This is a genomic window from Cytobacillus citreus (assembly GCF_018343665.1).
Classification (GTDB): Bacteria; Bacillota; Bacilli; order Bacillales; family Cytobacillaceae; genus Cytobacillus; species Cytobacillus citreus.
This window is the reverse complement of sequence record NZ_JAGYPM010000008.1, coordinates 57,672-115,342: the sequence shown is the minus strand read 5'-3', so window position 1 is coordinate 115,342 and position 57,671 is coordinate 57,672. Positions and strand designations below refer to the sequence as shown.

Annotated in this window: 47 protein-coding genes, 1 pseudogene and 1 other annotated feature (2 of these 49 cut by a window edge); of the genes and pseudogenes, 33 read left to right on the top strand and 15 right to left on the bottom strand. The window is 38.5% G+C overall.

Features of this window, described 5'->3' with window-relative positions; all coding sequences use genetic code 11:
• Positions 1-324: the 3' end of a MocR-like pyridoxine biosynthesis transcription factor PdxR gene (gene pdxR, locus KHA94_RS23715; RefSeq protein ID WP_213104559.1), read on the top strand. 1,101 nt of this gene lie to the left of the window's left edge; only the last 324 of its 1,425 coding nucleotides appear in the window; the start codon falls outside the window, past its left edge; the stop codon is at positions 322-324.
• 288 nt (positions 325-612) lie between these two features.
• Here the strand turns inward: pdxR and fdhA are convergent, their stop codons facing one another.
• Positions 613-1,827: a formaldehyde dehydrogenase, glutathione-independent gene (gene fdhA, locus KHA94_RS23710; protein WP_213104558.1), complete on the bottom strand. Its 1,215-nt coding sequence runs from the start codon at positions 1,825-1,827 to the stop codon at positions 613-615.
• Positions 1,828-2,197: 370 nt separating this feature from the next.
• Between fdhA and KHA94_RS23705 the strand changes: the two genes are divergently transcribed.
• A complete protein-coding gene (locus KHA94_RS23705) occupies positions 2,198-3,967 on the top strand; it encodes a sigma-54-dependent Fis family transcriptional regulator (protein WP_213104557.1) in 1,770 nt (589 codons plus the stop codon).
• 1,219 nt (positions 3,968-5,186) lie between these two features.
• Here KHA94_RS23705 and KHA94_RS23700 read toward each other — a convergent pair.
• From KHA94_RS23700 to cyoE, 4 genes are all read right to left on the bottom strand, one after another.
• A complete protein-coding gene (locus KHA94_RS23700; RefSeq protein ID WP_213104556.1) occupies positions 5,187-7,703 on the bottom strand; it encodes an ABC transporter permease subunit in 2,517 nt (838 codons plus the stop codon).
• On the bottom strand, positions 7,700-8,578 hold the full coding sequence (locus KHA94_RS23695; protein ID WP_213104555.1) for an ABC transporter ATP-binding protein: 879 nt from the start codon (positions 8,576-8,578) through the stop codon (positions 7,700-7,702). Before KHA94_RS23695 ends, KHA94_RS23700 begins: the two co-directional genes overlap by 4 nt.
• A 260-nt stretch (positions 8,579-8,838) precedes the next feature.
• On the bottom strand, positions 8,839-9,063 hold the full coding sequence (locus KHA94_RS23690; protein WP_213104554.1) for a hypothetical protein: 225 nt from the start codon (positions 9,061-9,063) through the stop codon (positions 8,839-8,841).
• A gap of 814 nt (positions 9,064-9,877) precedes the next feature.
• A complete protein-coding gene (cyoE, locus tag KHA94_RS23685) occupies positions 9,878-10,795 on the bottom strand; it encodes a heme o synthase (RefSeq protein WP_213104553.1) in 918 nt (305 codons plus the stop codon).
• A 391-nt stretch (positions 10,796-11,186) separates the two neighbouring features.
• On the opposite strand from cyoE, the gene KHA94_RS26580 reads away from it, so the two are divergent.
• The gene (locus KHA94_RS26580) at positions 11,187-12,038 is read left to right on the top strand and encodes a vanadium-dependent haloperoxidase (RefSeq protein ID WP_213104552.1); all 852 of its coding nucleotides are present in this window, start codon (positions 11,187-11,189) and stop codon (positions 12,036-12,038) included.
• Between the two features lie 133 nt (positions 12,039-12,171).
• Here KHA94_RS26580 and KHA94_RS23675 read toward each other — a convergent pair whose 3' ends face one another.
• A complete protein-coding gene (locus KHA94_RS23675; protein ID WP_213104551.1) occupies positions 12,172-13,341 on the bottom strand; it encodes an MDR family MFS transporter in 1,170 nt (389 codons plus the stop codon).
• Positions 13,342-13,503: 162 nt separating this feature from the next.
• Here KHA94_RS23675 and KHA94_RS23670 point away from each other — a divergent pair, with 162 nt between their 5' ends.
• The 21 genes and pseudogenes from KHA94_RS23670 (at position 13,504) to KHA94_RS23570 (ending at position 35,230) form a co-directional block, all read left to right on the top strand.
• Positions 13,504-14,379, top strand: coding sequence for a LysR family transcriptional regulator (locus KHA94_RS23670; RefSeq protein ID WP_213104550.1), 876 nt, complete (start codon positions 13,504-13,506; stop codon positions 14,377-14,379).
• Positions 14,380-14,476: 97 nt separating this feature from the next.
• On the top strand, positions 14,477-15,289 hold the full coding sequence (locus tag KHA94_RS23665) for a TrmB family transcriptional regulator (protein WP_213104549.1): 813 nt from the start codon (positions 14,477-14,479) through the stop codon (positions 15,287-15,289).
• 61 nt (positions 15,290-15,350) lie between these two features.
• Positions 15,351-16,235 carry a DMT family transporter gene (locus tag KHA94_RS23660; RefSeq protein WP_213104548.1) on the top strand — a complete coding sequence of 295 codons (885 nt, stop codon included), beginning with the start codon at positions 15,351-15,353 and terminating at the stop codon, positions 16,233-16,235.
• A gap of 68 nt (positions 16,236-16,303) precedes the next feature.
• A complete protein-coding gene (locus KHA94_RS23655; RefSeq protein WP_213104547.1) occupies positions 16,304-17,125 on the top strand; it encodes a GNAT family N-acetyltransferase in 822 nt (273 codons plus the stop codon).
• A 189-nt stretch (positions 17,126-17,314) separates the two neighbouring features.
• Positions 17,315-18,208, top strand: coding sequence for a pentapeptide repeat-containing protein (locus KHA94_RS23650; RefSeq protein ID WP_213104546.1), 894 nt, complete (start codon positions 17,315-17,317; stop codon positions 18,206-18,208).
• 225 nt (positions 18,209-18,433) lie between these two features.
• Positions 18,434-18,775 (top strand): zinc ribbon domain-containing protein YjdM, encoded by a 342-nt coding sequence (locus KHA94_RS23645; protein WP_213104545.1) that lies wholly within the window; start codon positions 18,434-18,436, stop codon positions 18,773-18,775.
• 561 nt (positions 18,776-19,336) lie between these two features.
• A pseudogene (locus KHA94_RS23640) lies at positions 19,337-19,888 on the top strand (DUF1646 family protein); the annotation flags it as partial.
• A 382-nt stretch (positions 19,889-20,270) separates the two neighbouring features.
• On the top strand, positions 20,271-20,600 hold the full coding sequence (locus tag KHA94_RS23635) for a DUF3870 domain-containing protein (protein WP_213104544.1): 330 nt from the start codon (positions 20,271-20,273) through the stop codon (positions 20,598-20,600).
• 187 nt (positions 20,601-20,787) lie between these two features.
• A complete protein-coding gene (locus KHA94_RS23630) occupies positions 20,788-21,444 on the top strand; it encodes a CoA transferase subunit A (protein ID WP_213104543.1) in 657 nt (218 codons plus the stop codon).
• Position 21,445: 1 nt separating this feature from the next.
• The gene (locus tag KHA94_RS23625; protein WP_213104542.1) at positions 21,446-22,108 is read left to right on the top strand and encodes a 3-oxoacid CoA-transferase subunit B; all 663 of its coding nucleotides are present in this window, start codon (positions 21,446-21,448) and stop codon (positions 22,106-22,108) included.
• The gene (locus KHA94_RS23620; RefSeq protein WP_213104541.1) at positions 22,108-23,298 is read left to right on the top strand and encodes a thiolase family protein; all 1,191 of its coding nucleotides are present in this window, start codon (positions 22,108-22,110) and stop codon (positions 23,296-23,298) included. Before KHA94_RS23625 ends, KHA94_RS23620 begins: the two co-directional genes overlap by 1 nt.
• On the top strand, positions 23,286-24,671 hold the full coding sequence (locus KHA94_RS23615; RefSeq protein ID WP_213104540.1) for an aspartate aminotransferase family protein: 1,386 nt from the start codon (positions 23,286-23,288) through the stop codon (positions 24,669-24,671). Before KHA94_RS23620 ends, KHA94_RS23615 begins: the two co-directional genes overlap by 13 nt.
• Positions 24,655-25,950: an aspartate aminotransferase family protein gene (locus KHA94_RS23610; protein WP_213104539.1), complete on the top strand. Its 1,296-nt coding sequence runs from the start codon at positions 24,655-24,657 to the stop codon at positions 25,948-25,950. The genes KHA94_RS23615 and KHA94_RS23610 overlap by 17 nt, the downstream gene beginning before the upstream one ends.
• 41 nt (positions 25,951-25,991) lie before the next feature.
• Positions 25,992-27,452 (top strand): aldehyde dehydrogenase family protein, encoded by a 1,461-nt coding sequence (locus KHA94_RS23605; RefSeq protein ID WP_213104538.1) that lies wholly within the window; start codon positions 25,992-25,994, stop codon positions 27,450-27,452.
• A gap of 147 nt (positions 27,453-27,599) precedes the next feature.
• Positions 27,600-29,120 carry a M81 family metallopeptidase gene (locus KHA94_RS23600; protein ID WP_213104537.1) on the top strand — a complete coding sequence of 507 codons (1,521 nt, stop codon included), beginning with the start codon at positions 27,600-27,602 and terminating at the stop codon, positions 29,118-29,120.
• The gene (locus tag KHA94_RS23595) at positions 29,108-29,587 is read left to right on the top strand and encodes a GNAT family N-acetyltransferase (protein WP_213104536.1); all 480 of its coding nucleotides are present in this window, start codon (positions 29,108-29,110) and stop codon (positions 29,585-29,587) included. Before KHA94_RS23600 ends, KHA94_RS23595 begins: the two co-directional genes overlap by 13 nt.
• Positions 29,588-29,660: 73 nt before the next feature.
• Entirely contained in the window at positions 29,661-31,067 is a 1,407-nt protein-coding gene (gene kamA / locus KHA94_RS23590; protein WP_213104535.1) for a lysine 2,3-aminomutase, read from the top strand.
• Positions 31,068-31,069: 2 nt separating this feature from the next.
• On the top strand, positions 31,070-31,348 hold the full coding sequence (locus KHA94_RS23585; protein WP_249365725.1) for a YokU family protein: 279 nt from the start codon (positions 31,070-31,072) through the stop codon (positions 31,346-31,348).
• Positions 31,349-31,721: 373 nt separating this feature from the next.
• Positions 31,722-33,224 (top strand): amino acid permease, encoded by a 1,503-nt coding sequence (locus KHA94_RS23580; protein ID WP_213104533.1) that lies wholly within the window; start codon positions 31,722-31,724, stop codon positions 33,222-33,224.
• A 343-nt stretch (positions 33,225-33,567) separates the two neighbouring features.
• Complete coding sequence (locus KHA94_RS23575) at positions 33,568-33,735, top strand: hypothetical protein (RefSeq protein WP_213104532.1); 168 nt, start codon at positions 33,568-33,570, stop codon at positions 33,733-33,735.
• Positions 33,736-34,069: 334 nt separating this feature from the next.
• Positions 34,070-35,230 (top strand): ABC transporter substrate-binding protein, encoded by a 1,161-nt coding sequence (locus KHA94_RS23570; protein WP_249365716.1) that lies wholly within the window; start codon positions 34,070-34,072, stop codon positions 35,228-35,230.
• A 35-nt stretch (positions 35,231-35,265) separates the two neighbouring features.
• On the opposite strand, the gene KHA94_RS23565 is transcribed toward KHA94_RS23570, so the two are convergent.
• From KHA94_RS23565 to KHA94_RS23550, 4 genes are read right to left on the bottom strand one after another with little or no spacing between them, the layout of a single operon-like run.
• Entirely contained in the window at positions 35,266-36,096 is an 831-nt protein-coding gene (locus KHA94_RS23565; protein ID WP_213104531.1) for an energy-coupling factor transporter transmembrane component T family protein, read from the bottom strand.
• Complete coding sequence (locus tag KHA94_RS23560) at positions 36,087-37,799, bottom strand: ABC transporter ATP-binding protein (RefSeq protein ID WP_213104530.1); 1,713 nt, start codon at positions 37,797-37,799, stop codon at positions 36,087-36,089. The genes KHA94_RS23565 and KHA94_RS23560 overlap by 10 nt, the downstream gene beginning before the upstream one ends.
• A gap of 31 nt (positions 37,800-37,830) precedes the next feature.
• Positions 37,831-38,388 carry an ECF-type riboflavin transporter substrate-binding protein gene (locus tag KHA94_RS23555; protein ID WP_213104529.1) on the bottom strand — a complete coding sequence of 186 codons (558 nt, stop codon included), beginning with the start codon at positions 38,386-38,388 and terminating at the stop codon, positions 37,831-37,833.
• 23 nt (positions 38,389-38,411) lie between these two features.
• Complete coding sequence (locus KHA94_RS23550) at positions 38,412-39,263, bottom strand: SAM hydrolase/SAM-dependent halogenase family protein (RefSeq protein ID WP_213104528.1); 852 nt, start codon at positions 39,261-39,263, stop codon at positions 38,412-38,414.
• Positions 39,264-39,382: 119 nt separating this feature from the next.
• Positions 39,383-39,670: a binding site (T-box leader), on the bottom strand.
• A gap of 201 nt (positions 39,671-39,871) precedes the next feature.
• Here KHA94_RS23550 and KHA94_RS23545 point away from each other — a divergent pair.
• The 9 genes from KHA94_RS23545 to KHA94_RS23505 all read left to right on the top strand — a co-directional run bounded on the left by KHA94_RS23545 (position 39,872) and on the right by KHA94_RS23505 (position 52,133).
• The gene (locus KHA94_RS23545; protein ID WP_213104527.1) at positions 39,872-41,569 is read left to right on the top strand and encodes a glycoside hydrolase family 13 protein; all 1,698 of its coding nucleotides are present in this window, start codon (positions 39,872-39,874) and stop codon (positions 41,567-41,569) included.
• The gene (locus tag KHA94_RS23540; protein WP_213104526.1) at positions 41,566-42,468 is read left to right on the top strand and encodes an ROK family protein; all 903 of its coding nucleotides are present in this window, start codon (positions 41,566-41,568) and stop codon (positions 42,466-42,468) included. Before KHA94_RS23545 ends, KHA94_RS23540 begins: the two co-directional genes overlap by 4 nt.
• 291 nt (positions 42,469-42,759) lie before the next feature.
• Positions 42,760-44,061, top strand: coding sequence for an ABC transporter substrate-binding protein (locus KHA94_RS23535; RefSeq protein WP_213104525.1), 1,302 nt, complete (start codon positions 42,760-42,762; stop codon positions 44,059-44,061).
• Between the two features lie 534 nt (positions 44,062-44,595).
• Complete coding sequence (locus KHA94_RS23530) at positions 44,596-45,456, top strand: carbohydrate ABC transporter permease (protein WP_213104524.1); 861 nt, start codon at positions 44,596-44,598, stop codon at positions 45,454-45,456.
• Complete coding sequence (locus tag KHA94_RS23525; RefSeq protein WP_213104523.1) at positions 45,456-46,271, top strand: carbohydrate ABC transporter permease; 816 nt, start codon at positions 45,456-45,458, stop codon at positions 46,269-46,271. Before KHA94_RS23530 ends, KHA94_RS23525 begins: the two co-directional genes overlap by 1 nt.
• Before the next feature lie 232 nt (positions 46,272-46,503).
• Complete coding sequence (locus KHA94_RS23520; RefSeq protein WP_213104522.1) at positions 46,504-47,538, top strand: LacI family DNA-binding transcriptional regulator; 1,035 nt, start codon at positions 46,504-46,506, stop codon at positions 47,536-47,538.
• A 287-nt stretch (positions 47,539-47,825) separates the two neighbouring features.
• Positions 47,826-49,487: a glycoside hydrolase family 13 protein gene (locus KHA94_RS23515; protein WP_213104521.1), complete on the top strand. Its 1,662-nt coding sequence runs from the start codon at positions 47,826-47,828 to the stop codon at positions 49,485-49,487.
• Between the two features lie 614 nt (positions 49,488-50,101).
• Positions 50,102-50,776 (top strand): YdeI/OmpD-associated family protein, encoded by a 675-nt coding sequence (locus KHA94_RS23510; RefSeq protein WP_249365715.1) that lies wholly within the window; start codon positions 50,102-50,104, stop codon positions 50,774-50,776.
• A 271-nt stretch (positions 50,777-51,047) separates the two neighbouring features.
• A complete protein-coding gene (locus tag KHA94_RS23505) occupies positions 51,048-52,133 on the top strand; it encodes a metallophosphoesterase (protein ID WP_213104519.1) in 1,086 nt (361 codons plus the stop codon).
• A gap of 325 nt (positions 52,134-52,458) precedes the next feature.
• Here the strand turns inward: KHA94_RS23505 and KHA94_RS23500 are convergent, their stop codons facing one another.
• From KHA94_RS23500 to KHA94_RS23480, 5 genes are all read right to left on the bottom strand, one after another.
• Positions 52,459-54,099 carry a M20/M25/M40 family metallo-hydrolase gene (locus KHA94_RS23500; protein ID WP_213104518.1) on the bottom strand — a complete coding sequence of 547 codons (1,641 nt, stop codon included), beginning with the start codon at positions 54,097-54,099 and terminating at the stop codon, positions 52,459-52,461.
• A gap of 60 nt (positions 54,100-54,159) precedes the next feature.
• Positions 54,160-55,365, bottom strand: coding sequence for an aminotransferase class I/II-fold pyridoxal phosphate-dependent enzyme (locus KHA94_RS23495; protein ID WP_213104517.1), 1,206 nt, complete (start codon positions 55,363-55,365; stop codon positions 54,160-54,162).
• 122 nt (positions 55,366-55,487) lie between these two features.
• A complete protein-coding gene (locus KHA94_RS23490; RefSeq protein ID WP_213104516.1) occupies positions 55,488-56,771 on the bottom strand; it encodes a TRAP transporter large permease in 1,284 nt (427 codons plus the stop codon).
• Positions 56,768-57,262, bottom strand: coding sequence for a TRAP transporter small permease (locus tag KHA94_RS23485; protein WP_213104515.1), 495 nt, complete (start codon positions 57,260-57,262; stop codon positions 56,768-56,770). Before KHA94_RS23485 ends, KHA94_RS23490 begins: the two co-directional genes overlap by 4 nt.
• 65 nt (positions 57,263-57,327) lie before the next feature.
• On the bottom strand, positions 57,328-57,671 hold the 3' end of the coding sequence (locus KHA94_RS23480; RefSeq protein ID WP_213104514.1) for a TRAP transporter substrate-binding protein. 673 nt of this gene lie beyond the right edge of the window; 344 of the gene's 1,017 nt are visible here — the last part of the coding sequence; its start codon lies off the right edge, out of view; it ends in the stop codon at positions 57,328-57,330.

The following is a 57,671-nucleotide window of genomic DNA, read 5'->3' as shown; positions in this document are numbered from 1 at the left end:
TTACAAGCCATCGAAACCTATTTACCAAAGGAATTCGAAATCATCGGGGAAAATTCAGGTCTGCATATTGTACTGAAATTGCCTCACTATTTAACAGAACAACGTGCCATCCAAACAGCAATCGATATAGGGATACGAATTTATCCTGCTTCTGTATCATTTATAGAGGAGCCAAATACTCACATGGTGATACTTGGTTATGGAGGACTAACAATTGATGAAATAAGGGAAGGGATTTTTAAGTTAGCAGAAACATGGCTGTACAACTGTCCTCTTGTCCCACATATCAGAACAAATGATAAAAGTGCTAGTCCCCGCCTCTAAAATTCATTAACGGGCAGGGACTAACAACTTTATCGCAGATTAACGGGCTGTAAGACCCCCACTTCAAGAAGTTTCACTTTATAGTATTATGCTTCTATTTAACTACTTCATTATGAGCTGATTTACTTGATAACTGCAACTGCCTTGAACTTGCAATAAAATTATAAGTAACCGCGGCTGCCATCGCTCCAATTAGGGGTCCAATAACATAGATAGGGAATTGTATCCAGTTTAACCTTCAGCAACACATCGTTTGAACAGGCCAGGGCTCTCCATCACCTGCCACCATTATTTCACAAGTCCGTGAGGATCGATAACATACTTTCTTGCAACACCTTTGTCAAATTGTTCATAGCCCATTGGCGCTTCGTCTAAGGAAATAACTGTGGCATTTACTGCCTTTGCAATTTGTGCTTTTCCACTTAAAATAGCCTTCATCAAGTCACGGTGGTATTGCATAACTGGTGTTTGTCCTGTTACAAATGTATGCGCCTTCGCCCATCCTAAGCCGAGCCGAACTCTCAATGTACCAATTTTGGCATCTTCATCAATTCCACCTGGATCACCCGTTACATAAAGACCAGGAATACCAAGACGTCCACCAGCCCGTGTAACTTGCATAATGGAGTTTAATACAGTTGCTGGCGCTTCTATAGCATTAGCTCCATGGGCAGATGCTTCAAAACCTACACAGTCAACGGCACAATCCACTTCAGGAATACCTAAAATTTGGTCAATTTGCTCACCCAAATCAAAGTGTTCACGAAGATTTACCGTTTCACAGCCAAAGCTTCTAGCTTGAGCAAGTCTCTCACCATTTAAGTCCCCTACAATAACTACAGCGGCACCTAATAATTGGGCCGAATGTGCAGCAGCTAGCCCAACAGGACCTGCACCTGCAATATAAACAGTAGATCCTGGTTTAACACCTGCGCTCACTGCCCCATGATAGCCTGTTGGAAAAATATCTGAGAGCATCGTTAAATCTTTAATTTTTTCCATCGCTTGATCTTTATCAGGGAATTTCAATAATTGGAAATCAGCATAAGGCACCATAACATATTCAGACTGACCTCCAACCCATCCACCCATATCTACATATCCATAGGCTGAACCAGGACGATCAGGATTTACATTTTCACATATATGAGTGTTGCGCTCTTTACAGCTCCGGCATCGCCCGCAAGCGATATTAAACGGAACAGAAACAAGATCACCTTTTTTGATGAATTCTACATCGCGTCCGACTTCGATCACTTCTCCTGTTATTTCATGCCCAAGTACAAGTCCTGTTGGAGCGGTTGTTCTACCCCTAACCATATGTTGGTCGCTTCCACAAATATTTGTCGTAACAACCTTTAGGATAACACCATGATCACATTTTCGCCCAACGTTGAGTGGATTTACTCCAGGTCCATCTCTTAAAACTAAATCTGGATAACCAATGTCCATTACCTCAACTTTACCAGGGCCCATATACGCTACTGCTCTGTTTCCTGCCATCTTTTCTAATCCTCCCTTTTAAATAAAAATTGATGATTCAATCTAATATTTTGCAATTATCGTGCCAATCATAAAATCCTTTAAAATCTTCATTTATTAAATTGAAAAAAAGAAATTTGTTCAAAACATGAACAGAATATGTCCTATTTTGATACACAATAAAAAGTATTTTGAATATTTTGTTAAAATTAGAGTAATAGTATAATAAATAGTAAGTGTCTTTTTGTATGAATAATAAGTTGTCAGTCTGCATACGCAAAGCTTGTTTTTACAAAGAATTTAACTAACGTAGTAAAAGTAGGTTGACCGTCAACTACATACAAGCTTGAGAGCAAAAGTTCATGATATTAAAAAGGGGGAAAAGATTTAGATGTCATCCGTGAATTTTTTAAATCAAAGGAAGATAATTGATCTTTCTTGGAAGCGATGTCATAGTTTTGGACTTTCACCCACAGATTCCATTAATGATTACTTATTAATGGAAAAAGACTTACAAGAAGTAATAAAAAAGAATGAGAATTTGATTAAACATAGCACATACATTTTAGAAAGGCTTTACCCTACTTTTCAATCAAGTGGACTTGTAACAGTTATTGTTGACAAAAATGGCACGATCCTTCATAAAATAGGAAAGTTAGACATTGAAGAGTCATTTGACTATATGTCCGTTGGTTCTAATTGGTCCGAAGAAATAAAAGGAACAAATGCAATTGGGCTAGTTATTCATGAAAAAAAACCTATCATAACCCACGCTGAACACCATTTCTTTGTTACAAATCACTTTCTTACATGTGCAGCAAGTCCCATATATTCGCCAACTGGAGAGTTCATCGGGGCTGTTAATATCAGTGCGAGAAAAGAGCTATATCACCCATTTACGATATCCTTAGCGAGTATAATTGCTGAAGCAGTACAGAATCGACTGCTCTTGGAGCATAAAAACCACGAAAAGCTATTGACATTAAAAGAAATAGATCATACAACAAACTTATTCTCTTATCCACTTCTTACACTTGATGAAGATAAAAAGATCATTCGTGCAAACCAAACAGCACGTCAACTTTTAGGTGATGATTGTATTGGAAAAGAGTTTCACGCTAAACAAGGCTATTTGGTAGAAATATTATCCGATCAAACAAATAAAATATTTCGTTCTATTGTTTCTCTACACGAAACTAACCAAAAATTTTCTCAAGACATAAAACTTTACACAACACATGATATCATCGGATCATGTGAATCGATTGTTCGGGTAAAGAAAGTTGTTAATAAAGCTTCCTTCTCTGAATATCCTATAATCATTTATGGAGAAAGCGGTACTGGCAAGGAACTAATAGCACAATCTCTACATACGGCTGGGCCACGTAAAATGAAACCATTTATTGCGTTAAATTGTAGTGCAATACCTGAAAGTTTGATTGAAAGTGAACTATTCGGTTACGAACGAGGTGCTTTTACTGGTGCTAATCGGGAAGGGGCTCTTGGAAAATTTGAAACAGCTGATGGAGGAACCATATTCCTCGATGAAATTGGTGATATGTCATTGAAGGCGCAAGCAGTTTTACTCCGCGTTTTACAAGAAAAAAAAGTGACCAGAATTGGCGGAAGTAAAGTCAGATTCATCGATACAAGAGTGATAGCTGCAACAAACAAAAATTTGCGTGAAGAGGTACAAGCAGGAAGATTTAGAGAGGATTTATACTACCGATTGAAAGGGATTTTTATTACATTGCCGCCTCTTCGTAATAGAACCGACATTATAGAGCTTGCAGAACACTTAATAACAAAGCTGGATACGCCATCTAAAACCTTATCTGAAGAAGCTAAGCAGAAACTAATCTCCTATCTTTGGCCTGGAAACATACGGGAACTCAAAAGTGTCCTCATGCAAGCCTCCTTTTTGGCAGAAGGTAATGAAATAAAGGGTGAGGATTTACATTTTGAAGACGAGTATGAACTGCAATCGAATAGGAAAGATTCTGAAGAGAAAATACCCCTTTCACTTAACAACACAGAAAAAGCTGCAATTTTAAAGGCATTACAATCAGTAGAATGGAACATGAGTAAAGCTGCGAATATTTTACAAATTAGTAGAAATACGTTATATCTAAAAATAAAAAAATATAATTTGAAGAAATAGCAATCTTCATTTAAGGAATTTTTAATAGGATAATCAAGATTGAAACAATCAACCCCATGATTCTGGTCGGAAATCCTTTTCTATACTATTTTTGAATGATAACAAACAGTTTCCATCAAACGTTTGATTAATTTAACTTAGGGGCAGGATGCTTGTCGTTCTGGCGTTTTTTAGCTAAAAGGAAAGTTTAAGTTTATTAACGTACTAAAGTAAAGTGTGTGTTCAATTAAATATCTGCTAATAAGATCGCATAAGAAAAACTAAGGCATTCGCCAAAAAGGACTTGGCGAACGCCGAGTTTTTCTAACATTTTATGGTGCGGTTCGCTGATAAATAGACTAATTTGGCTGATAAAAGGTCAAATTTGGTTGATAAATCTAAGAAACCGGCTGACAAACTACATCAACAAGTGCCTATTTGATGTTTTAATTATTTGTTAACAAAGCAATTATAACCAAAATAATAATAAAAAGTGCACCTGCTATTATATGTTTATTTCATTTAATAAATTGACTAAATTCATTTCTTTCAGTTGTTTCTTCCTCAAATTTATCTACTTTTCTTTTTTGAACAACAAGGGTAGTAAAATAAACGACATTAACCTAGGGAGGTCTGACTGCTACTGTATAATTAAAAGGATGAAATGTATTTATTTAATCAAACGGTTGAATGTTTATGGACAAATGTGCGTTATGTTGTAGAAAAAAGTGCATTTTGAATATAAGAATACAATCAATAAAGCCTGTCTAAAAATTTTATTAAAAGTCAAGAAAAGAATTAAGATACTCTAAAAATAAATGATTTTATATAATGTCGTACATTATATACATAAAATTAAAGGATAGGTTAGTAGTTAATAGATAATTACTATTTTTCCTATCCTTTTTGTACTACAAATGGCCTTATTTACTACAACAACATTCACTTGTAGTTTTTAAAAAAAGATTGATAATTTAAAATTAAGTTTGATTAAAAATCCTGTGTTGATATACAGGATTTTTTTCTTGTTCCACAATCGAGCCAGATAATTGAATAAGGTTTCGGCCATCAATTATTTCATATTTAAACTAACTAGGATAAAATTTATTGGATATAATAACCCCCCCTAAGGAAAACAGATTTTTATATTAAATCTGTCTACCTAAGGGGAAGTATAGCACTTTGGAAAGCTTCTTTTTTCTCCTTTGTGACATGCAAAAAAACACTAGTGTGGTTACATCTATAACTTACTATTAGTTCTAATTGTGTAAATATTACCAATCAACCAAATGAAAATAGTTGAGATTATTAGCATGTTAATCCCTGCTGTAACAGTGATACTTGAATTATTTAGGGTAACTGCTATTTCTCCATTTATTATTTTTTCCACATTTAAGAAAGTGAAAGGGGAAAGATGTGCATATCGTGAAAAGAGCGCGGTACCTGTAAAATAACCACTGAAAGAAAGGATGAATACCAATGTAAAGACACTTAGCTGGTTCATGAATAAAGCACAAACATGAGACAGGGTTAAGAGAAAGACTAAAATTAGACAATACAGAAGAACAGCTTGCAAAATATATTCTCCAATAGGGATAAAATGAAATCCCATACCTTGAGAATAAAATCCCTCATAATGACTAGCATCTGCAATCGAAGTGGTATCATAAACCAGAATGGGATACATCCAATCACCGAAACGATCAAAGAGAATTCCCAATACAATGGTGAAGGCAAAAAATCCTATACTACTTGTTAAAGATATGCCAATGGCTGTTAGCCATTTAGCATGATAAATAGAATTTAATGAGTGTGGCTGTGTCAATAAAAACCGAATCGTAGCATTTTTGCCTCTTTCTGCTGCAAGCCCTCCTCCTACTAAGATGAATAGGAGGATCATAAGAATGAAAACGTAGTATTGATTAAAAAGTGAATACAGAATGTAAAGCCCATTACTTTCTACTTTTTTATTTCTATTTATCCACTCTTCCCAGAACTCTTTTTCTTGATCATTCCAGTAAGAAAAAGGTGTGATAATAAACTCCCCTGTAAATATGGGTTGAATGTTATGTTTAATTAACCAGTTTTTCTCTTCAATACTAGCATCTAACATCATTTGACCAGTTTCCTTTTTTATAGAAAAACGAGCTAATCCAGTTTCAAATTCTTCATTAAACAATCTATTCACAAAAAGTTGGTATTGATGGAACGGAATCCAATTACTGCTTTGGTAAGCATTGTAGGCTAATTTTGCTAATTGCACCTCTTCTTCAAGTATGCTGATAGCCTTTGTTGCTTCAGTAATCTGCCAGTCAATAACCCTGTTATCACGTATTTTATCATTTTCCTTCATTTGCTCAAATGCTGTTACTTGTTCTTTAAGAAGTATCAACAACTCATGCTCAGTTTCTAGGTTATTCAGTTTATTTAAATAATTCTCCTTTAATTCTTTTGATTCCTGGAATGTACTAATAAAGTGAAAACTAATCAGTAGAAGTATTACGATGGTTACCTGCATGAATAAACCTTTACGATAGATTTTTAGCCATTCAAAAATCATTAGTTTTTGGATGGTTGATTGTCTTTGGCTAATGTTTCCTCTTGCGAAAGGTTTGATGATTGTTTTTCCTTGCAAAATTCCAATGTTTTTTTCAGGTATGTAAATAGATAAGAGTATGATGATGGCGGACCAGATTACACTGAAAAACGCTGCATACATTATTTCGTTTATCGTCATTTCTTGTGTCAAGGGGAGGGAGTAAATGGTATTCAACGGATTCCAAATTTTTTGCATGGTAGTGTAAGTAAGTGTAATTAAATAACTAATTAATAAAGTGAGTGTAGTGAATAGTAACGTACTAAATGAATCTTTCATCCAATTGCTAAACAAAATTATCAGGCTAAAGATAAATAAGCTACTCCCCAAAAATAATACAGATTTTCTAAAAAAAAGGTCTAATGCGGATATAATCACAAAATGATCTCCAAATGTAACGATTTGCGGGTAGTCGAAATTCATCCCATAATCACTAAATAGAAGAGGGATGCACAGGCCAACAAGAAACACTGTTAACATGAAAAGTACAACGATCAAGGTTAAAAGCAAGAACTTTGACACGTACATCTTCCACTTGGTTATCGGTTGTGTTTTTAATAACAGCCATGTGTTTTGGACTTTTTCTTCAGAAACAATGGTACCGAAAAATAGTAATAAAATCAAAAGTCCCCATATAGAAAAAAACCAGTCGGCTACCTGGTTCACTACTAAACCAGAAGAGATTGGAAATAATTCATCATCATATGAAAGTTGATGTTCAACCATCCATTTATTCTTTTGGATGGCTATATCTCTTTCCATGCCTAAAATCTTAGAAAATTGTCCTCCATAATTCTCATATGTTTGAATCCCTTCCCAGAATTCCATTTCATAAATAGGTGTGTAAGCCCATTTTTCATTATTTATGGCTACTTTCCACAGAGTTAGTGCAGTTCCGATATCATTGATCGCTTCTAATTGTAGTGTTTGCGCATCATCCAAAATTCCCTCCCTAGAAAGTGTCTGCAGGTTGTTTCTTGTATCCCCTATTTCTGAAAAGAAGGGTGTAATTCTATCTGATGCTCTGTCTGACCGTAAAGATTTCTTTTGATCATTTTGGATAAATACTCCGGAACCGATCAATAGAACAATGAATATCAACCAAAGAATTTTTCGTTGTTTGATGGCCTTTTTGAACTCAAATTGAAATAATGCCATCATGATTGGACTTCCTTTGCAAAGATTTTTTTGTACCTATTTTCCGTACCCAACCTTATTTTCTCGATATCTAGTATAACCACTTGTTCATTTCCTAGTTTTTGAGCGATATCCTGTAATGAAAATAGATGATCTAGTTTTATTTTTCCATCCATTAAATCAAAGGCGATATCATTCCTTTTTAATATGTCTTTTGCCCTTTCTAGCTTATCAACACTGAATAAATAAAAATAATATTCATATTGTTTGATATCTTCTTCAATGATATGTCCGTCCTTTAGGAATACGACGTGAGATGTAATATGATCTATTTCCGAAAGATTATGGGATGAAACAATTATCGCCTTTTCTTCATTATATAACTCAAGCAGTAGTTTTCTAATTTTGATCGCGCTTGTAGGATCAAGTCCGTTTAATGGTTCATCTAAAATGAGCAATTTGGGATCGTTAACAATCGCCATAGCAATTAATAAATGCTGTTTCATACCCAAAGAATAGTGACCGACCTTTTTATGTAAATATCCTGTTATACCCATTCTTTCCGCCGTGCTTACAATATCCTTTTTTGAAAGACCTTGAATATTGGCAATAAATTGGAGATGATCGTATCCTGTCAGGTAATGGTATAGGACCGAATTATCCTGCATATAAGAAACCTCTTTAAATATACTTGTGTCTTTATTAGATTTATTTAAAATGGTAATTTCGCCTTGATCAGGGATTACCAAATTATTAATGATATTTAATAATGTAGATTTGCCGGATCCATTTGGCCCCACCAAAGCTAAAATTTTAGGAATGTCAATGTCCAATGAAATATTTTTCAACACTGTAGACTTTCCAAATGACTTATAAATTCCTTTTAATGATAGAATCATTCTTAACCTCCTAAAATGATAATTTACATATTCTATGGTAATTAGCAGCCAGTTAGGAAAAAAAAGAAGTTATACCAGTATATACTTGGAAGTGAGGCTTGCAAGTTTTATAGGTATAACTTAATTTTTTTATTTTAATTTAACTGTCAACATATTAATATTGACTGGGCACATCCGAAGGCAAGAATGGTGTTGGATATGGAAGTGGGTCTCTATAAAGGGTTCCTCTATATAAACCATAATCTCCCATAGTAACATACTTACTTACTTACATATCCTCGATATACCTCTCCGTATGCTGAGGTCGAATAAAAGTAATGTTTTTCTTGTCCATAATAGTATAATCCCTCAACAAAAATAGTATCTGGAGCTACTTCTTGTAGGGTTAGATTCTCGGATGCAGAAGCTTGTGCAGTAATACACCAAAACACTCCTGTTACTGATAGTGTAAAAACAAAGATAATATTAAAAATTTTCCTTTTCATAAAACCCCTCTTCAAAATATTGAATTCTGCTAATATATTACATTAATACCATTTTATTAACAAGTGTATTTATTGAATAGTTTTAAAAATATGAATATTTATTTTGTAATTAATGAATTCATCCTAATGATTTTGTATTTAACAAGATAATAATCTTATATAGGTTAAAAACTCTATAATCATCTAATTGTAAAGACAGGATTTTAAAATATCAGTTTGTGAGACAGAACTGATATTTGCATTTAGGGATAAATATTTTGATTGAATTTCAAAAAGTGAATCTTGGTTGTTCAAGAAACGGGCGCGATCGTATTGTTGAACAACATAGCTAGATAATGAATCAATCAAACTTTTTTATAAAAATCAAACTTAAATCTACTGAAGAAGAATCCATCCATTTTGATCAATCTTTTTTAAAATGGATTCTTTTTATTTACCGTAAAAATAGGATTGTAAGGGGTTTTTGATCAAACTTTATTTTAAATCAACATCCCTTAAACAATTCAAAATGATTTGCCACCCACTTTGAATTGTTTTCTGCAATGTATTGTTCTGCAAGTATCAACCATTGTAGTTGCAATATTTTCACTTCATGTTGTAGTAGTAAAAAAAGTACACCACTATATATAAGTGATGTACTAATTTTTATATTATGTGTGACATTAAAGACAAGTTATTATTATCATAATAAATTCATACATTCACTTGTCTTTAATTTTACATAATAGACAGGCTTTATTAAGGATTTGAAATAAAATTTGATCAAAAAAATCAAATACACATGCATTAAGCTGTTAAAAAATCATCAACATTCTTACAATTCAAAAATAATCCCCACTAGAGAGTAGATAATGACAGTAGAAAAAAGGATCGTCATATGAAGGAGGGAAAAAACGAACATTGATTTTGCCCATTTTTCTGAATCCATCTTTTTATAGCCAAACACACTTAAAATAAGCCAGGAAATGCTCAAAAGAAGTGCTACGATCATAAGGCCAAGGCTTAAAGACCCTAAAAGGAAGCTTATCGCAATTAGAATGATTAAATAAATATTAGTCTGTATATATGTCCTTCTAACACCTTTAACTACTGGAAGCATAGGTACCTTCGCAGCTTTATATTCAGCGTGCTTGCGAATCGCTATAGCATAGAAATGAGGCATCTGCCAAATAACAGTAATGATAAATAGGCCAAGAATAGCAGGATGTGTGATGTCTGGATATATAGCAGCCCAACCTATGAGAGGCGGCATTGCTCCAGAAATACTTCCAATCTCCGTGTTATAAATGGTTCTTCTTTTACTCCACATCGTATACGGGACAACATAAAAAAACAATCCTAGAAACCCTAGAAATGCTGCTAGAGGAGTTGCTAATGAAAGAGCTGCTATTCCAAAGATAGACATGAAAATAGCAAGCCATAATACTGTTTTAGGCTTTATTTCTCCAGTTACAGTTGGTCTATTTTTCGTCCTTTCCATTATGGAATCTATATCTCGGTCATATAGATTGTTAAAAGCCCCAGCAGCGCCCATTACTAAAATGGAACCAATCAAAGCGAAAATAATTTCGGGAAGCTTCTCAAGCAAGCTAAACCTATATGTGTATAATGCCAATGTTAATCCAGCAAACATCGGAAAAAGGTTTGATTTAATGATTCCGGTTTTGACGGTTTGTGCCAAAATATTTGACATAGTCTGTTCCGGTGGGGTGGGGTTTTTTTGCCTTCGCATTATTACTATCTTCCTTTACTAGACAATCTATAATAATCGTGCTTCAATCCAGATTAATAGTATTTAAGGTTATTTTTGACATAAATATCATTTATTAATTTATATACTATTTGGTATGTTAAAGCTATAAGGTATGCTTGTCAAGGGAGCGGGGAAGAAGGATGATTAGACGAAGATTAACTCAGGAGGAGAGAAAAAAGGGCAAATGATATCATTTACCACTCTTTTTTTTGAGAATAAGATAGACTCCAACCAAAAGTCCAATCACAACATTTTTTCTTTCATAAAATAAGTTATCAGCAGTGTAGGACAAGTAATAGTATTCAATTAATTTCGATTAAATTACTGCAAAAGCTACTGATGAATAATGAAGAAATAGAGGTGTGATATTGTGGGAAAAGAATATTTACGCTGGACAGAGATACCGTATGCAGGGGAGTCGAAACCACCTAATAATCCGGTTACTCCTTTGGCTGGCTCGTGGTCACTAATTTATTTAAAGCGAGACAAAAATGGAAACTTCCTTGATCCGAACGGTTGGAAAATGAGACTTCCTATAAAACATCCCAACTTAATTAATTTCGATAAAGAGTTACGTATTGTCCAAAATACGCTAAAGAATCTTACTCCCACTCAAAAAAATATTGGTATATATTATGGAACAGGGGTCCCTACTAAACAATGGACACCGGTTATTGATCGCTTAATTGATACTTATGGAGTTAACCCTTTGCATGCTGGAAGGATATTAGCAGCTGTACAGGCTGCTATAAATGATACAATGATCGTAGTGTGGGCTTTAAAATATCCATGGGATGTAGCAAGGCCAAACCAATATGATCAAACGATGAGAACATTATTGTGCACTCCGCGTTTTCCAACTTATCCATCTGGTCATGCCAGCATGTCAGGATGTACAGAAGTCGTACTAAGCTATTTTTTCCCAAAAGAAGCAAAGAAACTTAGAAAAATAGCTGATGACAATGCGCTTAGTCGATTATATGCAGGAGTTCATTTTCCGGCAGATAATAACGAAGGACTAAAATTGGGAAGATATATCGGAACAGCTATAGTTGATTACCTAAAAACACAACTTGATAGTGATTTAAAACCAATTGATACACCTTATACAAAGTTCCTAGATGCAGATATTTTCCCAATAGATTACCAACAGTTTATCCCGTATGATTTCCCAAAAACTTGTACTTCTCTTGTAATGGGAGACAAATCTAGCTCGTGTTGAACAGAATTTGGGTGCTACGGAAAGTACTGAACCTGAGCAACCGTTAATAATAGAAAATCCCCCGTTTTGATTATAGTTTTTTGCACTTCTATCAATTATAGGGGATTTTCTATTTACTCTGTACAGAATGTTATTATCTGACGCTATATTTCCTTCTGTAACCAGCCCTCTTGTTCCATCCTTGCAGTACGTGAATACATAAGGCTGAGCTGATTCCAGCTAGTGCCCCAATTAGCCAATTTACTTGAGGCATATGCTCATACATCCATCCGCCAGCTCCTTGACTAATTCCGCCGCCAACTGCCATTGCAAGAAGGGCAAACCCGAAATAGCTGGCAGAAAATTGAGGAGGGGCTATTTCTGCTGTGTATTCATATGATGTTGGTTCTACAAGCATAATGCCAAGCGCATATATACAAAATCCCGCCCAAAATAATAGAATGCTAGTAGATATTCCAATAAGCAGCATTCCTGCTCCCATAATGCTCATGCCCATTTTAATAGCAGATAGCCTCTGAAACCTTCTTGTCCATTTTTGCAGGGGATATTGAAGAAAAACAACAATCACTCCATATACAATAAATAGACTTGAGACAAAAGTGGGGCTATTGAATACCTTTGCAGCATGCAGAGGAATAGTTAAATACAATTGCATAAACATGAACCAAAACCCGATCATGCTGATCGTAAAAAAGATAAACAACCGATCTGATTTCACTTTTTCCCAAGAATCAGCAAGGGATTGCTTCGGAACTGCGACTTTTTCATTAGGAAGATTCATAAAGGTAATCACCCCGCTGAAAATGAAAATTCCACCGCATACGAGGGAAGAGTAGAAAAAATCCAGCTGTAATAAAACCCCACCCAAAATTCCTGCACAAATGATCCCCGAGTGGCGTACGATCTTATCTAGAGCAAAAACATCGCCGCGTTTTGCAGGCGGAGTAAAGATAGATAATGCCGCTTTACTTGTTGGCTCGAATAATGACCCTCCTAAACCAGTAATAATGGCCGCAGCAATTAACTCAAGCGGTGTTGTGCAAATGGCAAACAATAGAAAGCCTGCTCCGCGTAAAACCATACCGGTACTAATCATCAATCTGTAATCAAAGCGATCTCCCAGTATCCCTGATAAAAATGATGTTCCTTGCTGTGTTAATTGCCGGATCATCAAGACGAGACCAGCAATTCCAGCAGAAAGTGCTAAGCTTCCAGTAATATAAGCAGATAAAAAAGGAATAAAAGCGAAAAAACTAACATTCATGAGAAATGAGTTTACTAATAATAATCGTATTGCCTTCATGCTGTTCCACCTTTTTTCAAAATCAATATCAATATCAAATAGCAATATAAGTTCAAGAAGCCATGCTGCTTCGTTTTTTTAGTTTATCAACGTATTTGCCATTTGTATAACGAATAATTAGAATGGTATTGATTTAAAAAACTAATCGTAAGGATGGGTAAAATGGAGATCCAACAGCTTCGTGCTTTTCTGTCTGTCGCCCAGACGAAAAACTTCACGAAATCAGCCGATTTAATGTATATATCACAATCGACCGTAACGATGCGTATTAAAGCGCTGGAACAAACGCTTGGCAAAAAACTGTTTGAAAGAGATAATCGCCAGGTTCTTCTGACTAATGCTGGCAAGGAGCTGCTAGACTATGCGAAGAGGATTGTTGAGCTTGTTGACGAAGGGGCTAGAAAGCTCAACTTGGAGGAAAGATTTGAAAGCTCATTAGTCGTAGGAAGCCTGCATTCATTATGGGATTATTTACTTTTCCCAATTATGAAAGATTTTCAAGCAAAGAACCCGAAAATGGCTCTTCGTTTTATTACCGGACATTCATGGGATATCGTTCAGCATATCCTTGATGGTGTCATTGATTTTGGCGTTGTCTACATCCCGCCTTCACATGCTGAAATTGATGTAATTGAGTTTAAAAAAGAGGAGATTAAGCTTGTTGCTAAAGCTGATCATCATTTTACTGAAGAAATCGATCTCAGTACATTAAGTACATTGCCTTATATTCATATGGATTGGGGACCTAGCTATAAAAAATGGTTTGAAGAGTGCATTGGAAAGCAATTGTTTGCCTTACAGGTGGATCATGCCTCCCTGTATATTCAATATTTACGAAGTGATCATCTTATCGGACTGCTGCCTGCTGCCATTGCTGATACACTCATCCAACAAGGTGAGCTTGCATCACTCCGCTTTCGATCCAAAATAAAGCCCCCATTAATCCAAAGCTATATAATTTATCCAAAACGCAAGTTTGAAGCAGTAAAGCCTTTGCTTGACCATATGATGAAAAGTACTGTTAATGGAATTATATAACGATTAAGAAATAATGATATTTTCAGATTTTTTATAGACATTCAATTATGAATGAATTATAGTGGTTATTAACATAACTACCATGAAGGAGAGACTTATGGAAGAGAAAGCAATGATCGAATTGCAAAAACATGGGTTTTCGAAATATGAGTGTAAGGCTTACATAGGTCTACTGAAATCACCAGCAGTTACTGGCTATGAATTAAGTAAGCGCTCTGGTGTCCCTCGGTCGATGATATATGAAGTATTAGGAAAATTACTTGATAAAGGAGCCATACAAACGGTTCCCTCTGATCCCATTGTCTATAAACCTGTTGAGCCGAAACAGCTGCTTTCTCGTCTTAAAGAGGAGATGAATACATCATTAGAATGGCTAGAATCGTCTCTCACCATGTTTGAAAGTGATCAGAAAGTTGATGTGGTAACGAGAATTGTCCATTATGAGCATATCGTTCAAGAAATGCTTTCAATGATTCGTCTTGCCAAAAAAGAGATCTGGTTATCGATTTGGTCTCCCGCAGTGAAAGACATAGAAAAAGCAATTCGAGAGAAGGAAGGAGCAATCCCCATTTTTACAGTTTTATTTGGGGATGAAGCTATGACGTTGGGACACACATATCATCACAACTATATGGCACCAGACATTGTGAGTAAACGAATGGGAGGATATTTATCTATTCTAGTTCGGGATGAAGAAGAAGCCCTGATTGCAAAATTTAGTGACAGAGGTTCAGAATGGGCTGTGAAGTCAACAGATCCTGCTCTAGTTCTCATTGCGACAGAATACATTCGGCATGACATCATGGTCGAAGAGCTCATCAATGCGCACGGTCCTGAAAAACTAGATGCACTATGGAAGGGCAGAGAAGACTTGATTCAAGTCATGACAGGGAAAAACGGCTTAACATAAAGCTGTTTTTTTAACAAAAAAATGATGGTTGTTATCGTTCTAACTAAGCAGGAGGATTCACATGTATGCAAAACTAAAATTCGCCATCGCAATGGCTTTATTCGGTTCAATCGGTCTATTTTCATTACAAACAGGTCTTCCAGCAATTGAATTAGTATTTATACGCTGCCTTTGTGCAAGTGTTCTTTTAGGAGCCATTTGGGGGTTTCGTTCACTAAAAACAAAGCACCAACCAAAGATTTTTATTCCGCGCCGGGAGTATGTTCTTGCCTTACTTTGTGGTGTGTTTCTTGTCATAAACTGGGTCTTTTTCTTCCGTTCTATTGAATTAATGCCTATTACTGTGGCTATATCCATTTATCATTTAGCACCTGTTATTGTGCTCCTCCTAGGATCTTTTCTCTTTAAAGAAAAATTAACTGCAACTGGAATAGTATTTTTCTTTATTTGCTTTTTAGGTACACTGTTAGTCGGAGGGATTCATCAACAATCATCCTTAGCAGAATTTTTGTCCACTGGTGTTCTTTGGGCGTTTGCAGCAGCATTATTCTATGCCTTAACATCAATTACCGGAAAGGGAATTCAAATCCTTAACCCGTTGCCTACAACTGTTATTCAAACGAGTTTGGGTGTCCTATTATTGCTTCCATTAGTGGATTTTTCAAATTTTATGCATCTTACTACTGGGAATTGGCTGAATATTCTTGTTACAGGGTTTATTCATACTGGATTTGTATTCTATTTATTTTTCAGCAGTTTACGAGAATTAAAGGCCCAAACCATTGCGATTTTAGTCTTTATCGATCCAATTGTTGCCATCTTACTAGATGTAATTGTTTTGGATTACTATCCTGATGTCTACCAACTGCTCGGTATTCTCCTAGTGTTTGTAGGGATCAGTTATTCTCCAAAAAAAGAAAAAAGATTAGAGACAGTGAATGGATGAAAAGCAGGAATTATTCTTAAAATAAAGAAATAGTTTAATAGTGATAAAGTATTTTGGGAGGGGAAAGTTTGCTATCGACAAAACAGTTAACAGAGATCAAGGAGCTACAGCGTGTTTGTGAGGAAGGTGAATCCTTTCAGTTAAAATTAAACTGGGATATGCTGCAAGCTCGTGAAGCGAATGAAATGAATGACTTTTTTCATTATGAGGATGGGGAGTTAGTCGGGTTCCTCGGCCTTTATGGGTTTGGAAATAAAGTTGAGATTTGTGGTATGGTAGCTCCGAATTATCGCCGAAAGGGAATATTTACACAACTTTACTATCAAGCGGAAAAAGTGTTGGAGGAACGAGGGTTTAAGACAATTCTTTTAAATACTCCATCAAGCTCAGATTCGGGGAAAGGCTTTTTGCAATCGATTCCTTGTTCTTATTCTTTCTCGGAACATCAGATGAGATGGGAAGAAACAGAGCTAATCCATAAGGAAGAGGTTATTTTGAGGTATTCCACTCCAAATGACTTGGAAACTGAAATTCAATTAGATGTTCAATGCTTTCATTTTGAAGAAGACGAGGCTCGTGATTATAATGTTAGAATCAAACGTGAAAACATGGAACAATTCTATATCATTGAGTCAGCAGGAAATCCAGTCGGAAAAATGCGTGTTTCCCATTCGAACGGGGAGGCATGGATATACGGGTTTGCTATTTTCCCTGAATACCAAGGAAAAGGAATCGGACGAAAAGCATTAACCAACGTCATCATAAAAGAACATAAGGATGGCTTTCCGATTTTTCTAGAAGTTGAAGCTAAGAATGCTCATGCATTAAAACTATATGAATCCTGTGGGTTTACATCTTACCATTCTCAGGATTATTATAAAAAAGGATAGTGTACTTTTAATCATAATTGGTTTACTTGAGGACCACCTTGCTTACAAGCAGGGTGGTTAAAAGTTTATTAGAGTGAATAAATGCTAGATTATTGATAATCGTGCCGGAAGAGGTTCATTAAACTGATTAGCGGAAACGAAAAAGTGATATTGTAGGTCAAGTAAATGGATGAAAAGGAGGTGCGTACATTGCTTGAGAATCAGGATAATCCAAATTCAAACCGCGATATTAGCCGCAGCAACCTGCATGCTGACTGTGTGAATTGCTTCGGATTGTGCTGTGTTGCGCTTCCTTTTGCAGCTTCGGCAGATTTTGCAATTAATAAAGATAGTGGCAAGCCCTGTCCCAATCTGCAATCGGACTTTCGCTGTGGTATTCACAATAACCTCAGACAACAGGGGTTTAAAGGGTGTACTGTCTTTGACTGCTTCGGTGCTGGGCAAAAGGTTTCCAAAGTCACATTTAAAGGGGAGGACTGGCGAGAAGGTCCCGAAACAGCGAAGAAAATGTTTGATGTGTTTCCGATTATGCAACAGCTTCATGAAATGCTCTGGTACTTGACCGAAGCGTTGACATTGGAAGTGACTCGTCCGATTCATAAAGAGCTTGACTTCATGCTCGACGAGACGAAAAAGCTTACTGAGTTTAGTCCCAATTCACTCATGGAACTAGATGTTCCATTACACCGAGCCCAAGTAAATGCTTTGCTTTTAAAGACAAGTGAACGGGTGCGTACTGAGTCACATCGTCAGCATAAGGGAGCAAAAAAAAGTAAGAAAGTTGATAGACCCAGAGCAGATCTTATGGGTGCAAATCTTAGAGGAGAAGATCTAAGAGGAGCCAACTTAAGAGGGGCATATCTTATTGCTGCTGATCTAAGAGATGCCGACTTGAGAGCAGCTGATCTTATAGGGGCTGATTTTCGAGACGCCGATCTTAGAGGAGCAGATCTCACCGGGAGTATTTTTCTCACTCAAGTTCAAATAAACTCGGCGAAGGGCGATTCACGTACAAAATTGCCGCACTTGCTTTCGCGCCCAGCACACTGGTCTGATTTTGAGAAAAAAACTAGTAGACTATAATTTTTTTAACACTGTTTTCTATTGAAAATGGTGTTTTTATATTTAAGTAATTTGAAAAAACAACATTATGGATTCTATATTGTTTACAGAACCAAGTGAAGGCCAGAGATAGGGTTGTCAAGCTGTGAGGACTATGTCAGTATATAAGGATATAATGAACTCATTTAATGGATTTTTTTGTAAATGAAAGCAGAATAAACAATAACGAGCGGAGGATATGGAATTATGTCAAATTTGCCAAATTGCCCAAAATGCAATTCAGAATATACGTATGAGGACGGAAATCTTTTCGTGTGTCCAGAATGTGCACATGAGTGGTCCCTAGAGTCAGGAAATGAAAATAGTGAAGATCAAAGAATTATTAAAGATGCAAATGGAAATATCTTAAATGATGGTGATACCGTAACAGTGATCAAAGACCTTAAGGTAAAAGGAAGTTCATCAGTCTTAAAAATAGGAACAAAAGTAAAAAATATCCGTTTGGTTGATGGGGATCATGATATTGATTGTAAAATTGATGGTTTCGGTGCTATGAAGCTAAAATCTGAATTTGTTAAAAAGGGATAAAGGGAAGCTTCCATCAGCGGGGACCTTACAGCCCGAAAAGCTGTTGTTATGATTTAAGCATAACAGCAGCTTTTTTGTTTGATAAAAGCCAGGTGATTTTTCACTAAAAATAGATTTATATAATTGATGTTAAATTTTCAAAATATAAACAATTATGGAAATTCAACAAGTGCAAATTCGATTTATGCAAAGGGGGAAGCTTGATGGTAAGAAATTATAAGACTAAGCATATTTGTTTGGCGATTGGATATGTATAGCTATTTCCGCACCATTTCTCCTCATATTTGTCCCTCAAACCGTAGCAGACATTGTATATCATACAGAAGGAATTGCTCAGGTTTTCGTACCAAAGGAAAATTATGTTGTTTACGGGGTAGGTTTTCTATTTTTATTCTTAGCCGCTATGCTACTTTCCCTATTAGATATAAAGAAGTCCCTATTATTCTAAGTATTGCTTGTGTATGTTTGAGTGCCATTCCATTTTTCCTAGCATCACAATCCTATCAGTACGTATCAGAAGAAGCTCTTTCATACAGAGCTCTTTTTTCCAAAAAGGAATAATCCACGATTACGATCAGTAAATTAAATGAAGATTTCTTTTACTTGCTGAATTTAATTGGACCAGAAGTTATCTCTGCAGTGATCGTTTTTGGGATATTAACATATTTCTTAGTCAAGCCCCATGAAAGTTCAGCAGGATTAGAATCAGAGCAAAAAGCAGAAAACTATAAAGAAACTTTGATTCGCTCATTCAAAATCTATTTGTTTGTTATGGGATTAACATTCCTTGGACATGGATTTGAGCCGTTAATTAATGAGTATATTATCGGGCTTCATCCAATGCTCTTATATTGGATTAATATGATATCTGCAATTTTGGATAATGCGACACTTGCCGCTGCCGAAATAAGCCCGGCAATGGATCCAGAAACCATTCGTGCAGTATTGCTTGGATTAATCATAAGCGGTGGTATGCTCATCCCTGGAAATATTCCAAATATTATCTCAGCGGGAAAGCTCAACATCACAAGTAAAGAATGGGCTCGTTTTGGGGTACCCGTGGGCCTCATTACGATGTTGGTATATTTTATTGTTCTGTTTGTTTTTTATTGAAATAGGAAAAATGGTTTAGGCGTATACTTGTTACAATACAAAATACAAGATTCTCTTATTAGGAATCTATCTTATTGTCCTCTTCTTTTTTAAAGGAGAGGTTTTTTTATTTTCTCTAATCAGAAGAAGATACTTATTGTAAAATAGTAAAATTCAAAAAAAAATTTTCTCTTATTAGGAGGATTTTTGAATGCAAGGGAGAATAAATTTATGTATGAGATGTTGAAGTTTAAAAATTACCGTAAGCGCTTACTAGTTAATGACAACACTACAACATTTTCGAAAATTCAGAATATTGTGTATTGACATTATATTTTCTGACCCATATACTTGAGTTAGAAAATGAAATGATCAGTTGGTTTTTGAAAGGAGGTTTAGGGGCATGCAAACACTGGATACAGTGCTTGTTACAGGATATGCAAAAGCTCCACAGGGAACTTCCATGTATGAAATGTATAAGCATGCGGGAATTGTACTCGAAGTGGATCTGAATGAACATAAAATTATTAACGCCGAATTCACATTCGTAGCAGAACTAACAAAAAAATATTTTCAAAAACTGCTGATAGGGTATTGTCTAAAAAGTGGTATTGAACCGCTGATAGCAAGAATTCAAAGCTTTTATTTTGCTCCATCCCAGCAAGCGATCATTGTGGCTCTTCAAGCCGCAATTCAACGTTACTGGGATAACGTGAAGCAAATGAATACATAACGTTTGGTTATAATAAAGTGGGAAGATGACCTCTTCCCATGGTCTTATTAAAACCGGGCAGACATGGACACTTTGTAAGGGATGGTCGTTTAATCGTCATTCTTTATGGAGGATTTATGTTTTGCTCGGTTTTTTTATTTCCGAACGGCTATATCCCACTAAAGTCTATGGAGAGGAAGGAAAAAGGATGAGCAAGCTGATTACATGCGAAGAAGCTGTAAAAATGATTAAAAGCGGCTCACGAATTATGGTTGGAGGATTTGGGCTTGTAGGAGCACCGCTTAGTTTAATAGCTGCATTGGCGCAGTCAGAGGTGAAAGATTTAGAGATTATAAGTAATAATCTTGGTGAACCAGGCAAAGGTCTTGGAGTTTTAGTAAGGCAAAAACAAGTAAAAAAAGCAATTGGATCGTATTTTACATCCAACCCAGAGGTGGTTCAATCCTATCAGAATCAGGAAATGGAAGTGGAGCTTCTCCCTCAGGGAACAATGTCTGAAGCGATTCGAGCGGGAGGTGCGGGACTGGGAGGTTTTTATACGCCTGTAAGTGTTGGGACGAAAATCGCCGAGAACAAGGAAGAGCGAACCATTGCCGGTAAGAAATATGTATTCCAGGAGCCGCTTAAAGCCAACTTTGCTTTAGTTAAGGCGAACAAAGCGGATCAATTAGGAAATCTCATCTACAACAAATCAGCAAGAAACTTCAATCCAATGATGGCAACAGCTGCGGATGTGGTGATCGCAGAGGTGGACGAGGTTGTAGAGGTTGGCCAAATTTCTCCTGAAGAAATTATAACCCCTCATTTGTATATTGATTTTATTGTACTGAAGGGAGGGAATTAGCTTGAATATAAAACAATACATTGCAGCAAGAGCGGCGAAGGAATTAAAAGATAGCGATATTGTCAATTTAGGGATAGGAATCCCAACACTTGTAGCGGATTTTATTCCATCAGATGTACAAGTTTTTTTACACTCGGAAAACGGAATTCTTGGAGTCGGGCCAACCCCTGATCCGGAGCATATTGACCAAGATCTTGTTAATGCAGGGAAAATGCCAGTCACCGTATTGAACGGTTCATCCTATTTTGATAGCGCTTCCTCATTTGCAATGATCCGAGGAGGACATGTAAGTGTCTCGATTCTCGGTGTACTGCAAATTGATGCAAAAGGACGGATCGCTAACTGGGCTGTTCCTGGGAAAAGTGTTTTAGGTGTAGGCGGGGCGATGGATTTATTGGAAGGCTCCAAAAAGGTGATTGTAACAACGATGCACACGACTAACAAGGGAGAGTCAAAAATCGTTAAGGAATTAACGTATCCGATCACATCCGAACGAGCCGTTGATTTAATTATTACTGATTTGGCGGTGTTCACAGTAAAGGAAGATGGGCTTCATTTGATTGAACTGGCTCCTGGAATATCCTTAGAGGAAGCTCAGCAAAAAACGGACGCACCTTTTCATATTGCTGGATCTTTTAAAAAAGGTAAAGAGGTGACGGCGTAGTGGTTGTAATCGTTAATGCATTTCGGACAGCTATAGGAGGCTTCGGCGGTTCACTCGCGGATACGCTCCCTGAAGATCTCGTATCTCTCATCATGAAAAATAATCTATCGGCATCCGGTTACGGCTCATTAATAATCGATGAAGTGATTGTCGGCCAAACGAAGCAAAGTGCACATGCTCCAAATATTGCACGAGTCGCTGCATTAAAAGCTCACTTTCAGGAATCGATTCCTGCTTATACCGTTCACCGGCAGTGCGGTTCGGGCATGCAGGCTGTCGTCAATGGGGCAATGTCTATTTTGGCGGGGCAGGCGGATGCCGTTTTGGCTGGCGGTGTCGAAAGCATGTCACAAGCACCGCATTATACAGTTGGCACACGTTTCGGCATCAAATCAGGAGATATAACGATGTATGATTCAAATACAGAGAGCCAGCCAAAATCGCAGCCTGAAGAAATATACGGCCATTTCACAATGGGGCAGACAGCTGAGTGGTTAGCAGAAAAGTACAACATTAGCCGCTATGAACAGGATGAATTTGCTTTTGCCAGTCAGCAGAAAACCAAACGTGCCATTGAATTGGGGCTTTTTGAAGAAGAAATCATTCCTGTACCAGTTAAAGAAGGAAAAAAAGGAATCAGAAATTTTGCGATTGATGAGCACCCAAGATTAACGGACATTGCAAAATTAGGAACGCTCCGCCCTGTGTTTCAAAAGGATGGGACGGTAACAGCAGGCAATTCATCTGGCAGAAATGATGGAGCCTCCATGCTGCTTTTGATGTCTGAAGAGAAAGCGAAACAGCTGGGAGTCGTCCCGATGGCAAGGATTCGTTCCTTTGCTGCAGCGGGTGTTTCACCAAAAGAAATGGGTATCGGTCCAGTTCCTGCATCTGAAATCGCGTTGAAAAAAGCGGGGCTGCAATTGGAAGATATCGATTTAATTGAATTAAATGAGGCATTTGCTGCTCAAAGTCTTGCATGTTTAAAAGAATGGGGCCTGAAAGGAGACAACGTGAATGTCAACGGTGGGGCGATCGCTTTAGGCCACCCGCTTGGGTGTTCAGGAGCAAGAATCATCACGACATTATGTCATGAACTGGAAAAACAAAAACGGAGATACGGGCTTGCGACGATTTGTGTGGCGGGGGGATTAGGTATGGCAATGGTGGTGGAAAGATGGATGGATTAAAGAAAGATTACGTGTTTCATCGTGATCTTAAAAAGAAATATCCAATCATTACCCACGGTGAAGGCGTCTATCTCATAGATGAAGACGGGAAAAAATTTTTGGATGCTTGCTCAGGGGCGGTTGCTGCCAATTTGGGCCACGGGATCGCTTCTATAGGTGAGGCGATGGCAGAGCAAGCAAAAAAAGCAGCTTTCGTCCATACGATGCGCTTCGAGACGAATGCGCTGCATGAACTCGCTGAAACAATCGGAAAAATGGCACCGGACCATTTAAATAAAGTGTATTTTACAACCGGAGGCTCGGAAGCAAATGAAAGTGCTTTGAAGCTGGCGAGACAATATCATAGGGATGCTGGAAGACCCCAAAAACACATTGTGATTGGGCGTTGGCAATCGTATCACGGGAATACCGTTGGTTCCTTATCTGCTGGGGGAGACGTTAAGAGAAGACATGCATACACTCCTAATCTTCTAAACTATGCCCATGTCTATTCTCCATATTGCCACAGATGTCCATACGATCGTCAAAAAGATGATTGTCTGGCAAAACAAAATTGGACGTGTGTCAACGATATTGAACGAACGATTTTAGAACTTGGTCCTGAGAATGTATCGGCATTTATCGCAGAACCGATTGTTGGAAGTCAGCAAGGTGCTGTTCCGCCGCCTCTGGGATATTTTAAGAAAGTTCGAGAACTGTGCGACCGTTACGAAATCGTCTTAATTATCGATGAAGTGATGACAGGATTTGGCCGGACGGGCACCAACTTTGCGACAGAACAAATTGGTATCAAGCCAGATGTAATTACATTCGGTAAAGGAGTTTCAGCCGGTTATGCTCCGCTTGCCGGCATGATCGTCCATGATCGGTTGATCGATAGCCTTATTCAGAACAGCGATGGGAAATTTATACATGGTTACACTTATAGCGGCCATCCTGTGGCAGCTGCAGCCGGTCTCGCTGCATTGGAAGTATATGAGCGGGAAATGGTGCTCGAAAACGTTAAAGAACAAGGCCCCTACCTCGTAAATCGACTTTTGGAGCTGAAGGAAAAACATCCTTATATATCTGATGTGCGAGGGAAAGGTCTTTTAATCGGAATGGAGCTTGTGAAGGATATTGAACAGGATCTGCTGTTCGATCCATCTGAAAAAGCTTCGGAAAGATTAAATGAAATTGCAATGGAACTTGGAGCGGTTTTTTACCCAGGGTCAGGTTCCATCGATGGCATAAAAGGGGAGCACCTCATCGTTAGTCCTCCTTTAAATGTATCGAAAAAAGAAATTGATGAGATTGTGAGAATTTTAGATGAAGCATTCACGATATTCAAGAGTCAATTAAGAAAGGATGAGATGTATGAAATTACAAAATAAAACAGAAGAAATTCAAGCAAAAGCACAGAAACATTTATCACCGGTCATGACAAGGGTGACCGAGCTAGTAATCGAGAAAGCACATGGGGCTAAATTTTGGACGACTGATGGAAAGGAATACATTGATTTCGTTTCAGGTGTGGCCGTCAATGCAGTTGGGCATACGAACAAAAAAATGGTTGATGCCATTAAGAAACAAGCAGAATCTTTGATCCATCTTGGTTTGAATTATGGGTATTATGAATCGGCAGCCAATTTAGCGGAAAAGCTTGCACAGATTACCCCGGGAAATCTCGATACGATCTTTTTCTCCAATTCGGGTGGAGAAGCTATTGATGGAGCGCTTAAACTGGCAAGGGCTGCTACAGAAAGACCGGCTATTATCGCCTTTGAAGGATCGTTCCATGGCCGTACATTAGGAGCAACAGCCATTACAGCATCGAGCTCGAAATACCGCCGTTTTTATGAACCGATTTTAGGCGAAGTTCATCACGTGCCATATCCGTATCCTAGCCAGCTTAAAAACATTCGAGAAGAAGAAGTCGAAGAATATTGTTTAAATCAGCTGCAAAAGTTGTTCGATTTGCGTGTAGATCCTTCCCGGGTAGCAGCTATTGTTATTGAACCGGTAATGGGTGAAGGCGGCTATTATCCGGCACCGCCAAGCTTTTTGCAAGCCTTAAGAGAAATTACGGAGGAGCACGGCATTTTGTTAATCTTTGATGAAGTACAAACAGGATTTGGGCGTACAGGCAAAATGTTTGCAGCAGAGCATGCAAATGTGACTCCTGATATTTTAGTACTGGCAAAAGCCCTTTCCGGCGGTATGCCTCTTGGTGCCATCGTAGCAAGTCGTGAGCTTCACGAAAAATGGCCGACAGCGGGTCATGGTTCGACGTTTGGAGGGAATCCGGTCTCCTGTGCAGCAGCATTGGCAAACATTGAGGTGATCGAGGAAGAAAAGCTGGTGGAACGCAGTGCTGAACTAGGTGCCGAAATCGTCAGCCGTCTCCAAAATTCAGTTGGTCATTTACCGGGTATTGTTGAAGTTCGAGGAGTCGGCATGATGATCGGGATTGAATTCGATTTGCAAGCTGCTGCTTCTTATGTAGCGAAAATTAAATCGAAAGCACTGGAAAATGGCTTGCTAATCATGAATTGCGGTGTAAGCGGGCAAACGATCCGATTAATGCTTCCGCTTAACATCCAAGAAGATGTGCTCGATATCGGCTTAACGATTTTAGAAGATGTAATCATTGAAACTATTTCAGGCAACTAATTTCTCATTCCTTGGTTTATGAAGATAAGGAGGTTACGGTAATGTCAAGTCAAATCAAAACAAACATTCTTCAGGGAGAACTTTATATTAATGGAGAATGGGTTAGTGCCCCTGATCAGTCTTTCTTTGAAAGCTTAAATCCTGCAACGGGAGAACTTGTCGGCACATGTGCGGCCGCGACTAAGGAGCAAGTGGATGAAGCCGTTGCCAAAGCAAATGCAGCGTTTTCTCGATGGAAGAATACCCCGCTTCCAGAGCGCGCGGCATATTTAAATAAAGCTGCCCTGTTATTTGAAACACGCAAAGAGGAACTTGCTCGTGTCATGACAATGGAGATGGGTAAAGTACTGCCTGAGTCTTTAGGGGAAGTCGGTGTGGTTATCGCGACTGCCCAATATATGGCAGGCGAGGGACGGCGTCTTTTTGGAGAAACGGTGGCGGCAGGCTTCCCAAACCGAGATGTAAGAATGGTCCGTGAACCGCTTGGCGTGACCGCATGTATTACCCCGTGGAACTTCCCAGTAGCGCTTGCTTCCTACAAGATCTTTTCAGCCTTGATTGCTGGAAATACGATTGTCTGGAAACCTGCTTCAGAGGTTGCGCTATCGGCAAAAATTTTCGTGGAAGTGTTAGATGAAGCCGGATTTCCAGCTGGCACAGTCAACTTAATCACTGGTTCAGGGAGAACAGTCGGGCAAACACTGGCGGAGCACCCAGATGTTAAGATCATTTCGTTTACAGGTTCCACAGAGGTTGGACAAAAACTGGCTGAAATGAGCAGTAAAACGCTTAAACGCATCTCATTGGAATTGGGAGGAAAAAATGCTGTGATCGTTTTGAAGGATGCTGACTTGGATAAAGCAGCTGACGGAATCGTAAAATCAGCATTTACAACAACTGGCCAGCGTTGTACAGCGGCCAGCCGACTCATTGTTGAGCGGCCAGTAAAAGAACTCCTCCTGCAAAAAATAGCAGATTTGACAAAGTCTATGAAAATAGGAAGTGGACTGGAAGAAGGGAGCCGAATAGGCCCTCTCGTAAATGAAGAACAGCTTCATACAGTTGAAAAATATGTGAATACAGCGATTGAAGAAGGCGGAAAAATTGTGACAGGCGGTCACCGGGTCAAGGAATTGGGAGGCTTCTATTATGAGCCGACAATCATTGATTGCGTGAAACCGAATGATACCATTGCGCAGGAGGAAATATTTGGCCCTGTCCTTGCCATCATTGAAGCAGGTTCTTATGAGGAAGCCATCGAGGTTAATAACGGAACGATCTATGGGCTATCTACTTCCATTTATACCGAGAGTCTTCATTATGCGAACCGTGCGGCAAAGGAAGCGGTAAGCGGACTTGTCTATATTAATAATGGAACATCAAATGCCGAGATGGGTGTGGCGTTTGGGGGCATGAAAATGTCCGGAAACGGCCATCGAGAAGTTTCACACCATGTTTTTGATGTTATGACAGAGTGGAAGTCGATTTATACGAACTATTGATAAGAGCTGATGTCTTATTATAGAAGTTGTTCATAAAGGTATGAGTTGGCAGGGAACATTCTGCACTTCCTAAAAGATAGTCGAAAAATGTATATGAAATCCAACTCAGGCTTTTTGAACAGCTTCATACATAAAGGGGGGGAGAACATGAGGAAACATCGCATCGGTATTGCATTCTTTTACCATGAATCCCACAGTTTCAGCCCGATGAAAACAGAAATTGAGCAATTTCGGAACGAAGGCTATTTCGTCGGCGATGAAATTTATGATGCTTATTTTGGAACGAAAACAGAAGTGGGAGGCTTTTTGGATGTATTAAAACAGGAAGAGGGTGTAGAAATTGTACCGCTGCTTTGTGCGGCTGCGATTCCCTCGGGACTGGTATCAAGAGAAGCTTATACCATCATCGAAAACCAGATGCTAGAGTCTATTCAGCAGGCAGGAAGACTTGACGGCTTATTGCTGGCACTTCATGGAGCAATGGTTGTGGAAGGACTCTTTGATCCGGAAGAGCATCTTTTAGGGAAAATTCGGGGCCTAATTGGACCGAATGTCCCGATTGCAACAACTCTGGATATGCACGCCAATTTAAGTGAAAAAATAATCGATTATACACCGCTTCATTTCGGATTTAAAACATATCCACACGTTGATATGTACGAACAAGGCGTTCAGGCGGCAATCGCTTTATTGAAACACTTAAATGAAGGTGTTACTTATTACGCTGCTTTTGTAAAATTGCCGATGATGCCTCCCTCTATCAATATGAGAACGGCAGAAGGGCCGATGCACAAAATGATTGAGTGGGCGAAACTTGAAGAAAAAGACGAAGAGATTTACAATGTGTCCGTCTTTGGCGGTTTTCCTTACTCAGATATCCCAATGGCTGGTGCAAGTGTACTTGTTGTTTCTCTCGATCCGCATAAAGGAAACCAGACGGCTCATATGATGGCATCCTTGTTTTGGAGTGTGAGAGAAGAATTTATCATCGATTTGCCTGGAGTAAAAGAAGGACTGGATTTAGCGGTGTCAATTGAAGATAACAAGCCGGTAGTGCTGGCGGACATCTCGGATAATCCATTAAGCTGCGGAAGCGGTGATACGACAGAACTTCTTCGGGAAATGGTGGAGCTGAACATTCCTGACACACTGTTTGGGGGACTTTATGATCCAGAATCCATCGAGGCTTGCCGCAAGAAGGGAGTCGGAAATAAGGTATCGCTGTTCCTTGGAGGGAAAGTATCACCCGAATTTGGGGACCCGGTTCCAGTCGAAGCAACGGTAATAGCAGTATCGGACGGTGTTTTTCACAATTCTGGTCCGTTCAATCAGCATTTGAGAGTCGATTTAAAGGGGGCAGCCCACATTCAAGTGGGCAAAATGGATATCCTCCTTATTGGAAGGCCGATGTCAGCGAATGATCCAGAAATGTTTCGGCATATTGGTCTCGAGCCGTCGACAAAGAGAATTCTAGGGCTTAAGGCAAAAAATCATTTCCGGGCAGCATTCGAGCCTATTGTAGGTCAGATTATATACGTTGATGCACCTGGTGTAGCTTCCAATCGGTTAACAACCTTTGCTTATAAATACATCCAAAAGCCAATTTGGCCGCTAGATGATATTTCATATGAAGTTGAAATGAGGGGGACAGAAAAATGGAAACTATGAATAAAACCTATTACGTCGAAGTACCAGCTTCATTGAATTCGGAACAGCTGAAAATGATGATGGAGCTAGAGAAAGATGCGTTTCCGGGATTAGGCGCAGTAGATGAGCAAACCCTTGTTCCGCTAACACGCTATGGGAAACTCATTCAATACCGGCAGAAAGATGATCCAAAGCCAATTGCGATCTGCGAAGTGATGAGAGCTTACAATGATGCTCATAAAGCATACATTTTTGGGTATTATGTACGCTCAGACCAACAAGGAAAAGGGATAGGGAAACTATTTTTTGAAGAAATTTATTCGATTTTGAAGCAAGATGGATTCGAAAAAGTTTGTTTGACGGTCAATATTGAAAACAAGCCGGCAGTGAAGCTGTATGAAAAATTAGGTTTTGTTGTAAAAGAGACGAGATTCGATGAATTTGGCGAAGGGGAACATCGCTATTATATGGAATACCTCATTTCCTAGTACATTGAACGATTCAAGGGGAATTTCATCATAAATGGTCAATAAAACAGACTAATTTGAGGAGGGGCTTTAAATGAGAAACAATTTATTCAAACCGAAAAGACATTGGAAAGAAATTGAGCTTTGGAAGGATGTTACAGAAGAGCAATGGAACGATTGGATTTGGCAGCTGACGAATACAATTAAGAATTTAGAAGATTTAAAGAAAGTAGTCAACTTAACACCAGAGGAAGAAGAAGGTGTTAAAATCTCTACAAAAACAATCCCATTAAACATCACGCCATATTATGCGTCGCTTATGGATCAAGATGACCCAAGATGTCCGGTTCGTATGCAGTCTGTTCCGATTTCTGAAGAACTTCATAAAACAAGATATGATCTAGAAGATCCCCTGCACGAAGATGAGGATTCTCCAGTACCTGGTCTAACACATCGCTATCCGGATCGCGTGCTGTTCTTAGTAACCAATCAATGCTCCATGTATTGCCGTTACTGCACGAGAAGACGCTTCTCAGGACAAATTGGAATGGGCGTACCAAAGAAGCAGTTAGACACAGCAATTAATTATATTGCATCGAATCCGCAAATTCGTGATGTGTTAATTTCTGGAGGAGACGGGCTCCTGATCAATGACAACATTTTAGAGTATATTTTAAAGAATCTGCGTGAAATTCCACATGTAGAAATTATTCGCATCGGGACAAGGGCACCAGTCGTATTCCCGCAGCGTATTACTGAAAATCTTTGCAACATCTTGAAAAAGTATCATCCAGTTTGGTTGAATACACATTTCAATACATCTATTGAAATTACGGAAGAGTCAAAGCGTGCATGTGAAATGCTTGCAAATGCTGGTGTACCGGTTGGCAACCAGGCGGTTATTTTAGCAGGAATTAACGACAGTGTACCGATCATGAAACAGCTTATGCATGATCTTGTCAAAATTCGTGTACGCCCATATTACATTTACCAATGCGATTTATCTGAAGGAATTGGCCATTTCCGTGCACCAATCAGCAAAGGATTGGAAATTATGGAAGGGCTTCGCGGCCATACTTCAGGTTACGCGGTTCCTACCTTTATTGTTGATGCTCCTGGAGGAGGCGGTAAGATTCCTCTGCAGCCGAATTATATTATTTCTCAAAGCTCCAATAAGGTAGTATTGCGAAATTTTGAAGGGGTAATCACTTCTTATCCAGAACCGCAAAGATATGTTCCAGGCAGTGCGGAGGACTATTATAAAAAAGTGTATCCTGAAGTGTTTGAAAAGTTTGAAAGTACTGGTGTGCTATCCATTATTGATGACACAAAATTTAACTTGACTCCTGAAGGATTAAAACGTTTAGACCGACGCAAAACGTATAAAGAAAATCCTGAGCATAGCTCTCTAAAGGACAAACGTGAAAAACGTGACGAGTTAAAAGAGAAAAAATTCCAGGCGCAAATGAGTAAGTTCGAAACCGTGGGGGCGAAGGAATAATGCTGATTTGTGAATGGTGCGAATCTGATGCAGCACGTGAATCGAGCAACACGGTGTATTGGGAACTTCCGGATGGAACAAAAGCGATTGAAATCCAAGACACACCATCCATTCATTGCATGGAATGCGGAATGACCTATCAAACAGATTCAACGGTGAACGAAATTGAGGATCAGCTCTTCTTAATAGACACATCAAAACTTGATAAAAGTATGAAATATGAAACACTGATGGAAGCTCCCCGCTTGTTAAAGCGAAACTACTTTGATTTTGCGAAATAAATAGCGGAACATCACCCATATCTGCTTAAAATCGCGAGACAATAAACCGATGGACAATTGATCCCCTCAGCTTCAGGAAGGGATCAATTGTTCATAAATACGGATGTCTAACTAACTATCATTGATAGCGTATTAATTACATGCAGTTTCTTGTACGTTAAAGTATAAATTGGCAGCGTGGAAGTGTATTCGACGCAGTTGCTAATTTTAGGAATTAAGTATAAGTGCAACTACGCATCACGCTTCGCCCTAAGGGCTCGCCAGTCGGCGAGTTTTCTTTATCATAAAAGCCAATACGTTGAAAAAACAATGAAACATGAGCATGGATTTCCAAAGATTAAAGTGTATTGTTCAAAAGTGAAGGGGGAAAAGAATGGAAGCAATCAGAAGCTATAAAGGTAGGGAAAATAATCAGAAAAATCAGAATAACAATGAAGGCGGTGAAAACATTAAACGGAATCTAAAGGCACGTCACATGACAATGATAGCGATTGGAGGGTCAATCGGAACAGGGCTATTTTTAGCAACAGGGGCGTCCATTCAAACAGCTGGACCGGGTGGAGCCCTAATAGCTTATGGAGCAATCGGTATTATGGTCTATTTTTTGATGACAAGTCTTGGTGAAATGGCAACCCTAATGCCAATTTCAGGATCTTTCTCCACATATGCCAGCCGCTTTGTAGATCCTGCACTTGGTTTTGCCCTTGGATGGAATTATTGGTTTAACTGGGCAGTTACACTGGCAGTTGAAATTGTCGCATCCGCTATTATTATGAAGTTTTGGTTTCCAGAGGTGCCAAGTATTATATGGAGTGCACTTTTTCTCGGACTTATCTTTTTATTGAATGCATTGTCGGTTAAAAGTTATGGAGAATCCGAATACTGGTTTGCATTGGTGAAAGTAGTGACAATCATTGTTTTTATTGGGGTCGGTGTGCTCACTATTTTCGGTATTCTTGGCGGAGAGTTTATTGGGTTTAAAAACTTTACATTAGGAGATGCGCCGATTAATGGAGGCCTTCTGTCCATTTTAAGCATTTTTTTCATCGCAGGTTTTTCATTTCAAGGAACAGAACTTGTAGGGATTGCGGCAGGAGAAAGCGAGGATCCGGAGAAAAACGTGCCGAAGGCGATTCGGCAAGTGTTTTGGCGTATTCTTCTATTCTATATCGCTGCCATTGCTGTCATTGGCCTTATTATCCCTTATACAAGCCCTGACCTGTTAGGCGGGGACGTTGATAACATTGGTGTAAGCCCTTTCACGCTTGTGTTTGAAAAGGTGGGGATAGCCTTCGCGGCATCTGTGATGAATGCGGTCATTTTAACATCGGTCTTATCGGCAGGAACGTCAGGTCTCTATGCATCAACACGCATGCTCTGGGCCATGGCGAGGGATGGTCAAGCACCGAAATTTTTACAAAATGTAAATAATCGGGGAATTCCGATGAATGCCCTTGTAATGACGACAATTATCGGGGGATTGGCATTTTTAACATCCATTTTTGGTGATAAAGTGTATACTTGGTTATTAAATGCGTCAGGATTGACTGGATTTATAACATGGGTCGGTATTGCCGTCAGCCATTACCGTTTTAGAAAGGCATATATTGCACAAGGCAGGGATATCAATGATTTGAAATTTAGAGCGAAATGGTTCCCTATCGGTCCGATTCTCGCTTTTGCTATGTGTGTCTTTGTCATTCTTGGACAAAATTATCAAGCTTTTTTAACTAGTGAGATTGATTGGTATGGAGTAGCGGTGTCCTATATTGGTTTACCGATCTTTCTGGCTTTATGGCTAGGGTACAAACTCGTTCATAAAACAAAGTACGTGCCACTTGAAGAATGTTCGTTTGAGGATACTTCTTCCAAATAAAAAATGAGTGAAAGAAAAAGGATGGTTCAAAAGTTCGTTCTGGAACTTTTGAACCGTCCTTTTTTTATGTAGAGAAATCATAATTTTTTTTCAAAGAAGGAGCTCGGAAGTTTGTCAAAAAAGCAGCAATGCGGTTTTTAATTATGAATTATGGCAGTAATTTTTGAATCACAAGCTACTTAAAGGCATAAGACTTGAAAAAAAATAAATACTAAAAAAGGAAAAATAACTTGTAAAGGAAAATTTTGATAAATTTAACAAGCGATGGTTTCGCAATGCTGATGAGATTGTTGCTTTTTTATCAAGTGCAAATCCAAATTGGCCTAAAAAGGAACTAACTGACATGTTCTATACTCATTTGAAGTTGACAACAGATGAGGTTGCTGCCAGGCTTAAAAAGGACTGGAAAGGAGATATAAAAGCAGCTGACCTAAATGAAAACCATCTCATCCATATGGCAGATTTCCTAACCAATGGGATTATAAAGCAATTTCCGCAGAAGTTTAAATAAGCGATTAAGCGATATCTTCTAACAAGGGTATCGTTTTTTTGTATTATATAAATTATTCTTTATTTTCAGAATTTTATATTAAAAAAACCTAGGTGTGAGGTTATAATTACATTAAATTATTTTCAGCATTGGAGAAAATAATTAAAATTTTGTGTTTTTTTGTAATATTTATAGTGGATTTTGTCTGATTATTAACACCGTGAAAATTGATGGGTTTTAGATTTTTCCTATTTAAAAAAATAGGAAAAATCCTAAGCATTCAGGTCGGTCATCAAGATTTTCTAACTTGCTAAAAAAGCCTGATATATATCAAATCAATTAAGGGGGAAACCATTTGAGGAAGGCAGCTTTTTGGAAAACGTTGTTCTTAAGTTTCGTAGCAGCAGTATTGATTGCAGGGTGCTCCAGTAAAGAAAGCGGAGGATCAAAAGAAAAAGAAACGTCTGGAAAAGACCAAGAGCTAGTGATTGCGGTAAACGAGAACTTTATTACTATGGATCCGCATAATACGGGTGATACGAATTCAGGCTCCGTTCAACAGGCAATGTTGGAAGGACTATTAGGATCTGACGAAGAAGGGAAAATAATTCCTCAGTTAGCAGAGGAATATAGCGTAAGTGATGATGCATTGGTATATACATTTAAGCTGCGCCAAGGTGTAAAGTTCCATGATGGTTCAGCATTCAATGCAGAGGCAGTAAAAGCGAACTTTGAAAGAATTATGAAAGATGACAGTCTTCGATTATATAGCAGGGGTTTCAGCCTGATATCCCAAATTGATGTGCTAGATGAATATCAAATCAAAGTAACATTAAAAGAACCATATGCTGGCATGTTAACGAGGTTCGTATCAGCAAAAATTTTAAGTCCTGAGCTTCTAAAGGATTCGAGTAAGGATATTGGAAAGACTCCAATTGGTACGGGACCATTCAAATTTGTTGAGTGGGTACAGGGAGATCACTTAACAGTTGAAAGATTTGATGATTATTGGAATAAGGCAGATCGGGTAAAGACAATCACATACAAACCTGTTCCAGAAAATGGATCACGTGTGGCGATGTTAAAAACAGGGGAAGCTCATTTAATCTACCCAGTGCCAGTTCAAAATCTAAAGGAGCTTGAAAATAATTCGGAAGTTGAAATCCATAAGATTCCTTCCACGATTGCTCGATATGTTTCGATCAATACGATGAAAGAACCATTTGATGATGTAAAGGTCCGTCAGGCATTAAACTACGCTGTGAATAAAGAAGCGTTTATTGATGTCGTAAATTCAGGATTTGGACTGCCTTTAGACTCCATTATTCCTAGTAAAAGGGACGAAGTAGAAAGAGTCATTCATTATAAAGGGAAAGACGGGGATTTTCCAGAATACGAGTTTTTATTTAAGGATGGAAATCATTTAAAACTTAAAGATAATTGGTATTTTCAGGAGGTCATTCCTCTCTTATATTATAAACTGGAAGAAATAAATGTAAGGATCGAGAGACAATAATGCATTAAGAAATGTTAGGGACAAGAAGCCTGTCCCTAAACAAACGGATTGTAAAACCGATTTCCATCGTGAAAGGTTATAAATATTGTAATCAGCAGCATGATAACGAACAGGGTGAGCGTGACGTAGTCTATTTTTTGAAAAGGGCGAGCGCGGTACCATGTTCGTTTATTGTTTTTTCCAAAGGCGCGGAGCTCCATGGCATTGCTGATAATTTCAATTTTGTCGAGACTTGATAAAATTAATGGAACAATGATGGATCCGGCATTCTTGATTCGCTTTGCCAACTTCTCTTTACGTGATAGATCGATTCCTCGTGCTTGCTGAGCTAGAGCGATATTGCGGAAATCACGCTGTATATCGGGAATATAGCGTAAGGCAAGAGCGACAGAATAGGAAATGCGGTAGCTAATGCCAATGCGATTCAGTGATGCCGCAAATTCACTTGGATTTGTCGTTACGATAAAAAGAATAGCAGCTGGTATAACTGCGAAGTATTTCATATTTACATTAAATAGGTAAAAAAGTTCTTCAAGCGTGACGTTATACCTTCCTCCTAATTCAAATAGAACATGGCTCGTGCCATAGATTTCTACCCCTTCTTGAGGGGAGAAAATGTAAATGGCAATGCTATTAATCAATAAAAACAGCATAATAAAGATAAGCACGAATGCGATTTCTTTTAGCTTTATTTTTGAAATTGCAAAAATCCATACACTAGCAAGAACAAGGAAAATAAGAATCCGAGTATCATATGTCATCATAGCAGCAGATGACCAAAATAGGAGACAAAGCAGCTTAGTTCCACCTGTTAGTCGATGAACAGGTGATTGCCTATCAATATACGATAGCATTTCTACAGCCATTTCTGTCTTACCTCCCTATCAAACGCGATAAAGCGTTCAACAAACTCTCTTGGTTCACTTATTTCGGCACGTAAGGCCAACTCAAATAAGGAGGTTTCTTTTAAGTTTGCTTGATTAATTATTTCAGAATCGGTTAACACATTCACTGCCGAGTCATCGTCTATTTTTTTACCACCTGCAATAACGATCGTTCGAGGCGTGTATTCAAGCATTAAATGCATATCATGGGTAATCATTATAACGGTAATGCCCTGGCGATTTAATTCACACAGAAACTCCATCATTTCTGTGTAATGCCGGAAATCCTGTCCTGCCGTAGGCTCATCAAGAATAATAACCTCTGCTTCTAATGCTAAGATTGAGGCTATGGTTACTCGTTTCTTCTGTCCAAAGCTTAAGGCAGATATTGGCCAATTTCGGAATGGATAGAGCCCGCAAATTTTTAAGGTTCTTTCCACTCGCTCCTTCACTTCATGCTCTGGAACTCCACGAATGATAAGGCCTAATGCTACTTCATCATATATCATATGCTTAGAAATCATTTGATTAGGGTTTTGAAGGACCATTCCAATTCTTAGTGAGCGTTCTTTTATCGTATCTTTTGTAATGTCTTGTCCACTATAAAGGATTCGACCAGAAGAAAGCTTCTCAAAACCACAAATTAACTTTGAAAGAGTCGATTTTCCCGCCCCATTTTTTCCAACAATACTGACCATCTCACCTTTATTGATAGAAAAGGATATACCCTGAATTGTCAGGTGATCTGGATGATAGCCAAAAGAAACATCACACAGTTCTAAAATGGGGGGAGTTTCAGCTTTTTTCTCTGGTGGAGCTGTCTTTTCAAACCAGCTAACCAGCTTTTCTTTGCACCCATTGATGGCAAAGGAAGACATGTGAGAGGGCTTCATCTCAGCTGTCACTTCACAGCCAGCATACTTTGCGGCTTTCAAATAAAGAGGCTCACGAATATAACAATTTTCTAAAACATTTGAAGCTAACAGCTCGTCAGGTGTTTGATCACTGACGATTCTGCCTTCATCGATGACAATAATTCGATCAACATGACAATGGAGAACATCCTCTAAGCGGTGCTCAATAATGACAACGGTGGTTTCTGTTTCTTTTTGAATCCGATCAATTAACTCGATCGCGTGCCTGCCTGTTGCAGGATCAAGATTTGCAAGCGGTTCGTCAAATAATAGAATATCGACTTTATCAACCATTACCCCAGCAAGGGAGACTCTCTGCTTTTGCCCTCCAGATAGACGGTGAAGAGATGAATCTAAAAAATTCTCCATATCGACCATTCTAGAAACCTCTGTAACGGTATCTACCATTTGTTTTTGCGGTATACAATCATTTTCTAATGCAAAAGCAATGTCCTCTGCAACGGTTAAGCCGATAAACTGTCCATCAGGGTCCTGCAGAACAGTACCGATGTTTTTAGAAAGAGCGAAGATATCTAAATTTCTCGTTTCTTCACCCATTATTTCAAGGCTTCCTGAAATCTCGCCTTTATAGGAAAATGGAACAAGGCCATTGAGACAATGGCCAAGTGTACTTTTTCCAGAACCTGAAGGACCCACAATCAAAACCTTTTCGCCTTCATAAATGGTTAAGTTTATATCATTTAAGGTTGGCTTCGCTTGACTTCGATATTTAAAAGAAAAGTTCTCAAATTGAATAACAGTTTTTTTCATTTATGATCTCCTAGAAATAAGTGCACTTGATTTAGATATCTTTATCCAGACTGCCACTTTGAGTGCGAGTTTTTGCGTAGGCTAATAATAAAAGCGTACCTATTACTCCGACTGTTACGATATTGGCCGCTCCAGCAATTAAACCTTGCAAATATACCTTATTAGCAGGCTCTGCGTAAATTTGCACATCCAAAAATGGAGCAACGACAAACCACCCAAATGCTTGAACGATAACTTGAACAACATTAAATGTAATGATTTTCTTCGTATTAAAAATGCCTGATTCAATATCAATTTTTCTCCATGCGAGCCCAATTAATAAGCCGACAAGTCCCGATACGACAACCCAGCTCCACCAAATGGAACCGTAGAAAATAAGATCCTTCAGGGCGTGACCGATTAAGCCAATTAATGCACCCGCAATCGGTCCAAAAATAATGGACATAAGTGCTAAAAAGCCATAGGATGTTTCAATTTGTGTGTTCGGAATTCCAGTAGGAATGGATGCGAATCTGCCTAAAATAACGAATACGGCAGCTCCAATGCCGATCGCAACGATGGTTTTGATTGATAAGTGTTTTCTTTGCATAATATCAGCCTCCAAAATGAACTTTATATAATTTTTGGTGCTTTACGGATAGAAATTTTCCATTGGGCACCGGTTTCAATATGATACGCTTTTGCAAATGAACCTTGATTAATAGCTACGCCGATTTTGTCGAGAGAATTTACAAATAGTAATGGCTCTCCAAGATGGCTATCGGCAAAAGAACGGCCATAGGTCATAATATTTTTGTATACTTGTCGTGTATCGTTCTCAATCGTTACTTCAAATGAATCTCCGTAATCCACATCTAATTTTTTAAAGAGAGTACGATCAATATTTGTCCATAGATTTCCAAATCTCACATCGAGAATGTCAATATTTCCTTGAAGTGAGCCCTGTTCAATGCTTGCATTTGTTTTTGGCAGCTCAATGATAGAATCTACTGGAACCTCTGGACCTACTTGTTCAAAAGTGATGATATTTGAAGCAAGTCTGGCACCTGTAAACGCATAGACGTCACGGCCGTGGAATGTGTATGATTCTCCTGAATTTGGCAAACGATTGACAGTTTCATCAATCATTCTTGCTTCCACAATGCCGATGCTTTCTTTAATATGAGTAAGTGTCCCATTGTCAGGGGTGACAATGTATTGATTTTTTACCGTTTTAACAACAATGCTTCTTCGTTCAGAGCCCACACCTGGATCTACGACTGATACAAAAACAGAACCTTCAGGCCAATAGGAAATCGTTTGATATAGCCGATAAGATGCTTCCCAAATATTGTATTGAGGAATATCGTGGGTTAAATCATAAATCTTAAGCGTTGGATGAACGGAAATGGCCACACCATACATTGCACTTACAGCTCCATCACTAATACCAAAATCTGATTGTAAAATTAAGTGATTATTCATTGTATACCTCCACTATTATTATTTTATTTAATATGGATGAAAATTAGACTTCGTTCTCTTCTATCAATTCTCCTAGTCATAAATAAAAAAAAACCACGTCTTTATCTATATAAATAATAGATAAGGACGTGGTTATATCTCACGTGGTACCACCTTAATTTACTGTATGCTCACGCAGGTACAGCCTCAGCAAGTACGAGAGCGGACCTGATGCTCTATATACTGTGGTATTGATAACGAGTACCAAATCTCGTCGGAACTTACTAATATTAACCTAAAAGGAAGGTCAATATATTCGGAACGAAGCTCTGAGGCCATTGTTCAGATTCGAATTTTGCTTCTTTTCAGCTACCGAAGCTCTCTGTGAAAAATCGCTAAATCTTACTTTCCCTCTTCATTGCTTTAAATCAATATTAAGTTGCTAAAGTTAAAATTTATTATATTTACTATATTTTGAATAGTCAAGTAAAAACCTTGTAGTAAAAAAGTGGTTTTCTGTTAAGCTTAGTTCGAAAGAATAAGTTCATTACAATTGTGCAAACGCTTGCATTGTGATCATGGAAAGATTAAAATAATTCCTAATAAAGGGTGCATAAGGAGTGACAAAAATGGTTCGTGTCAAAGAGCCTTGGTGGAAAAGAAGTGTTGTTTATCAAATTTATCCGCGGAGTTTCATGGATTCTAATGGAGACGGCATTGGAGATTTGCAAGGCATCATTTCTAAACTGGATTATTTGAAAAAATTAGGAGTGGATGTCATTTGGCTGAGCCCAATCTATGATTCTCCTAATGATGACAACGGATATGACATTCGCGATTATCGTGCAATTATGAATAAATTTGGGACAATGGATGATTTTGAACAATTGATTGATGAAGCGAAGCAGCGTGGGATCCGAATTGTGATGGATCTTGTGGTCAATCACACATCAGACGAACATCACTGGTTCGTTCATTCACGTTCTTCCAAGGATTCCAAGTACCGCGACTATTATATTTGGCGAAATGGGGATAATGGGAAACCACCTAATAATTGGGGTTCAGTATTTTCTGGGTCTGCATGGGAAAAGGATGAGGCAACGGATTCCTTTTATTTGCATCTTTTCTCCAAAAAACAGCCTGATTTGAATTGGGAACACGAGCCTCTTCGAAATGAAATCTTTGATGTTATGAAATATTGGCTGGATAAAGGAATTGGCGGCTTTCGCATGGATGTTATTAATTTTATTTCAAAAGAGGACCGATTGCCTGATGGAGAGATTCATAGCGGACAATTGTATGGGGATGGAAGTCCCTATTTTATCAATGGGCCGAAAATTCACACCTATCTACATGAGATGAATGAAAAGGTTTTGCAACATTATGATGTGTTAACAGTGGGAGAAATGCCTGGTGCTTCTACTGAGGATGCACAAATTTATACGAATCCCAGCAATCAAGAAGTGAATATGATTTTTACATTTGAGCATATGAATCTTGACAGTGGGCCTTACGAAAAATGGGATGTACAGCCGTTAGATTTGGTTAAACTAAAACGTAATCTTGAGAAGTGGCAGCATGCTCTCCATCATGTGGGCTGGAATAGTCTTTATTGGAATAACCATGATCAGCCACGAATCGTATCACGTTTTGGTGACGATGAAGTGTATCGTGAGCTGTCCGCTAAAATGTTAGCAATTTGTCTCCATCTACTCCAAGGAACGCCTTATATCTATCAGGGTGAAGAGCTAGGCATGACGAATGTGAAGTTTGATTCCATTCATGAATATCGTGATATCGAAACACTTAATATGTACAAAGAAAAATGCCAGCAGGGAATCGCACATGATAAGATCATGTCGGGTATTTATGCGAAAGGCCGAGATAATGCAAGAACTCCGATGCAATGGACATTAGATGGCGGGTTCACAACAGGAACTCCTTGGATTCAGATGAATCACAATACTGCTAGGATTAACGCAGACCAAGCTCTTGCCGATCCTTCGTCGATTTTTTATACGTATCAAAAGCTCATACGTCTTAGAAAAGAATTTGACATCATCACATACGGCAGTTTCCAATTATTATTGCCTGATCATCCCCACCTCTTTGTGTATAAGCGGCATACAGAGGAAGAAGAATGGTTAATCGTAACCAATTTTTCAAAACAGACGGTAAAAATGAATTGGAATGAAATTGGCGTGCAAAATAAAAACGGAAAAATTATGATAGCAAACTATGAACCTCATCAATTAGACGGTGATATTATTGAAGTAAGACCTTATGAGGCGTTTGTGCTCAGCTTTAGAAAGGAGATAGCAGATTGAAGAAGGTACTAGGTATTGATATCGGGGGAACAAAAATACGGATGGGTGTTGTGAATGAGACTGGAGAGGTTTTAGAAGATATCACGATCCCTACAAGGTTACCACTATACCCTTATTTAGAAGAACAGATATTAAAAGCAAAAACAAAGTTTCCTGACCTTAAAGGGATTGGAATTGGCACGCGAGGAATGGTAGATGCGAAAACGGGTGTCGTGACTTTTGAAAAAGAGCTGGAGGGCTGGGAAGGGACACCGGTCAAAGCACAACTAGAAGCAGCAACTGGCCTTCGTGTTGAGATTAATAATGATGCCAATTGCGCAGCACTTGCGGAAGTGCGGCTTGGTGCCGCACTTGGCTTCCAAAGGGTTGTTTGCTTGACAGTGGGGACAAAGCTAGGAGGAGGTCTCGTTTTTGATGGGCAAGTGATGAATGGTACCCATGGTGGTGCTGGGGAAGTTGGTCACATGATTCTGTATCCAAATGGACTGGTTTGTGGCTGTGGAAGACGGGGTTGCAGTGAGGAATACGTATCTGGAACCGCATTGAGAAGAATGATTCAAGAGGAAAATGTCGTTAATCCAAAAACGGGTGAATTAGCAATACCACAGGAGCTGTTTCGATTGGCGGCTGAGGGGCTTACAAGTGCCCAAACAGTTCGGGAACGCTTTCTTTCAGATTTCGCTGTTGTCATTTCTACTCTTCAAGCCGTATTAGACATGGACTGTGTTGTAGTCGGTGGAGGTGTTTCAGAATCAGCAGATGATTGGTGGGAAAACCTTCTTGTGAAAGTCGAACCGTTGAAACTTCAGCCTTTAGAATTAAGGCGTGCTGCATTTGGAAATGAAGCTGGGATGCTTGGTGCAGCAATGCTCGTGACAGACCCTTCAAATTATTCGTAAAAAATATAAAGGATGATTAACAAGGTGTACAGTCTTTCGAAAAGTGTTTTTGCAATACAAAAATGCTTTTCGAAAGGCATTCCAAACAAGTCACTCTGTCAACAAAATCTATTAAATAAGTCAATAAAAATACAAAATTGTCTATAAATTAAGACTTGTTATCGCATGGGCGGTGTGATAGGATAAATTTAATTCAATTTGTGCAAGCGCTTTCGCAAGCTTGTCTATTATTTTTTTAAGTATTTGTGCAAGCGTTTTCGCAACAAATAATAAAAATGTGGGGGAGAACCTATGAAAGCAAAATGGAGAGCAGGCTTACTGGCAGTTTCACTAGGGTTAGCCGGAATTTTAGCAGGTTGCAATTCAGATAATGCAGGTTCATCGGACAATAAATCGAAAGAAGAGCAAGTAACTTTAGACATTTTCCAATTCAAAGTAGAGTTTAAAGATCAGTTTGAGGCCGTTGCAAAAGCGTATGAAGAGGAAAATAAAAACGTGAAAATCAACATTACGACAGTTGGGGGCGGAGAGGATTACGGTGCAGCTCTTCGTTCAAAATTTTCGTCTGGTAATGAGCCAGCTATTTATAACATCGGTGGACCGCAAGATGTAGAAGACTGGAAGGGTAAATTAGCTGATTTATCTGATACTGCGGCAGCCGAAGCAGCATTAGAAGGCACACTTGCTGGGGTTACATTGGATGGAAAAGTATTAGGTGTTCCATACAATCAAGAAGGCTATGGATTAATTTATAACAAAAATGTATTTGAAAAGGCAGGAATCGATCCAGCTTCCATAACAGATTTTGCTTCTTTAGAAGCAGCAGTAAAAGAATTGGATAACAAAAAAGAAGAATTAGGTCTAGAAGCTGTATTTGCTTTGCCAGGAAAGGAAACATGGGTGACAGGATTGCATTTATCAAATGCTTTCTTAGCTCCTGAATTTGATAACAATGTCTTAAAAGCATTTAATTCAAAAAGTGTTGAATTCCAATATAGTGATGCATTCAAAAAAGTTTTAGATCTTCAAAATGACTACTCTGTGCAGCCGACTGTAAGTCTAGATTATTCAAAACAAGTAGAAGAGCTATTCTCCCTTCAAAAAGTTGCCATGATTCAACAAGGAAATTGGGTGTATGGTTCAATTGCAGGAATTGATGAAGAATTTGCTAACAACGGCATTGGAATGTTACCAATTCCAGTAGAAGGTTATAAAGGTGATCATATTCCAGTTGGGATACCAATGTATTGGGGCGTAAATAGCAATGCAGATGAAGCGGTAGTTAAAGAAGCGAAAAAATTCCTAGACTGGCTATACACTTCAGATAAAGGTAAGGAAACCGTGTTAAATGATTTTAAATTTATTCCAGCATATGAAGGCTATGATTCTACTAAGATCTCTGATCCACTTTCAAAAGCAGTTTATGAATATGCAGAGAAAGGCAAAACAATCGGCTGGACGTTCATGGGCTATCCTACTGGCTGGGGTCAAGACGAATTGGGCGTACAAATTCAGAAGTACTTAAGTGATAAAGCAAGCTGGGAAGAAGTTGTCGATGCAACGAAAAAGGCTTGGGAAGGCGCACGTAAATAGGAAAACAGACTGATTTGAAACAAAGTAGCCTTCGTGCTACTTTGTTTTGCTAAATAAGAAAGATTAAATTCCGAGTTAGATGAGTGTCTAACTTCAGGCGCCATGCACTTTTCTAAGCTAAAAGGAAGGTTTAAGTCTATTAACGTACTAAAGTAAAGAGTGTGTTCAATTAATATCTGCTAATAAGATCGTGTAAGTAAAACTAAGGCATTCGCCAAAAAAAGACTTGGCGAACGCCAGGTTTTTCTAAGCTAATAGGAAAGTTTAAGTGTATTAATGTACTAAAGTATAGTGTGTTTTCAATTAAATACCCGCTAATAAGATCGCATAAGAAAAGCTAAGGCATTCGCCAAAAAAAGACTTGGCGAACGTCAAGTTTTTCTAAGCTAATAGGAAAGTTTAAGTGTATTAATGTACTAAAGTATAGTGTGTTTTCAATTAAATACCCGCTAATAAGATCGCATAATAAAAACTAAGGCATTCGCCAAAAAAAGACTTGGCGAACGCCAAGTTTTTCTAATTGGAGGTGAGCAAATGCGGATACGTGATTTAGCTTATTGGTTATTTTTAATGCCTGTATTGGCTGCTTTTATATTTGTTGTAGTAGCACCTTTTTTACTTGGTATCTTTTACTCTTTTACAGATTGGAATGGGATTGAAACGAAAGGCTTCGTCGGCTTCGATCATTATCTAGCATTGTTCCAAGATAAACGATTCCTCGATTCCCTTTGGTTCACGACGAAGTTTTCCGTTGTGTCTGTCATTCTGATTAATTTTATTGGTTTGTCACTTGCACTTCTTGTAACAGCCAAATTAAAAACAAGTAAAGTATTGCGCACTGTTTTCTTTATGCCCAATTTAATCGGAGGTCTTATCCTCGGGTTTATCTGGCAGTTTATCTTTACAAAAGCCTTTGCAGGTTTTGGGGCCATGTTCGGTATCGAGAGTTTACAAGGATGGCTATCTACTTCTAGCACTGGCTTCTGGGGACTCGTTATTGTAATGAGTTGGCAAATGTCAGGATATATCATGGTAATTTATATCGCTTATTTGGAAGGTATTTCAAAGGAATTGATTGAAGCAGCTGAAATGGATGGAGCGAACGCATTCCAAAGATTTCGCCATGTAGTGTTTCCGCTAGTGGCACCAGCCTTTACAGTTAGTATGTTTTTAACCCTTTCAAATTCATTCAAGCTGTATGATCAAAACCTTAGCTTAACGGGCGGCGGTCCGTATGAATCGACTCAAATGGTAGCGATGGAAATTTTTAATACAGCATTTGGTCGGTATGATATGGGATATGCACAAGCAAAAGGGGTTGTTTTTTTCGTAATTGTTGCGGTCATTGCTTTAGTGCAAGTTTATATCAACAAAAAACGTGAGGTGGAAATGTAATGCGAAAAAAGTATTTGATTCCACTCGAGATATTAGGAATAACTTTAGCGATTATTTGGTTAACCCCATTCTATTTAATGATTGTAAACTCATTAAAAACAAAACGAGAAATATTTGAGGATACATTAAAACCTCCGAGTTCACTGACATTCGACAACTACGTGCAGGCATTTGTGGAATTAGACTTTCTAAGAACATTTGCAAATTCTTTAATCATTACTGTCATTAGTGTGGTTATTATTATTATTTTTTCATCCATGGCGGCGTACGCTCTTTCACGTACAAAGAGTCGCATTAGTACCATTTTACTTTTTGTTTTCATAGCGGCGATGCTGATCCCGTTTCAATCTGTGATGCTTCCACTCATTACGATTTTCGGCAAGATTGAGATGCTAAATCGTTTTGGATTAATATTTATGTATCTAGGATTTGGTGCGAGCTTATCGATTTTCTTATATCATGGTGCTTTAAGCTCAATTCCCCGCTCCTTGGATGAAGCTGCTACAATTGATGGAGCGAATCGATTCCAAATTTTTTGGTATGTTATCTTTCCGATACTAAAGCCGATTACGGTGACAGTAGGTATTTTAAATACGATTTGGATTTGGAATGATTACTTGCTTCCGTCTTTAGTCATTAACAAGCAAGGAATGGAAACGATACCATTAAAGATGTTCTTTTTCTTCGGGGAATACACAAAACAGTGGCATCTAGCTTTAGCTGGACTTACATTGGCCATTATTCCAGTCATCGTTCTGTATTTCTTTGCACAGCGAGAAATTATAAAAGGTGTGTCTGAAGGAGCAGTAAAGTGAAACTTCAATCAGTGGGGGGCTTCATCCACCACTGATTGTTAGTTGAACTAATCACGCTCAAAACGCCACGTCCTGTGGATTTCGCCTGACTAGGACATCGTGTCCGTCGTGGGGCATTTACGGGCTGTTGATCCCCCACTTAGAAATTTATTCTTAACTCAACTTCTTGAAGTGGGGGTCTTACAGCCCGTTAATCTACGGTAAAATAAAATGTTGAAGGGAGGATGTCCCATTGCCTGTTACTATCTTCGATGTGGCCAAAGAAGCAAATGTTTCGCCCTCTACCGTCTCCCGTGTAATTGCGGACAATCCAAGAATTAGTGAAAAAACGAAGTGCAAAGTAAGGGAAGTAATGGAACGGTTAGATTACCACCCTAACTTTCAAGCGCGAAATCTAGCTGCAAAAAGCACAAAAACAATTGGTGTTATCATGTCAAATTCCACTTCTTTAGCGTTTCAAAATCCGTTCTTTCCAGAAGTTATTCGCGGAATTTGTACGAGTGCCCATGCTAGTCAATATGGCATTTATTTATCAACTGGCGGTACAGAGAAAGAAATCTATGAAGAAGTTGTATCAATGGTACAAGGAAAAAAGGTCGATGGGATCATCCTTCTTTATTCACGTGTGGATGATCGTACGATGACCTATTTAAAGGATGTGCAGTTTCCATTTACAATGGTAGGCCGCCCCTATAAATATGAAAATGAAATTACGTATATAGATAATGATAATCGGAAAATTGCTCATGATGTAGTGGACTATCTTTTTCATTTAGGCCATCGGCAGATTGCTTTTATTGGAGGAAATCTAGATTTTGTTGTTTCAAAAGACCGCTTAGAAGGTTATCAGCAGGCATTAATAGATGCAGGTCTTCCTTGTTCAGATGCGTATTTTATCCATGATGAGGACTTTAAATCAAATGGAAAAAGCAGAATCAATAAGTTAATGAAGCTTGATGAGCCACCAACAGCGATCGTGGCGCATGATGATTTAGTAGCTTATGAAATCATTCGGTATCTAGAAGAGCTTTCAGTTCAGGTGCCAAATGACATCTCAATTGTGAGCTTCAATAACCATTCCTTATCAGCGTATGTGAAGCCTTCGTTAACTTCTGTCGATATTTCGATATTTGAGCTGGGTTTCGAAGCGGCAAACTTTCTATTAGAAAAGGTACAAGATTCAAATGCGGCTGTAAAGCATCATTTTGTACCAACTACCCTTGTAGAACGAAAATCATGCAAAAGGATTAATATTTTTAGCGAATGATTCCAATATGAATATGAGCTAAGACCTTATACAGTTACACTTTATCGCAGATTAACGGGCAGTAAGACCCCCACTTCAAGTTTGCGAGAGAATCAAAGAAACCTAAGTGGGGGATCAACTGCCCGTAAAGGCCCATAAAATGAACACAGACTAAAAGCGCCACATCGTGTGGCAACGTCTGCGTGACCCACTTCCTGTGGGCCGCAACTAACCATCATTGGGGGATGAAAGAACCCCCCACTGATGGAAGTTTCACTTTATTATGCAAACAGAAAAAGAGGGAAGATATGGATAAAGCATGGTGGAAGGAAGCGGTTGCTTATCAAGTTTATCCCCGTAGTTTTCAAGATTCCAATGGTGATGGAATTGGGGACTTGCAAGGAATGCTTTCTAGATTAGATTACTTACAAGACTTAGGTATTGATGTTATATGGATTTGTCCAATGTATCGGTCGCCAAATGATGATAATGGATATGATATTAGTCATTACCAAGAGATTATGGAAGAATTCGGCACAATGGAAGATTTTAATGAGCTGCTTAAAGATGTACATCGCCGTGGTATGAAGCTCATAATCGATTTAGTTATTAATCATACGAGTGATGAACATCCTTGGTTTATTGAATCACGTTCCTCAAAAACAAATGGCAAGCGAGACTGGTATATTTGGCGAGATGGTGTAAATGGAAAAGAACCGAATAATTGGGGAAGTATTTTCGGAGGGTCTGCTTGGGAACTCGATAAGGAAACGAATCAATACTATTTACATTTATTTTCAAGAAAACAGCCTGATTTAAATTGGGAAAACAAGGAAGTTCGAAATGCTTTATTCAAGATGGTGAATTGGTGGCTTGATAAAGGTGTTGATGGCTTTCGAGTGGATGCGATTAGTCATATAAAAAAGGATATTTCGTTTTCTGATATGCCGAATCTAGCTGGGCTTCCGTATGTTCCTGCATGGGAAAAGTATATGAATGTTCAAGGCATCATGCCCCTTTTGGAGGAATTAAAGCGAGAAACATTTGCAAAATACGACATCATGACGGTCGGTGAAGCAAATGGGGTCAGCAGCGATGAAATTCATGAATGGGTTGATGAAAAACAAGGGAAATTCAATATGATTTTTCAATTCGAGCATTTGAGCCTGTGGGATGAAGAGACAAAGAAGCTAGACATCCTCGAGCTTAAAAGTGTTTTGAGCCAATGGCAAAAAGCATTAGAAGGAAGCGGATGGAATGCTTTATTTATCGAGAATCACGATAAGGCTCGCAGTGTCTCAACTTGGGGGAATGACGGGCCGTATTGGCGAGAAAGTGCGACAGCTTTAGCGACGATGTACTTCTTCATGCAGGGGACACCGTTTATTTACCAAGGTCAGGAATTGGGAATGACCAATGTCAATTTCTCTTCGATTGAAGATTACAATGACGTGGCAACTAAAAATTTATACAAAAATCGATTAGAACAAGGAGATTCACAGGAGAGTGTGATGGAAACAATTGGGGCAACGAGCCGTGATAATTCCAGAACACCGATGCAATGGTCTGCCGACGATAATGCTGGATTTACAACAGGAACACCTTGGTTAGGGGTAAATCCGAACTATAGAGAAATAAATGTAGATGCCCAGAAAAAAGATCCAAACTCCATATTAAATTATTATAAAAAAATGATTCACTTGCGGAAAAAGGATAAGATTTTCACTTATGGGATATATGACTTGGTGTTAGAGGACGATCCGTCTCTTTTTGCGTATACACGTACGATTGGGAAGCAGAAGGTTATTGTTTTATGTAATTTATCGGAGCAGCCAGTCATGGTAGACGAAGTGGACGGCATTCTCTTTAAGCATTCGAATTTATTATTAGCAAACCTAGAAGTGAAGAATCGCGAAAATATGGCTACTATTCAGCTTGCCCCATATGAGGCAAGAGTTTATAAAGTATAACAAAAGACGTTTTGTCTTGGACAAAACGTCTTTTTAGTTGGTGGCTTTCGCAAGCCACGTTTTTTTGTGATAAATATTGCAGCAAAATGAATTGTGTCTCAGTGTGATAAGTTGTTAAAGGTTCCATGTAGAAAATGCACTTACTAATTCCGTATTTAATGACCTTCTATGGTATTCTCGGTAATCAAAAGTCTTTATTAGTGCCCGTTCTTTGATAAAGAAGGGTATTCACGGTAATCAAAAGCCCTCATTGGTGCCCGTCCCTTGATAAAATTGGTGTTCATGGTAATCAAAAACTCTCATTGGTGCCCGTCCCTTGATAAAAAAGGAATTCACGGTAATCAAAAGCCCTCATTGGTGCCCGTCCCTTGATAAAATTGGTGTTCATGGTAATCAAAAGCCCTCATTGGTGCCCGTCCCTTGATAAAAAAAGGTGTTCACGGTAATCAAAAGCTATTCATAATTGAATTCTTAATATGATTAATATCCCTGAAACATCAAACCTTAGAAAAGAGCCTTTTGGAATAAATTAATGGTTAAATTGAAAGAGTTGCGAACAAAAAGGGAAGCCTGTACTCTAAAAGGAGAATAGAAAAAAGAGAAACAGGTGGGTAATGATGATGAAAACAATTGTAGAAAAACTAAATTTAAAAAAATATAAAAAAGTAGCGGTTTTGGGCTTGCCTGATGGTGCAGATTACTTAGCAGAGTTAACGGATTATGATACAGAACTTACGGATAGTACGTATGACCTTATTTTTGCTTTCGTATTAGATATGGAGTCTTTAAAAGAACTAGTCAGCAAGGTGATTGAAAAAAATTACTTAAATAAAAATGGATACATTTTTTTGGCTTACCCGAAGAAAGGAAATAAAGTATATCCAACTTTTATTCATCGTGATGATTTATTAAGTGGGTTAGGTGCCGATGAAGATGGCTATATTGGGACAAGCAATCTTAAGTTTGCCCGAATGGTAGGGCTGGATGATGTCTTTACGGTTGTTGGCCTAAAAATCGATTCTAAAGGTAAAGAAAAAACTTCTACAAAAGCAAGCCAATGCGTGGATGATTATATCGAGATGATTCCAAGTGTGGAAAAAGATTTACAAGATACACCAGATGTACTTGTTATTTATCAATCTCTTACCCCAGGGTATCAAAAAGATTGGGCTCGATATGTGTATAGTGCTAAACAAGAGGCAACAAAAGCGAAACGGCGCGATGAAATGAAAATGATCCTTGCTGCAGGCTACAAGAGCAAGGATTTGTATCGCAGAGATATAAAGTAGCATAAAATCTCGTTCTATTTTAATCAAAATGAAGTAAATTTTAGAGAAAAAACACCTACTGGGTGTTTTTTTCTTTAGGATATTCTGTTTCGGATTAACTGGATTGTTTTCAAAAAAGAAACTCTTTACCCATATTATGGTTCTAATGGAGGTGGTTTATTTAGGGAAAATATTATCAAAATATTCAGTTTACAATGAATATGTTATAATACAACAATATTGAATGAATTATTTTAAAATTCAAATCTATCACTGCGTGTAGGAGACTCCTATGTTAAATGTATGTAAACTAAACTTAAATCCCCAAAAACGAGTCATTATTATTTCGGATATCCATGCCGAATTATCTTTATTTACAAGACTTCTAGAAAAGGTCCATTATACGGAGGATGTTTATTTATTTATTAATGGTGACCTATGCGAAAAGGGACAAAACAGTTTGGAGCTTGTTCGCTATGTGAAAAAGATGACGGAACAATCTTCAAATATTTTTGTCACGAAAGGGAACTGTGATGTTTTGTATCGATATGCCTTAACAGGGAATGAAAAAATTCTTCAGTATATGAGGGTGAGAAGGAATTCACTATTAAATGAAATGCTGGAGGAGCAGCACCAATCTTTAGAAAATCTCAATGATGTGTGGCAGGTTGCGAAAGTTTATGAGCTTTATTATAAAGAAGAATTGGATTGGCTCGAAGCATTGCCTGTCGCTTATGATACAGAGAAATTCATGATTGTCCATGCAGGTATTGAGAACCGTCCTGACTGGGAGCAAACGACGGAAGAGTATGCCCTGTCTGTTGATTCTTTTTATGAAAAAGGGCATCAATTGAATAAAATGGTCATTGTCGGGCACTGGCCTGCTGTCAATTATCGTTATCATGCTGAAAGCTCAAACAATCCGATTATTGATCACGAGAAAAAAATCATTGCGATAGATGGCGGTAATCAGATTAAAAGTGATGGCCAACTGAATGCTCTTATTTTCGAACATAATCAATTTTCGTTTCAGTTTGTTGATGAGAATGTCAAGGAACGAAAAGTAAAACAAGATTATATTGATCAAACGAATCGTGTTGGTACCGTAACTTATCCAAATTATGAAATGACCATTATTCGTAGAGAGCCTTATTTTACACTTTGCGAGAATGTAAAACTTGGAATCATGCAGTGGATTAAAAATGAGTATCTAGTGGAAAAAGATGAATGTGTGAACTGTGAAGGTGATTTAAGCACAACATTTCTCTCCGTTCAGCAAGATGAGGTTGTAAAGGTACTGGATGCTCAGCAATCAGGTTATATTTTAATAAAAAAGAATAATGGACTTGTAGGATGGGTGCCGACTGAAGTGGTATGAATAGGTTTAAAGCAAGGGAATATGTATATTATCAATGCAAAGTCGGCCCTCCTGCTCTTTCCGCTTTATTATGCTTATCCATCCGATAAAAAAGACAAGCAGAATTTCCAATTAACTTATTTAGTTAGGGATATCCTGCTTGTTTATCTTAGCTAATCGGAAGTTTAATTTTATTAACGTACTAAAGCAAAGTGTGTGTTCAAGTAAATATCTGCTAATAAAATCGCATATAAGAAAAACTAAGGCATTCGCCAAAAAAAGACTTGGCGAACGCCAAGTCTTTCTATTCAATCATAGTTAATCTGTTTTATTCACGTGAATAAATTCAGCTGATTTGTCTTTTATCGCTGTAAGGGACTATTTCTGCGAATAAACTTCGGACTAATGTTTCTAACATGACCGGAAGCTGTACAAATGCACTTTCGATATGAAGCCGTTCTGTACGCTTATGTGCGTCCTTTCCGAAAGGGCCAACATTTAATACTGGTGCTTGCAATTGCTTCATTTCAGCAAATGGAATACTGTATGTGTCTCCCCAAACGGGTGTGTTTTTTTCGAAAGTTGTCCAGCCTTCAGCCTCGTCCTCGTAAGAGACGTAGCTAAGATCACAGATTCCATTAAAATAATGGATTTGGTTTACTTCTAAATTAAACTGTTCTATGCCAGTTTTTTTCATTAAATCGATCGCTTTGATGACGAGTGGATCCTTTGAAGTATTGACAGCTGGGTAGTATGGAGGTGCATACAGCAGAACCATAGTAGGCCCAAGTTCTTGACATTGGATCATAAGTGAGTCAACGATACGAATCGATTTTTCACGGTCATCCCAATTTGCGTTTGCTAATGCATTTGATTTTATTTTTGAGATGGCTTCACCACCTAATTTTTTTTCAGCATGCTGGAGTAGTTCTTCATACCGTAGGACGTTCACTTTACCAACTGGTCTAACGCCTTCGCTCTCGCATATTTGCAAATAAGCCTCATTACAAGCTTTCGCAGTTTTCCAAGCCACTTTTGTGAAAATATCCATCACTTCAGCTGCGCTGCGCTTCATAAGGAAGACGTTATAAAGAGCCGCAGCTCGATATGGCGTTTGGGTTGAATATTCCATTTTTAAGTCTTTTTGCTGGAGCGAAACTGGTAAAGGCGTGTTTTCGCCAAGGTCAGACTCGCGGAATAATGGATTCCATTCCATGTGCTGTGTTAGAAAGGAGGCCATAAAGTTAGCTGTCATGCCGCTCATGGGCTCTCCAACATGTGTTTCCTTTCCATAGAATAAAACAGCTGGCATGATTTTTCCGATGGTACCAGAATAAATATAATAGTTCGGATCTCCAGGCTCCTGTGAAAAAGTCGGTTCACTATTAAGAAATAATTTGTATGTTAATTGATGCTCTTTCCGTAAACGGACTAGCTCTGGGACTGCGGCACGCATCCCTGCTGAGTTTACTTCTTCATCCGGTACAGTGACTAGCAGTAAATTGATAGGCCACTTTTCGATACTGGCCTTTTCAATTAGAGCCATTTGAAGAGCGAGTCCTGTTTTCATGTCCATCGTTCCGCGTCCGAATAAGTAGTTGCCAGACTCTATGTCAATCCGTGCCTCTTCTGGAAGTTCGTCTGAACGATCTTTCAAAATTTTCGTAAGCTCTTCTGGTTGGAACGCTAATGGTTCGAGATCACCGTATTCTTCCGTGTGGACCGTGTCGAAATGGCTAATAAGAACGATTGTTTCTGCCACATCTGGATTTTTATATAAAGCGGTAACGACATTACGTCCTAATCCAGCGTCATGAAGTGCCGTGTAAGACGGGTTTTCTTTGAAGTAGTCTAGCTCCATTAGCTTTGATTTTACAAGATAAGCGAATTCAAGTTCACCATCTGTAAGAGTCCTGCTTTGCCAGCTAACGAGGTCGCAAAGTAAGGCGCGCAATGATTGTGGAGTACCCCATTTTACATTACTCATTTTAATAGCTCCTTTATTTCAATCAAGATTTTTAAATTGTACAAGTATTATTGTCTATCTTTACTTGTCAGCGCTAGAGCCTGTTACTAATTTTGTGCTAATAGGATGCTTTCCTAATGCGGTAATAAATTGCTCGAGCCGTTTCATTCCCTTTTCTAGCATTGGCATAGTGTAAGCGTAAGAGATACGAATATAGCCTTCACCATGTTCAGTGAACGTGCTTCCTGGAACGACTGCTACTCCACCTTCGTGTAATAGTCTTGTTGCAAACTCATATGACGGCATTCCGAACTGTTTAATCGAAGGGAAGATGTAGAAAGCTCCATTTGGCTTGACTACATCAAGTCCCATACTTGTGAGGTGATCGAAGACAAAGTCTCTGCGCTTTATATATTCAACATTCATCGTTGCAGGAACTTCCCTGCAATTTGTCAAAGCTTCGATACCTGCGTACTGACTTGGCAAAGAGGCACAAATCGAGTTATATAAGTGTACATTTAAGACGTGCTCCATAAGCTTTTTTGGTCCCAAAATGAAACCAATTCGCCATCCTGTCATGGAATGCGACTTCGATAAACCATGGATCAGAAACAGACGATCACGCAGTTGTGGATAGGATGCGAATGAGCAGTGTTTACTGCCGAAAGTGTTTTCACTATATATTTCGTCAGACACGATATAAATATCTTGGTTTTCCAGTACTGCAACGAGTTCATCCATTAATTCCGGCTGTATTATAACGCCTATTGGATTAGATGGGTAGTTTAATAGGATTGCTTTTGTTTTTTGTGTTACCATTGCTTTCAATCGCTCTGGAGATGGAAGAAAGCCTGTGTCTGCTGTATTTAAATAAACTACTTTTGCCCCGCACAGTTCAATTATTGGCTCGTATCCAGAATAGATCGGTGCGGGAATAATTACTTCGTCACCTTCTTCGAGAATGGTTCGAAAAACAGAGTCAATTCCTTCACTTGCACCGTTTGTAATAACAATTTCTGTTTCAGGATCATATGAAAAATTATACCTATCTTTGAAAAAAGAAGCTGTTGCTTGTCTTAATTCCAACAATCCAGCATTATGGGAATAGCTTGTTTGATTGTTTGTAATGGCACTAATTCCCGCTTCTTTTACAGAACTGGGGGTTGGGAAATCTGGCTGACCAATTGTCAAATTGACCGCGTTTGGAAAATGAACGAGTTGATTGGCAAATTGGCGGATACCAGGGACTTCCAATACTCTTGCTTTTTGATTAATAGATAATGGCATGTATTTCACCTTTCTTGATGGAATCTTATATTAATATGGTTGATCATGTCCAGACAAGTACTTGACACTTTGTGGACAACCAGGGAAAGGGTTTTATTTGATGCTGCAATTTGTAATCAATCCTATTTAAATAACCCTGGCAGCCATAGGGATAGTGCAGGTACGTACGTAATGACAAGCAGACAAATAATCATAGACACCAGGAAAGGAACAATTGCAGAGACAATACTTTCGAATTTAACTTTTCCAACACTAGATGCCACGAATAGGTTGACGCCAAGCGGAGGTGTGATAAAGCCAATTGCTAAGTTTGCGACAAGTATTACTCCGAAATGAATTGGATCGATACCTACACCAATAACAATTGGTAATAAAATTGGTGTCAAAACCACTAGGGCAGAGATTGTGTCAATAAACATTCCAACTATTAATAATAAAATATTTATAGCGAGTAAAATGATGACTGGATTCGTTGAAAACTCAGTAAGGAAGGCAGAAATGTCATTCGGAATCTGTTCGAGTGTCATGAAATAGGCGAATGATACGGATAATCCAATGATAATCATCGTTGTCGCATTAATAACAACCGCCTCAAGGAAGCTTTCGAAAATACTCTGCCAGCTTAATTCTTTATAGACAAACTTTCCAATAATTAATGAATACACAACAGCAACAACGGCAGCTTCTGTTGGAGAGAAAATTCCGCCGTAAATGCCTCCTAAGATTATGACGGGAATTAAGAGCGCCCATTTTGCATCATATGTCGCTTTCCATACACTTTTAAAATCGAATACTTTTACTTGTTCGGGTTTATATCCTTGTTTTTTCGAGATGATATAAGAAGTAATCATTAATCCGGATCCAATAAGCAGTCCTGGAATAATTCCAGCCAGGAATAAGCTTCCTACAGATACACTTCCGATGACCCCGTATAAAACGAATGGTATGCTTGGTGGAATAATAACGCCAATAGAGCCTGCAGATGCTGAAATTGCTGCTGCAAAACCGCCATCATATTTCCTGGCAACCATCGCTGGTATCATGAACCCGCCAATTGCTGCTACGGTTGCTGGACCCGAGCCTGAAATTGCCGCAAAGAACATACAAGCAACGATCGTGACCATCGATAATCCGCCTGTCATCCAGCCAACCATCGTTGTTGCTAGGTCAAGCAGGCGTTTTGACACCCCGCCTTTTCCCATTAATATCCCTGAGAGCATGAAAAAAGGGATAGCCAAAAGTGGGAAGGAGTCAAGTGAAGTGAACGCTTTTTGTGTAATAATATCAAGTGGTAAAGTTGATCCAAAGTAAATAGCGACGAGGGCGGACACACCTAATGAAATGGCAATCGGTACCCCAATCAATAAACAAACGAATAGTGTTCCGAATAATAATATGACCGTCATCTGATGATCTCCTCACTTTCCGGCTTCTCATAGTTGCCTTTCCAAATTTCACCTAATTGCTGAATTAACCGAATAGCCATTCCAGTACCGCCAAGCGGTATGGCCAAGAAGGGAATCCAAATCGGAATCTGTAGTGCTGGAGTAATCTGTCCGTGATGAAGACTAACCAAAACTAATTTTGTGCCGTATACCGCTAAAAATAAAGAAATAAAAAACCAAATAAGAACCCCTAGACCTTCTAAAATTTTGCGAGGAGTACCATGTAAACGCGTGATAAACGCTTCAACTCGTATATGCTGGCGAAGCTTTACAGCGTAGCTAGCTCCAATCCACACTTGGAAAATATGGATGTAGCGGGCAAGTTCTTCCGTCCAGCTTGGTGCTGATTGAAATACGTATCGGCCGATTACTTGGCCGAAAATAAGCAAAACCATAAGTGCGAGAGTCAATACTAAAAAGATTTCTTCGAATCGAGCAAATCTTTTTGCCATGCATTACACATCCTTTAATTAGGGAGGAATCAAGATGTGTAATCTTGATTCCTCCCTTGAATTCATTACTTATTTCCTGCTAAAGCTTTATTTACTAAATCTTCACCAATTTCTGGTGCATATTTGTCATAAACTATTTTTGCAGCTTCGCGGAATTGCTCTCGCTGCTCACCTGTCAGTTCATTTACTTTCATGCCGCTTTCTTTTAACTTTTCCAAAAATTCAACGTCTTGTTTTTGAGCAAGATTACGCTGTTCAGTACGGTATTCTTCAGAAGCCTTAACGACTAATTCTTGAAGATCCTTTGGAAGGCTTTTATAAAAATTATTGTTCATAAGAAGAATTGTGGATGCATAAACATGTCCACTCAATGTTAAGTAATTTTGTACTTCGTAGAATTTATTCGTGT

Excerpts from the sequence above, each read along its gene's own strand:
- fdhA (WP_213104558.1), bottom strand. The coding sequence starts at position 1,827 with ATGGCAGGAAACAGAGCAGTAGCGTATATGGGCCCTGGTAAAGTTGAG.
- KHA94_RS23705 (WP_213104557.1), top strand. The coding sequence starts at position 2,198 with ATGTCATCCGTGAATTTTTTAAATCAAAGGAAGATAATTGATCTTTCT.
- KHA94_RS23700 (WP_213104556.1), bottom strand. The coding sequence starts at position 7,703 with ATGATGGCATTATTTCAATTTGAGTTCAAAAAGGCCATCAAACAACGA.
- KHA94_RS23695 (WP_213104555.1), bottom strand. The coding sequence starts at position 8,578 with ATGATTCTATCATTAAAAGGAATTTATAAGTCATTTGGAAAGTCTACA.
- KHA94_RS23690 (WP_213104554.1), bottom strand. The coding sequence starts at position 9,063 with ATGAAAAGGAAAATTTTTAATATTATCTTTGTTTTTACACTATCAGTA.
- cyoE (WP_213104553.1), bottom strand. The coding sequence starts at position 10,795 with ATGCGAAGGCAAAAAAACCCCACCCCACCGGAACAGACTATGTCAAAT.
- KHA94_RS23675 (WP_213104551.1), bottom strand. The coding sequence starts at position 13,341 with ATGAAGGCAATACGATTATTATTAGTAAACTCATTTCTCATGAATGTT.
- KHA94_RS23670 (WP_213104550.1), top strand. The coding sequence starts at position 13,504 with ATGGAGATCCAACAGCTTCGTGCTTTTCTGTCTGTCGCCCAGACGAAA.
- KHA94_RS23665 (WP_213104549.1), top strand. The coding sequence starts at position 14,477 with ATGGAAGAGAAAGCAATGATCGAATTGCAAAAACATGGGTTTTCGAAA.
- KHA94_RS23660 (WP_213104548.1), top strand. The coding sequence starts at position 15,351 with ATGTATGCAAAACTAAAATTCGCCATCGCAATGGCTTTATTCGGTTCA.
- KHA94_RS23645 (WP_213104545.1), top strand. The coding sequence starts at position 18,434 with ATGTCAAATTTGCCAAATTGCCCAAAATGCAATTCAGAATATACGTAT.
- KHA94_RS23635 (WP_213104544.1), top strand. The coding sequence starts at position 20,271 with ATGCAAACACTGGATACAGTGCTTGTTACAGGATATGCAAAAGCTCCA.
- KHA94_RS23630 (WP_213104543.1), top strand. The coding sequence starts at position 20,788 with ATGAGCAAGCTGATTACATGCGAAGAAGCTGTAAAAATGATTAAAAGC.
- KHA94_RS23615 (WP_213104540.1), top strand. The coding sequence starts at position 23,286 with ATGGATGGATTAAAGAAAGATTACGTGTTTCATCGTGATCTTAAAAAG.
- KHA94_RS23610 (WP_213104539.1), top strand. The coding sequence starts at position 24,655 with ATGAAATTACAAAATAAAACAGAAGAAATTCAAGCAAAAGCACAGAAA.
- KHA94_RS23605 (WP_213104538.1), top strand. The coding sequence starts at position 25,992 with ATGTCAAGTCAAATCAAAACAAACATTCTTCAGGGAGAACTTTATATT.
- KHA94_RS23600 (WP_213104537.1), top strand. The coding sequence starts at position 27,600 with ATGAGGAAACATCGCATCGGTATTGCATTCTTTTACCATGAATCCCAC.
- KHA94_RS23595 (WP_213104536.1), top strand. The coding sequence starts at position 29,108 with ATGGAAACTATGAATAAAACCTATTACGTCGAAGTACCAGCTTCATTG.
- kamA (WP_213104535.1), top strand. The coding sequence starts at position 29,661 with ATGAGAAACAATTTATTCAAACCGAAAAGACATTGGAAAGAAATTGAG.
- KHA94_RS23580 (WP_213104533.1), top strand. The coding sequence starts at position 31,722 with ATGGAAGCAATCAGAAGCTATAAAGGTAGGGAAAATAATCAGAAAAAT.
- KHA94_RS23575 (WP_213104532.1), top strand. The coding sequence starts at position 33,568 with ATGTTCTATACTCATTTGAAGTTGACAACAGATGAGGTTGCTGCCAGG.
- KHA94_RS23565 (WP_213104531.1), bottom strand. The coding sequence starts at position 36,096 with ATGGCTGTAGAAATGCTATCGTATATTGATAGGCAATCACCTGTTCAT.
- KHA94_RS23560 (WP_213104530.1), bottom strand. The coding sequence starts at position 37,799 with ATGAAAAAAACTGTTATTCAATTTGAGAACTTTTCTTTTAAATATCGA.
- KHA94_RS23555 (WP_213104529.1), bottom strand. The coding sequence starts at position 38,388 with ATGCAAAGAAAACACTTATCAATCAAAACCATCGTTGCGATCGGCATT.
- KHA94_RS23550 (WP_213104528.1), bottom strand. The coding sequence starts at position 39,263 with ATGAATAATCACTTAATTTTACAATCAGATTTTGGTATTAGTGATGGA.
- KHA94_RS23545 (WP_213104527.1), top strand. The coding sequence starts at position 39,872 with ATGGTTCGTGTCAAAGAGCCTTGGTGGAAAAGAAGTGTTGTTTATCAA.
- KHA94_RS23535 (WP_213104525.1), top strand. The coding sequence starts at position 42,760 with ATGAAAGCAAAATGGAGAGCAGGCTTACTGGCAGTTTCACTAGGGTTA.
- KHA94_RS23530 (WP_213104524.1), top strand. The coding sequence starts at position 44,596 with ATGCGGATACGTGATTTAGCTTATTGGTTATTTTTAATGCCTGTATTG.
- KHA94_RS23525 (WP_213104523.1), top strand. The coding sequence starts at position 45,456 with ATGCGAAAAAAGTATTTGATTCCACTCGAGATATTAGGAATAACTTTA.
- KHA94_RS23515 (WP_213104521.1), top strand. The coding sequence starts at position 47,826 with ATGGATAAAGCATGGTGGAAGGAAGCGGTTGCTTATCAAGTTTATCCC.
- KHA94_RS23510 (WP_249365715.1), top strand. The coding sequence starts at position 50,102 with ATGATGATGAAAACAATTGTAGAAAAACTAAATTTAAAAAAATATAAA.
- KHA94_RS23505 (WP_213104519.1), top strand. The coding sequence starts at position 51,048 with ATGTTAAATGTATGTAAACTAAACTTAAATCCCCAAAAACGAGTCATT.
- KHA94_RS23500 (WP_213104518.1), bottom strand. The coding sequence starts at position 54,099 with ATGAGTAATGTAAAATGGGGTACTCCACAATCATTGCGCGCCTTACTT.
- KHA94_RS23495 (WP_213104517.1), bottom strand. The coding sequence starts at position 55,365 with ATGCCATTATCTATTAATCAAAAAGCAAGAGTATTGGAAGTCCCTGGT.
- KHA94_RS23490 (WP_213104516.1), bottom strand. The coding sequence starts at position 56,771 with ATGACGGTCATATTATTATTCGGAACACTATTCGTTTGTTTATTGATT.
- KHA94_RS23485 (WP_213104515.1), bottom strand. The coding sequence starts at position 57,262 with ATGGCAAAAAGATTTGCTCGATTCGAAGAAATCTTTTTAGTATTGACT.